Annotated in this window: 50 protein-coding genes, 3 tRNA genes and 1 pseudogene (1 of these 54 running past the window's edge); 31 read left to right on the forward strand and 23 right to left on the reverse strand. The window is 62.0% G+C overall.

All coding sequences use genetic code 11. From position 1 onward, the window contains the following. Positions 1-90: 90 nt before the first annotated feature. Both AB3X96_RS06720 and AB3X96_RS06725 read right to left on the reverse strand, forming a co-directional pair. Positions 91-1,095 carry an acyltransferase gene (locus tag AB3X96_RS06720; protein ID WP_368589077.1) on the reverse strand — a complete coding sequence of 335 codons (1,005 nt, stop codon included), beginning with the start codon at positions 1,093-1,095 and terminating at the stop codon, positions 91-93. 332 nt (positions 1,096-1,427) lie between these two features. Further along, positions 1,428-2,441, reverse strand: coding sequence for a hypothetical protein (locus AB3X96_RS06725; protein WP_368589078.1), 1,014 nt, complete (start codon positions 2,439-2,441; stop codon positions 1,428-1,430). Positions 2,442-2,783: 342 nt separating this feature from the next. Here AB3X96_RS06725 and AB3X96_RS06730 point away from each other — a divergent pair, with 342 nt between their 5' ends. The 9 genes and pseudogenes from AB3X96_RS06730 to AB3X96_RS06770 all read left to right on the forward strand — a co-directional run bounded on the left by AB3X96_RS06730 (position 2,784) and on the right by AB3X96_RS06770 (position 8,502). After that, positions 2,784-3,023 (forward strand): hypothetical protein, encoded by a 240-nt coding sequence (locus tag AB3X96_RS06730; RefSeq protein WP_176379773.1) that lies wholly within the window; start codon positions 2,784-2,786, stop codon positions 3,021-3,023. A gap of 43 nt (positions 3,024-3,066) precedes the next feature. Next, entirely contained in the window at positions 3,067-5,091 is a 2,025-nt protein-coding gene (locus tag AB3X96_RS06735; protein ID WP_368589079.1) for a hypothetical protein, read from the forward strand. A gap of 268 nt (positions 5,092-5,359) precedes the next feature. Next, a complete protein-coding gene (gene pqqA / locus AB3X96_RS06740) occupies positions 5,360-5,434 on the forward strand; it encodes a pyrroloquinoline quinone precursor peptide PqqA (protein WP_113062024.1) in 75 nt (24 codons plus the stop codon). A gap of 61 nt (positions 5,435-5,495) precedes the next feature. After that, positions 5,496-6,029 (forward strand): annotated as a pseudogene (locus AB3X96_RS06745) (transposase); the annotation flags it as partial. Positions 6,030-6,143: 114 nt separating this feature from the next. Next, positions 6,144-7,496 carry a hypothetical protein gene (locus tag AB3X96_RS06750; RefSeq protein WP_368589080.1) on the forward strand — a complete coding sequence of 451 codons (1,353 nt, stop codon included), beginning with the start codon at positions 6,144-6,146 and terminating at the stop codon, positions 7,494-7,496. A 150-nt stretch (positions 7,497-7,646) separates the two neighbouring features. After that, positions 7,647-7,722, forward strand: a tRNA-Asn gene (locus AB3X96_RS06755). A 3-nt stretch (positions 7,723-7,725) separates the two neighbouring features. After that, positions 7,726-7,801: transfer RNA gene (locus tag AB3X96_RS06760), tRNA-Gly, on the forward strand. 19 nt (positions 7,802-7,820) lie between these two features. After that, positions 7,821-7,895, forward strand: a tRNA-Thr gene (locus tag AB3X96_RS06765). A gap of 271 nt (positions 7,896-8,166) precedes the next feature. Next, entirely contained in the window at positions 8,167-8,502 is a 336-nt protein-coding gene (locus tag AB3X96_RS06770) for a hypothetical protein (RefSeq protein WP_368589081.1), read from the forward strand. A gap of 6 nt (positions 8,503-8,508) precedes the next feature. Here the strand turns inward: AB3X96_RS06770 and AB3X96_RS06775 are convergent, their stop codons facing one another. Both AB3X96_RS06775 and AB3X96_RS06780 read right to left on the reverse strand, forming a co-directional pair. Beyond that, positions 8,509-9,177 (reverse strand): Crp/Fnr family transcriptional regulator, encoded by a 669-nt coding sequence (locus tag AB3X96_RS06775; RefSeq protein WP_368589082.1) that lies wholly within the window; start codon positions 9,175-9,177, stop codon positions 8,509-8,511. Positions 9,178-9,416: 239 nt separating this feature from the next. Beyond that, positions 9,417-11,180, reverse strand: coding sequence for a Rieske 2Fe-2S domain-containing protein (locus tag AB3X96_RS06780; RefSeq protein ID WP_368589083.1), 1,764 nt, complete (start codon positions 11,178-11,180; stop codon positions 9,417-9,419). 490 nt (positions 11,181-11,670) lie between these two features. Between AB3X96_RS06780 and AB3X96_RS06785 the strand changes: the two genes are divergently transcribed. Both AB3X96_RS06785 and AB3X96_RS06790 read left to right on the forward strand, forming a co-directional pair. Continuing rightward, positions 11,671-12,600: a Ku protein gene (locus tag AB3X96_RS06785; RefSeq protein WP_176107389.1), complete on the forward strand. Its 930-nt coding sequence runs from the start codon at positions 11,671-11,673 to the stop codon at positions 12,598-12,600. Continuing rightward, positions 12,597-13,439 (forward strand): tetratricopeptide repeat protein, encoded by an 843-nt coding sequence (locus tag AB3X96_RS06790; RefSeq protein WP_368589084.1) that lies wholly within the window; start codon positions 12,597-12,599, stop codon positions 13,437-13,439. Before AB3X96_RS06785 ends, AB3X96_RS06790 begins: the two co-directional genes overlap by 4 nt. Positions 13,440-13,467: 28 nt before the next feature. Here AB3X96_RS06790 and AB3X96_RS06795 read toward each other — a convergent pair whose 3' ends face one another. The 3 genes from AB3X96_RS06795 to AB3X96_RS06805 form a co-directional block, all read right to left on the reverse strand. Beyond that, the gene (locus AB3X96_RS06795; RefSeq protein WP_368589085.1) at positions 13,468-14,613 is read right to left on the reverse strand and encodes an alpha-hydroxy acid oxidase; all 1,146 of its coding nucleotides are present in this window, start codon (positions 14,611-14,613) and stop codon (positions 13,468-13,470) included. 53 nt (positions 14,614-14,666) lie between these two features. After that, a complete protein-coding gene (locus AB3X96_RS06800; protein WP_176379765.1) occupies positions 14,667-15,119 on the reverse strand; it encodes a universal stress protein in 453 nt (150 codons plus the stop codon). 181 nt (positions 15,120-15,300) lie between these two features. After that, a complete protein-coding gene (locus tag AB3X96_RS06805; protein ID WP_368589086.1) occupies positions 15,301-15,486 on the reverse strand; it encodes a hypothetical protein in 186 nt (61 codons plus the stop codon). A gap of 264 nt (positions 15,487-15,750) precedes the next feature. Here AB3X96_RS06805 and AB3X96_RS06810 point away from each other — a divergent pair, with 264 nt between their 5' ends. Genes AB3X96_RS06810 through AB3X96_RS06820 form a run of 3 tightly spaced genes read left to right on the forward strand, consistent with a single transcriptional unit; the run spans position 15,751 to position 18,643 of the window. Further along, entirely contained in the window at positions 15,751-16,572 is an 822-nt protein-coding gene (locus tag AB3X96_RS06810) for an ATP-binding cassette domain-containing protein (protein ID WP_176107394.1), read from the forward strand. Next, positions 16,569-17,609, forward strand: coding sequence for an ABC transporter permease (locus AB3X96_RS06815; RefSeq protein WP_312883569.1), 1,041 nt, complete (start codon positions 16,569-16,571; stop codon positions 17,607-17,609). Before AB3X96_RS06810 ends, AB3X96_RS06815 begins: the two co-directional genes overlap by 4 nt. Before the next feature lie 29 nt (positions 17,610-17,638). After that, the gene (locus tag AB3X96_RS06820; protein WP_176107395.1) at positions 17,639-18,643 is read left to right on the forward strand and encodes a substrate-binding domain-containing protein; all 1,005 of its coding nucleotides are present in this window, start codon (positions 17,639-17,641) and stop codon (positions 18,641-18,643) included. A 186-nt stretch (positions 18,644-18,829) separates the two neighbouring features. On the opposite strand, the gene AB3X96_RS06825 is transcribed toward AB3X96_RS06820, so the two are convergent. From AB3X96_RS06825 to AB3X96_RS06840, 4 genes are all read right to left on the reverse strand, one after another. After that, positions 18,830-19,129 carry a hypothetical protein gene (locus AB3X96_RS06825; RefSeq protein ID WP_368589087.1) on the reverse strand — a complete coding sequence of 100 codons (300 nt, stop codon included), beginning with the start codon at positions 19,127-19,129 and terminating at the stop codon, positions 18,830-18,832. Continuing rightward, the gene (locus AB3X96_RS06830; RefSeq protein WP_368589088.1) at positions 19,095-19,415 is read right to left on the reverse strand and encodes a cation:proton antiporter; all 321 of its coding nucleotides are present in this window, start codon (positions 19,413-19,415) and stop codon (positions 19,095-19,097) included. Before AB3X96_RS06830 ends, AB3X96_RS06825 begins: the two co-directional genes overlap by 35 nt. A 209-nt stretch (positions 19,416-19,624) precedes the next feature. Next, complete coding sequence (locus tag AB3X96_RS06835; protein WP_368589089.1) at positions 19,625-20,632, reverse strand: aldo/keto reductase; 1,008 nt, start codon at positions 20,630-20,632, stop codon at positions 19,625-19,627. Positions 20,633-21,004: 372 nt separating this feature from the next. Beyond that, positions 21,005-22,015 (reverse strand): dienelactone hydrolase family protein, encoded by a 1,011-nt coding sequence (locus AB3X96_RS06840; RefSeq protein WP_368589090.1) that lies wholly within the window; start codon positions 22,013-22,015, stop codon positions 21,005-21,007. Between the two features lie 404 nt (positions 22,016-22,419). Here AB3X96_RS06840 and AB3X96_RS06845 point away from each other — a divergent pair, with 404 nt between their 5' ends. After that, a complete protein-coding gene (locus AB3X96_RS06845) occupies positions 22,420-22,893 on the forward strand; it encodes a carboxypeptidase regulatory-like domain-containing protein (protein ID WP_176120497.1) in 474 nt (157 codons plus the stop codon). Positions 22,894-22,956: 63 nt separating this feature from the next. Here the strand turns inward: AB3X96_RS06845 and AB3X96_RS06850 are convergent, their stop codons facing one another. From AB3X96_RS06850 to ptsP, 6 genes are all read right to left on the reverse strand, one after another. After that, entirely contained in the window at positions 22,957-25,257 is a 2,301-nt protein-coding gene (locus AB3X96_RS06850) for a molybdopterin cofactor-binding domain-containing protein (RefSeq protein WP_368589091.1), read from the reverse strand. Beyond that, positions 25,254-25,739: a (2Fe-2S)-binding protein gene (locus tag AB3X96_RS06855; protein ID WP_368589092.1), complete on the reverse strand. Its 486-nt coding sequence runs from the start codon at positions 25,737-25,739 to the stop codon at positions 25,254-25,256. Before AB3X96_RS06855 ends, AB3X96_RS06850 begins: the two co-directional genes overlap by 4 nt. Then, on the reverse strand, positions 25,736-27,040 hold the full coding sequence (locus tag AB3X96_RS06860) for a cytochrome c (RefSeq protein ID WP_368589093.1): 1,305 nt from the start codon (positions 27,038-27,040) through the stop codon (positions 25,736-25,738). The genes AB3X96_RS06855 and AB3X96_RS06860 overlap by 4 nt, the downstream gene beginning before the upstream one ends. Positions 27,041-27,148: 108 nt before the next feature. Then, positions 27,149-28,738, reverse strand: coding sequence for an aspartate:alanine exchanger family transporter (locus AB3X96_RS06865; RefSeq protein WP_368589094.1), 1,590 nt, complete (start codon positions 28,736-28,738; stop codon positions 27,149-27,151). A 25-nt stretch (positions 28,739-28,763) separates the two neighbouring features. Further along, positions 28,764-30,557 (reverse strand): PTS glucose transporter subunit IIBC, encoded by a 1,794-nt coding sequence (ptsG, locus tag AB3X96_RS06870; protein WP_368589095.1) that lies wholly within the window; start codon positions 30,555-30,557, stop codon positions 28,764-28,766. Positions 30,558-30,579: 22 nt separating this feature from the next. Then, on the reverse strand, positions 30,580-33,126 hold the full coding sequence (gene ptsP, locus AB3X96_RS06875; RefSeq protein WP_368589096.1) for a phosphoenolpyruvate--protein phosphotransferase: 2,547 nt from the start codon (positions 33,124-33,126) through the stop codon (positions 30,580-30,582). A 460-nt stretch (positions 33,127-33,586) separates the two neighbouring features. Here ptsP and AB3X96_RS06880 point away from each other — a divergent pair, with 460 nt between their 5' ends. Together AB3X96_RS06880 and AB3X96_RS06885 are read left to right on the forward strand one after the other, a co-directional pair. After that, positions 33,587-34,045: a hypothetical protein gene (locus AB3X96_RS06880; RefSeq protein ID WP_368589097.1), complete on the forward strand. Its 459-nt coding sequence runs from the start codon at positions 33,587-33,589 to the stop codon at positions 34,043-34,045. A 180-nt stretch (positions 34,046-34,225) separates the two neighbouring features. Continuing rightward, the gene (locus AB3X96_RS06885) at positions 34,226-35,464 is read left to right on the forward strand and encodes an MFS transporter (RefSeq protein WP_368589098.1); all 1,239 of its coding nucleotides are present in this window, start codon (positions 34,226-34,228) and stop codon (positions 35,462-35,464) included. A 91-nt stretch (positions 35,465-35,555) separates the two neighbouring features. On the opposite strand, the gene AB3X96_RS06890 is transcribed toward AB3X96_RS06885, so the two are convergent. The 3 genes from AB3X96_RS06890 to AB3X96_RS06900 form a co-directional block, all read right to left on the reverse strand. Beyond that, the gene (locus AB3X96_RS06890; RefSeq protein ID WP_368589099.1) at positions 35,556-35,894 is read right to left on the reverse strand and encodes a ribbon-helix-helix domain-containing protein; all 339 of its coding nucleotides are present in this window, start codon (positions 35,892-35,894) and stop codon (positions 35,556-35,558) included. A 129-nt stretch (positions 35,895-36,023) separates the two neighbouring features. Further along, complete coding sequence (locus AB3X96_RS06895) at positions 36,024-36,602, reverse strand: DJ-1/PfpI family protein (protein WP_176107408.1); 579 nt, start codon at positions 36,600-36,602, stop codon at positions 36,024-36,026. 233 nt (positions 36,603-36,835) lie between these two features. Continuing rightward, positions 36,836-37,321 (reverse strand): MarR family winged helix-turn-helix transcriptional regulator, encoded by a 486-nt coding sequence (locus AB3X96_RS06900; RefSeq protein ID WP_176107409.1) that lies wholly within the window; start codon positions 37,319-37,321, stop codon positions 36,836-36,838. A gap of 223 nt (positions 37,322-37,544) precedes the next feature. On the opposite strand from AB3X96_RS06900, the gene mhpT reads away from it, so the two are divergent. Continuing rightward, positions 37,545-38,774: a 3-(3-hydroxy-phenyl)propionate transporter MhpT gene (mhpT, locus tag AB3X96_RS06905; RefSeq protein ID WP_368589100.1), complete on the forward strand. Its 1,230-nt coding sequence runs from the start codon at positions 37,545-37,547 to the stop codon at positions 38,772-38,774. Positions 38,775-38,846: 72 nt separating this feature from the next. On the opposite strand, the gene AB3X96_RS06910 is transcribed toward mhpT, so the two are convergent. Both AB3X96_RS06910 and AB3X96_RS06915 read right to left on the reverse strand, forming a co-directional pair. After that, the gene (locus tag AB3X96_RS06910; RefSeq protein ID WP_176107411.1) at positions 38,847-39,731 is read right to left on the reverse strand and encodes an amidohydrolase family protein; all 885 of its coding nucleotides are present in this window, start codon (positions 39,729-39,731) and stop codon (positions 38,847-38,849) included. A gap of 33 nt (positions 39,732-39,764) precedes the next feature. Further along, positions 39,765-40,208, reverse strand: a complete 444-nt coding sequence (locus AB3X96_RS06915) for a MarR family winged helix-turn-helix transcriptional regulator (protein ID WP_368589101.1) — start codon at positions 40,206-40,208, stop codon at positions 39,765-39,767. A gap of 175 nt (positions 40,209-40,383) precedes the next feature. Here AB3X96_RS06915 and AB3X96_RS06920 point away from each other — a divergent pair, with 175 nt between their 5' ends. The 5 genes from AB3X96_RS06920 (at position 40,384) to AB3X96_RS06940 (ending at position 47,493) form a co-directional block, all read left to right on the forward strand. Continuing rightward, on the forward strand, positions 40,384-41,211 hold the full coding sequence (locus AB3X96_RS06920) for a p-hydroxycinnamoyl CoA hydratase/lyase (RefSeq protein ID WP_176107413.1): 828 nt from the start codon (positions 40,384-40,386) through the stop codon (positions 41,209-41,211). Between the two features lie 38 nt (positions 41,212-41,249). Beyond that, positions 41,250-42,701 (forward strand): aldehyde dehydrogenase, encoded by a 1,452-nt coding sequence (locus AB3X96_RS06925; protein WP_368589102.1) that lies wholly within the window; start codon positions 41,250-41,252, stop codon positions 42,699-42,701. A gap of 213 nt (positions 42,702-42,914) precedes the next feature. Next, positions 42,915-44,795, forward strand: coding sequence for a feruloyl-CoA synthase (locus AB3X96_RS06930; RefSeq protein WP_368589103.1), 1,881 nt, complete (start codon positions 42,915-42,917; stop codon positions 44,793-44,795). Between the two features lie 17 nt (positions 44,796-44,812). After that, on the forward strand, positions 44,813-46,597 hold the full coding sequence (locus AB3X96_RS06935; RefSeq protein WP_368589104.1) for an acyl-CoA dehydrogenase family protein: 1,785 nt from the start codon (positions 44,813-44,815) through the stop codon (positions 46,595-46,597). A gap of 143 nt (positions 46,598-46,740) precedes the next feature. Next, on the forward strand, positions 46,741-47,493 hold the full coding sequence (locus tag AB3X96_RS06940) for an SDR family NAD(P)-dependent oxidoreductase (RefSeq protein ID WP_176107417.1): 753 nt from the start codon (positions 46,741-46,743) through the stop codon (positions 47,491-47,493). 27 nt (positions 47,494-47,520) lie between these two features. Here AB3X96_RS06940 and ppk2 read toward each other — a convergent pair whose 3' ends face one another. After that, a complete protein-coding gene (gene ppk2 / locus AB3X96_RS06945) occupies positions 47,521-48,336 on the reverse strand; it encodes a polyphosphate kinase 2 (RefSeq protein ID WP_368589105.1) in 816 nt (271 codons plus the stop codon). A 233-nt stretch (positions 48,337-48,569) separates the two neighbouring features. Here ppk2 and AB3X96_RS06950 point away from each other — a divergent pair, with 233 nt between their 5' ends. The 8 genes from AB3X96_RS06950 to AB3X96_RS06985 form a co-directional block, all read left to right on the forward strand. Continuing rightward, on the forward strand, positions 48,570-49,250 hold the full coding sequence (locus AB3X96_RS06950) for a hypothetical protein (RefSeq protein ID WP_368589106.1): 681 nt from the start codon (positions 48,570-48,572) through the stop codon (positions 49,248-49,250). Between the two features lie 340 nt (positions 49,251-49,590). Then, positions 49,591-50,136 (forward strand): YSC84-related protein, encoded by a 546-nt coding sequence (locus AB3X96_RS06955; protein WP_368589107.1) that lies wholly within the window; start codon positions 49,591-49,593, stop codon positions 50,134-50,136. An 822-nt stretch (positions 50,137-50,958) separates the two neighbouring features. Next, positions 50,959-52,407 carry an ATP-binding protein gene (locus AB3X96_RS06960; RefSeq protein ID WP_368589108.1) on the forward strand — a complete coding sequence of 483 codons (1,449 nt, stop codon included), beginning with the start codon at positions 50,959-50,961 and terminating at the stop codon, positions 52,405-52,407. Between the two features lie 5 nt (positions 52,408-52,412). After that, positions 52,413-53,036, forward strand: coding sequence for a response regulator transcription factor (locus AB3X96_RS06965; protein WP_368589109.1), 624 nt, complete (start codon positions 52,413-52,415; stop codon positions 53,034-53,036). Positions 53,037-53,186: 150 nt separating this feature from the next. Continuing rightward, positions 53,187-53,576 (forward strand): response regulator transcription factor, encoded by a 390-nt coding sequence (locus AB3X96_RS06970; RefSeq protein ID WP_013093249.1) that lies wholly within the window; start codon positions 53,187-53,189, stop codon positions 53,574-53,576. A gap of 155 nt (positions 53,577-53,731) precedes the next feature. Continuing rightward, positions 53,732-54,124, forward strand: coding sequence for a hypothetical protein (locus tag AB3X96_RS06975; RefSeq protein ID WP_176107422.1), 393 nt, complete (start codon positions 53,732-53,734; stop codon positions 54,122-54,124). 16 nt (positions 54,125-54,140) lie between these two features. After that, positions 54,141-55,391 (forward strand): efflux RND transporter periplasmic adaptor subunit, encoded by a 1,251-nt coding sequence (locus tag AB3X96_RS06980; RefSeq protein ID WP_368589110.1) that lies wholly within the window; start codon positions 54,141-54,143, stop codon positions 55,389-55,391. A gap of 12 nt (positions 55,392-55,403) precedes the next feature. Continuing rightward, positions 55,404-57,671: the 5' portion of an efflux RND transporter permease subunit gene (locus AB3X96_RS06985; RefSeq protein WP_368589111.1), read on the forward strand. 966 nt of this gene lie beyond the right edge of the window; 2,268 of the gene's 3,234 nt are visible here — the first part of the coding sequence; it begins with the start codon at positions 55,404-55,406; its stop codon lies beyond the right edge, outside the window.

Below are 57,671 nucleotides of genomic sequence, written 5' to 3' on the forward strand. Positions count from 1 at the left end.
CGCCGGCGTCGTCGACGGCTAGGTGCCGCTGCTTCTTCAATAGTGTTCACGTGTCCACCTATTTAAGTGAACACGATGCTCCCAAGACTTTCACCGTGACTCAAGATGGGATGACCGGGCGCTTACCATCAAGCGGCCTAGCCGTGAGAAATTCCGCTGAAAAAAGCGAAGCAAGAAGAGGATGATGCCCCATGCGACAAACGGTTCCCAAAGCGCATACACGATGTGCATCGTGTCGTGGTGCGATTTCGGTGATGCTCCTGAGAGATAGTAGGCGAGCGGCAAAATCGGCAACGTCACGAGGCTGACAAGCGACCAGAACTTCACCTGTCGGGCTGGGAGGAATTCCAGCCGCCGCCCTCTTGCAGCCGCAAATCCGGCAGCGAATAGCACGACGTAGCTCGCGAAATACCCGAGCTGAAGGCCCCACACATTGACGCCGACCGGCCACCTGATCCTCAGGATGAATGCCGCCGTCCCAGTCAATAGTGCGCCGATGCCAAGCGTCAAGTTTGTCGGGAACGAGACCTCGCGAACACGAAGTGGATCACCTACGTAGCGGAGGAGGGCCATGCCGAGGGCGAGCAACAAGGTGAAAATCAACAACGCCTGAGCAAACCACATTGGACCGGAGTCGAATGTTCCTCTCGATACGAGCGTCGTGAGCGTCGCTCCAAAAGGAAGTCCCTTGCTGGTTTGCGCCAATGCAATGGTAATGGGACCAAGCACCACCCCGTAGAACAACAATGGCAAGCCCAACCTGAAAAAGCGGTCAAAAAGGAATTGAGGCAGTCCTTTTCTGGCCAGAGACGATCGTGAGTAATAGCCCGCGAGAAGGAAGAACAGGCCCATGAAGAAAGCCTGGTTGACGGTGCAGAACAACACAAGGCAGATGGTTGCGACGTCCCGGCTCGGCGCGACCTCGTGGTAATACCAACCGCCAATCGCCCCGTAGGTAATAGCGCAGTGATGAAACACCACCAGTAATGTCGTAAATGCACGTAGCGCATCTAGGCCGACATTCCTGTCGGTCTGAATGAAGTTCGCCGGGGAAACCTCGCTCCCCGAAGCCAGATCGTTGGCCGCTATGGACACGTTTCGTATCGGTGATTTTGCTGGTACGCCAGAGGAGGTGGTCAATCTACTCCGAAAATATTACAGAGTGCCAACCAGCAATGGCTGACCTCAAACTTGCGATGCCAATGTTTGTAAGCTGAAGAAGCACCTCCGGCATTGGCGCGAGCCCGGTGTTCCATCAGCCCGCATAGATGGCGTCATGGCTCTTTGATTGCGCGTGATCCATCGCCGACGAGGATCCCAAGATCGATGGGGACCCCGAACTTGTGCGCAGCAGATATCCATCATGAAAGCGGGCGTCGTGCCGCGGCGGGGTTTACAGCCCGCGCCGATCTGGGACCGCCATGCGGCTATCGGCAGCGGCCGGAGGACTGGACCGCGATCCCTCCCTGCTCGGCGGGACCGGGGGTGGAATCCTCGATGACTTGAGACGGCGCCACATTGCCGGTCGCTCCCGGCGCGAACACGAGAATGCGCCTGTTCGGCTCGGCAACAAAGAGTCGCCCGTCGGAGGAGACGCTGATCTTGTTGGCGCCCGGAAAGCCAGGCCCAGTGATTCCCGTGGCTGGACCGCTGATCGTCCGCACCGGCGGCACATTGCCGCTCGCCCCGGCGGCGAAAACGCTCACCTGGATCTGCGTGTGGTCTGTGGTCGTGTTGTAGACGAACAATTCGTTCGTACGAGGATCGACAGCGATCGTCAGGTTGTTGGATGCTGCTCCACCTTCCCCACCCACCAGCAGCCCGGTGTTGCTACCAGTGAGGCTGCGCAGAAGCGCCGGGGAGGTGAGGCTCCGGGCCGTGCCAAGCGTGTCGATGATCGCCGCTCCCCGGTCGTCATAACCCGCAAGCAGCAGATTGTCCTCGTTATCGACGGCAAGGCTCACGTACACCCGGAGATTTGGAGTTGGATCAGAAATGACAATCGGCTGGAGCAGCAACCCAGTGCTGTTGACGGGAGCGACAAAGAGCGGGCCAGCCCCGGCGCGGATGCTCAAGATGAAGTCGTTGAGGTGGGAATCCACCGCGATGCTCACCAGATCATTCCCCGGCAACGTGAACGAGCGACTGGGCGCCGCATTGTCCTCGGCCTTCGGCGGAAAGATGGCGACGGTGCCGTTGGTGAGAAACTGCGCGACGTGAAAGAAGTCGTTCTTGCTGAAGGCGATCGCCCGAGCGGTGCCGAAGGTGGTGCGCGGCCCTTCCAGCACCTGGCAGGGCTTGGTCGCTCCGTTGGCGCGCAAGGAGTAACCGCGAATCTGATCATTCAGACCGATGAAGACGGCGTCGTCGGGGCAGGCGGCTTGCGCCAGCCGAACCCCGAACAGCGCACTGAAGATGGCGACATATAGCGCGAGTTTCATGATAGGCCCCCTCAGCAAGTTCCTCGGCTGGGTTTACGGAGGAGCGTTTCGTACTCCTTGAGCATAGACCAGCTCAGCGGGAGCCGAAACATAAAGTTCCGCGAATTGGAACCGGTCGTTCTGGCGGGCGATGCGACGGAATGCCCATCGAAATCGAACGGTAATCCAGGGGCATTCGGGCGTCTTGACTAACAGACTGCTGAAATACAGCCGCGCAGGAACGGCTTACCGCCACCTGCGCGGCTGACGGCGCAATCTTTTCGCAGGTGCAATTTCAACGTGAATCCAGCGACGTGAGGCCAGTTTTGAGAGAAATGCGATTGGCCCCGCGAGGACTTGCATGTGGGACGCAAGCGCGTGGCGCGCCTGATGCGCGTTGCCGGTCTGTGCGGCTTAAGGCGGCGGCGCTGGCCCGCACCACGCGGCAGCACCCGGGTGCGCGGCGCGCGCCCGATCCGGTGCGCCGGCAATTCAGCGCGGAAGCCCCCACGTACGGTGGATGGCGGACGCCACCTATGTCCTGACTGGCGCAGGATTGCTTACGAAATAAGTTTAATCAAACGCGAAGATTTTCGCGTCTAGCGAACTGCTCCATAACGTCCTTGGAAAGAAGGCAGGACCTGTCATGAAAAACGCGAAGCTCAATACTAACAACGAAGGATCCGGCGCAGTTTCGGCAAGGCATTTTTCGTTCCTATCCTATCCGTTCGCCGCTGTCTTTTTAGGTGCCTGGATGTCCGTCGCGTCCGGGCAGTCAGTCGGACAGCCTTTGTCTCCAGAAGTCCCCGACTTAGCTCCTGCCGCGACGGCATCTCCGACTAATACGTTGGCGGCCACGTCCGCGAACGTGTTGACCTATCATGGCGACACGAATCGTACTGGTTGGAATTCGAATGAGACGACCCTTACCCCTTCCAACGTCAGAGCCGGTTCGTTCGGCGTCTTGCATGCAATCAAGCTCGGCGACCCAGTGAACGACTGGGTCGACGCGCAGCCATTGGTTGTTTCAGCGTTGAGCGTGAGCGGGACAACGCAGGATGTCGTATACGTCGCCACCGAAGCCAACAACATTTACGCCTACTCGGCTTCCACTGGCAAGCTGCTCCTCCAACGGAACCTCGGGACTCCGGTACCGAAATCGAGGCTTCCCGGCGGCTGTGGCAACAACGGCCCCACCGTGGGAATCAACTCCACGCCGGTGATCGATCTGAGCACCCACACGCTATATGTGGTCTCGTACAAGCTGGTAAGCGACACGCCGAGCTTTTGGCTCCACGCTCTTGACATCACCACCTTGGCTGACAAAGCGGGTTCTCCGACCTCGGTCTCGGCTTCGCATACCCTGACGGACGGCACGACCCACCATTTCGCCGCACAGTTCAGCCGGCAGCGTGCCGGTCTTCTTCTGGCGAACGGAAACGTCTACGCCGCTTTCGGCAGCTTCTGCGACATACGCGCCGATGAGTCGAGAGGCTGGTTGTTGGGATGGAAGGCGAGCACGCTGTCACCGCTGCCTGCGAATCAGTTGATGGACAAGCTGTCGACTTCACCCAACACATTTTTTCTGTCATCCATCTGGATGTCCGGGTATGGCATTGCCGCAGGTCCGTCGGGGGTGCTGTACGCTGTCACCGGGAACTCAGACCCGTCTGGTACGACCTACGCGCCTCCAAAGAACATCCAGGAAAGCGTGGTGAGGCTCTCTACCGACTTGACCACCTTGCAGGACTATTTCACCCCTTCAGGTACTAATGGTGTCGCATCGCTAGATGAAACGGACGACGATTTCGGTGCCGGTGGGGCCATGGTTATACCGGACATCCCCGGACAATCGGCTTCTACGCTCGTTGCCGGCGGAAAGCGCGGCCGTCTGTACCTCATCAACCGGGCCTCGATGGGTCACAACGACTCCGGCAGAGCGGTTTCCATCGCCGATTTCGGTTCCTGCTGGTGCGGCCCATCGTATTTTATGGGATCGGACGGCGTCCGCCGCGTTGTCAGCAGCGGCGGCAGAAGCATCAAACTATGGAAGGTTCCGGCAACGGCGACGCTGCAACTGGAAAAATCGTTTTCTAGCATCCAATCCGGCCAGGATGGTGGCTTTTTCACGACGGTTTCATCGAACGGCACAACATCCGGGTCCGCGATCATCTGGGCCGTCGGTCGCCCCACCTCCACTACTGCGCCGGCCAACGTGACCCTATACGCCTTCGACGCCTCAGGTGGCACAACACCGATCTTCTCGTCCGTCGCCGGCTCCTGGCCTCGCAACGGCGCCAACGCCAACATCGTGCCCACTGTCGCCAATGGCAAGGTCTTTGTGGCCAGCTTCGCAGCCCTGAACATCTTCGCTCCGGGCGGGACGCTCGCCCCCGTCGTAGTCCCGCCCCCGACTACTCCGCCGGGACCTCTGCCCAGCCAAATCTACGGAATTGTCACTTCGGTAGGCACGTTGCAAATGACCATCCAACCTCAGACCGGGGCCCCTGTGCTCGTTGACACTTCGGCTGCCGACCAGGCTCACCTGAGCGTTCCGCACGTGGTCGGAAAGGCCGTCCACGTCTTCGGCCCATTCAGCAGTGGAGCGTGGCACGCGGAAAAAATTCTTCGTGCCAAGGACGACCCTGAATCCTGGGTGCCCACGAACTGACGCCTTTGCCGATTCCAGTTTGTGCCGAAACCGATTGGCGCTAATGGAAGAACTGCTGCAATCGGTTTCAATCTGAACGAGGCAAGGAAGACAGACATGGCCGAAAAGGCTGATAGGTAATACATGAAATAACTGAGGGAGGTTGCCAAAACTTTGCCTGTGCCCACGATGAAGATGCCGGCTGCTGTCGAGACCGGGCACGAAATTTCGCCGGGCCGCCGGCGCAACGCTGTTCCAACCGCTGTTTCAACCGAAGGAGAAAGCACGTATGCAATGGACGACTCCGAGCTACACCGACGTACGCCTCGGTTTTGAAATCGTAATGTATGTCGCTACGCGTTAAGCCCGCAACCGGGCCGCACGCCGCGGCCCCCTTGCGGTTTTGGTTTGTGTTTGACCTTTGCTTCGAAAAGACATTTCGCAAGCACAAGCGCCCGGTGGGCAGGAGTTGGCGCATGGATGAAAGTTATATCAAGGTCAAAGGCTCGTGAAAATATCTTTATAGCGTCGTGGACAAGGCGGGCAACACCATCGACTTTCTGTTTAGAGCCAAGCGGGACAAGACTGCTGCCCGGCGGTTTTTTGAAAAGGCAATCGATCAGAACGGCTCGCCCGAGACGGTGACCATCGACAAGAGCGGCTCCAATCTGGCAGCGCTTCATGCGGTGAATGCCAAGCGCGAGACGCCCATCAAGATTAGTCAAGTCAAGTATTTGAACAACGTGGTCAGCCAGACGACTCGAAGTGTGGATGACCGTTGTACCCCGCAAAGCGGCCGTAGAGGCGTCACCCGGCTCAAGGTCCGCATAGGGTCGAATTCAGCCACGCCGTCCGACTCAACACGGCCCGGACCAGTCCATCGAAATGCACACCCCGACCGTCGACAATCTGAAGGAGCATCTTGTACGATCCGTCCTTCTGATTGCATTGAGGAGTAGCGCGCTCGGTCGATTTATCAGAAGTGGATCGGGGCCTCGCGCCAACATCGATTTCCATGGATACCGACAAAGCCATACCCTCGGACCCGAATAACACCTATAAGAACTAGTCCCATGACCTTAGCGAGCTCACCCAGACTGCACCAAAAATCCTGCTGTTCGCCGCTGCTTCCGTTCGACTGTCTCGCCGCCGCGATCCTCGGGACGCTGTTATGGTCGGTATTGTCGAACAAACAGTTCTCCGCCGATGGCGCATCATTTTTCATCGAAATCCTGCGCTCACGCGATGTGAACCATATCGCATGGTCGCGGCAGTTTTCGTACGAACTGGGTCAATGGCCACTAGTGCTGGCCCTGCACTGGGGCTTGTCGAATGCCACACTGCTTCGCTTCATTTTCGGGCTCGGCTATGTGCTGCCTTTCATAGCCGCCTATCTGATTGTGCGCGTGCACGTGACAAAAGGCGCAGTCCCCGCGCTGCTACCAGGCTATCTATTCGGCATGCTGTCGATTGCGCTGCCGAGCGACTTTCTGTTGGTCGGCGAAAGTCAGTTCCTCTTGCCGCTTGCGTGGCCGATGCTCGCATACTTACTGCAGCCTGGCCGATTTTCTTCGGCCGCATGGCTGTTACCGATTGCGCTATCTGTGCTTCTCACGCGCATGTACGAAACCCAAGCCGTCACACTTGCGCTCTTCGGTTTGATCCTGGTACTTCGTTCACGTGCGCAATTGACTGCTCTCGCACGGCAGCGACGTTATCTGGTGCTGGGCCTTATTTGTCTCTGTATTGCACTATGGGTGCTCGGTGCTGCAATTGCAGCGTATTGGATCGTTTATCCGCGTGATCCGGCCAACCGGGGCGCGTTTCTACATGGGCTCGCTCATACGGCGCAAAACGCGGTATTTGACGTGAGCATGCTTGCAGCGCTGTGCTTTTTTATCGGACTGCGAGTACCCAAAACACGGGGGCTGCTGGTCGCGGTGCTGCTTGCGATCAGTTATCTATGCTGGCTTGAACGGTTCGATTTCTTCAATGCGCAAATCAGCTTCGACTCGCGCGTGCTGACCCTGCTTTGGTTGCCGCCGCTCATTGCTCTCAGTGTATGGAGGTTCGAAGCGTGCACTTTGACGTTCAGCGTTGCGCTGTGGTTTGCCGTGGTGTCTGTTGCACCATTGGCCGTCGATCTGGCCAGCACGAATGTGTGGCGCGACTATGCAAGCCAAGTCACGAACTGGGCAGCCAGGAGAGACGACGGACTGGTGCCGGCCAGCGTGCATCAATTGGACCGGCACCCGGCCAGTTGGAACTGGACATTTCCATCATTGAGCATTGCGCTTGGTGCTCCACACGTCGGTTCGGTGCTTGAAAACGCGCCCGGCGTTGCATGGCAGCCCTTCAACCCAGCCACGGAATTGCCGCTTGCTTCGTTCGCTGGTTATCGCGGCACGCTGGCACGCCAACCGTAACAACGATAGTGGCTGCTGCCGGAACGCAGCAGCTCGGCTGTCTCGTGTTGGGCGAATACCACGAGCCGAACTTCTCGCTCAGAAAGATCATGTCACTTCTCCGTTTGCATAACCGATGTTGTACAATCCGGTCCGCTTCACAAAGCCTGATCCCCGATAGCTCAGTCGGTAGAGCGCCGGACTGTTAATCCGTAGGTCCCTGGTTCGAGCCCAGGTCGGGGAGCCAAATGCGGGAGTAGCTCAGTTGGTAGAGCGCAACCTTGCCAAGGTTGAGGTCGCGAGTTCGAGCCTCGTCTCCCGCTCCAGCGTTACGTCATCTAGACGGCCCATGTGGCTCAGTGGTAGAGCACTCCCTTGGTAAGGGAGAGGTCGGCAGTTCGATCCTGCCCATGGGCACCATCAAACATTCGCAACGGCGAATCAATTTGCTGGCTTCTTCGCGATCAATTCCCACGCTCGCTTTTAAATGGCCAGTCACGTCGCTTGAATGGCCGAGTTTTTTCACACATTGATGTCCATCGAAGGTCATCCCATTCGGCCAATGATGACCTGTTTGTGATCGGGGTCACAGCTTCGGTCGAACACGTGGCATATATTCTGCGCACTGACAGAAGTCCATGGTATGCGACAGGTAGAGAACGGGGCGTCACACGACGAGGACGCACGAGATATGCCGCTTGCAACGGTACAGCAATGGCGCATCGATTCGACGAGCTTTAACGTGACGGTCCATCTCGACGCGGACGGGCTTCCGGCGAGCCCTGTCACGCCCAATCAGCGTGGCTTCGTACTGGAGGCGGAGCAGGCACGTCAGATAATCCGTGACCTGAGTGCGGCGGTGCTGGCACTGGAGCTTCAGCGACACGTTGAACAAGCAGTCGATTTCCTGATCCTCTTCAAAGCGACGAGACGCCACGTAGAGCACGCCGGGGTGCCGCGCCGCCGACAAGGCGCAATTTGCTTTGCAGTGACTCAAAAACCGGTAGGGATCTCTGCGCGAGCCTGAGTCGCTTCAACTTGGCGTCCGGCCGGTTGCGAGGTGGTGCAACGCGACACGATCCCGAATGCGGATCGCCTTGCCTTCCCGTTCGACAATCCCACGCTTGTCGAGCGACGTGATCACACGCGACACCGTCTCGCGGCTCACACCCGCCATGGCCGCAATCGTGACCTGACTGGGCAGTTCGACAAGCGGTGAATCGAAGGCCTGACTCTGGTTGATGGCCGCCTCGATCACGGCGGTCACACGCGCATCCGCACGCGGCTGGCTTCGCGAGCTGCGCGCCACGAGTAGCGTTTTGGCGCGACTCGCGATCAGGTTATTCAGCGAGCGCGCCACGTCCGGGTCGCTGAGAAGCCGTCGGGCGTGCGCCCGGTCGAGCAGACCGACGATACTGCGCTTCGTAGCAATGATATTGCCCAAGGTCGGCGCGCAGTTGAGGATCGAAATCTCGCCCGTACACTCGTCGGGATTGACAACGTAGAACGGGAGCTCGACACCATCCTCGGAGTATGTCGACACACGGAGCTGTCCCTCGACGAGGAAGATCAGCGGCGACTCTATGGCCCCCTGATAGCAAACGTGATCGCCCTCGTTGACATGTACAACCTTGGTGAGCCTGGTCGTGTTGCCGACTATTTCGCCTCGTGCCTCACGAAGCAGAATTTGTTTTCTCAACATTATTTGAATTACGTATGTTGACCTACTGAGATAGAGCAGATAACTCGGCGCGGAGAATACCGGTAACTAGATGTAACGTAAAGTAAAAGGAAGTAATGATGGCTCTGGGTAAGGCGCTATGAAAAAGTTGCTTGGTGTTTTCTGCGCGGCGCTGCGCCGCTTTTATGCTTAATGCATGAACCCGTGAGGAGCTTCCTTTAAAACGTGTCCAGACGGACATCATTAGCGAGATTGGCATGTCAATGCAGTTCGCCTCCCAGCATCAGGCGCCGCGCGATGTCGGCCGTCTGCAGCATTCCACGTTCAGTCGGTGAATGGGCCGCGAGATAGCGGACGACTGCAATGAGAATGTGTCGTCCTTCGGCAGTATTGCCCCATGCAGCAAACTGCCGAACGCCTGCCTCCAGCATCTGATAGGCATGAAAGCCGGCATCTTCACGCAACACGGCAAGAGCAAGCGTGGCAATGAGCGCCTGCGGCGGATGACCGAGCGTAAGATGGCGCGCCACCAACTTCGCCGCAAGATCAACCTGACGCTGCCGGTCGAAAGTGTCGAGCAAGGCCGTTCGGATCGTCCCCTCATCGGCAGGAAGGTCGTCGAGCGGATCATCGTCCTCGCCCGGGATGCGGGCGGGCGGAACGTTCAGATATCTCGCCAGGTAGAGCGCCATGGCTCCGTGCAGTACGCCGCGAACGCCGATGACCCGAGTGTCGAAGCTTGCGTCCCCGACACGCCTGAGAATCTGATGGAGTGCGTTGGCATGCGTAAACACATGATGCGCCGTCTCCCAGTCGGAGTACTCGTTGGCATTGCCGAAGCGGGCCACGCGCAACGCCGCTCCGTAAGCGAGAGCTTGTCCCAAGTCAGCAGACGCAGCGCCTGCGCGGATCGCCTCCTTCAGCGAGTCAATGATTCTCGCTGGATCGTCTGAAAGCAGTTCCAAGGCAAGCGCCGCGTGATCCGACCAGCCTTGCACGCTGCGCCCGGCAGCGAAGAGGTTCGAGATCTGGCTGGCCGCTTCGTCGCACATCGCGACGAGATCGAGGGGCTGGCGCCAGGCGGTCGATTCCTCGGCACCCCGGGCGCTCACCATCTGGGCGATGACAGTGGGCAGCACAGCTGACGCGTGCTCCCAGCCGATCAGATCGAGGCATTCAAACGCCTTGTTGATGAAGTCGAGCAAATGCCCGGAGTCCGCGAAGGCCCGCTCCGTCCCGGCGGACAGCAACGCATCCGCGAGCACGGCGGGTGCGAGACCGGAGGCAATCGCAGTCAACAGCGTGCGCTCGGCCGCCTCGCGGTGGCGCACGTTTGTCCACAGGCGCAGCCAACGATCGAGCGTGGCGGGCTCCGGCCGGCTCGCAAGCGGCGTACGTTCGCGCCGCGGCGCCTCGCCGTTGCAGTCCGCCGCTACACGGCGCGCGCCGTGGAACAGGGCGAGATAGGTTTCGTCTGCGGGCAGCACGGACAACAGGTTGCTGAGTGCTGTGAGTACCGTGAGACCAACGCCCCAGCCGTCACGGTTTTGCGCTCCGAACAGCGCGACCTGCCTCACGATATCGACCCTTGGTACATCGGCGGCGAGCTGGCCATGCACGGCTTTGGCGATGACAAGTCCAAGATCATGTGTGAGGCCATCCGCAAGCCGTTGACGCCAGTGCGCGGCAGCATCGGGATGATCAGACCTGTTTGCGACCCAGACGTCGCCATTGCGTATTTGGACCGCGTAGCTAGGGACATCATCAGCCCAAAGGTCGAACGTGCAGCCGCTTTCCAGATCGAAGCGGGCATGGTGCCAGTGACAGGTCAGGATGCCGTCTTCGACAGTGCCTCGCTCGAGCGGGAATCCCATGTGCGGGCACCGATTATCAAGGGCAAAGACACGCTCGCGGTCGCAGATGACGACGATCGGACCATGTCTGCCCTGGACAATGCACCGCCCTTTCGCTCGCAGCTCTTTGAGGCGTCCAGCGAGCACGAATTCTTCGTCCCGGGGATCCATGTGCGAGCCTCCCGCGTCAGTCCTACAGGCGTTTCAGATGCGACGCTTCCCCCAAACATGAGCATACTCTCCGGACAAAATGCCAATGGCGCGGGCAGCGGGCCGGAACACTCCGCCAATGTGCGGGTGCCCGGCGTCGGTAAATATTCGAGTAACTGGCGTGGCCAAATGCTCCATTTGAGGTCAATGCGGCTATTGACGAAAACTTGTTTCGTTTTAACGTTTGCCAATTGAGAAATATCGGCATCGGTCGATCTCAAGCACCAAGCGCAAGCGCTCGAAGATGCGGTCAACGTGCTGATGTGCTAAGCCCAGGACACTGCACCCAGATCTATACCGGCAGGCACAACCTATGCTTTGCGATCTCACCGGGCGCTAGCGCCTTAAAACGCCGTAGAATTCCCCAAGCACAGTTCACCTTCGTAGTTCGCCCTCGTGCGATCCAACCGAGTTTGTGCGACCAGCGGTCGCCGGTTATCGGGAGACAGTCATGGCTGCGCGTTCAATTGCGTCTCTGACGCTTTCCTTCGGTCTGGTATCCATTCCGGTCAAGCTCTACTCGGCGACCGACAGTGCTTCAGGTGTGGGATTCCATCTCCTGACGCCTGATGGCGGGCGGGTCAAACAGCAGTACATCTCCGAGGCGACAGGCGAGGTCGTGGCGCGAGCCGACATGAAGAAAGGCTATGAGTTTGAGAAAGGCCAGTTCGTCGTTTTCACGCCAGATGAACTGAAAGCGCTCGAGGAAGGCGCAACGCATGTCGTTGAGATTGTCTCCTTCGTGCCGGAGAAGTCAGTCGACCCTCTGTATTACGACAAGGCTTATTTCATCGCGCCAGACAAGCGCGGCGGCAAACCGTACAGTCTGCTTCAGCAGGCGATGCGCGAAAGCGAACGGTGCGCGCTCGCAAAATGGTCATACAAAGGAAAGACGCGCATCGTCCAGATTCGCTCAGCCGAAGATGGCATGGTGTTTCAGCAACTGTTGTTCGCGGACGAGGTTCGCTCGCTGAGCGAATTGCACATCGAGCATGTTGCAGTGACGGGCACCGAGCTGCAGCTCGCACTGCAAATAATCGACCAGGTTTCCGAAGATTCGTATGACCCAACGGCATACGAGGATGAGGAGAAGAAGCGGATTCTGGCAGCGATCGACCAGAAAATCGCCGGCAAGCAGATCGTGTCTCCGGCCGAACCAGGCATGGAGTCGGGCGCTGAAGTGATTGACCTGATGGAAGCCCTTCGTGCGAGCCTTGGCCGCAACAAGACCAAACAGGCCGCGTCCGCAAAAGCCGCGCCCGTAAAAAAGGCGCCCGCAGCCGCTTCCGATGAGCTCGCATCCAAACCGAGGCGACCGGCGAAGAGGGCGCCCGCCAAGGTTGAAGAAGCGGCTCCGGCCAAGGTCCGGGCGCGCAAGTGAAAAGGCGCAATGCCTCGCACGACTACTCGTTGCGCAGTCTCCAGTCGCTGCTGGGTGTCTCACGACGAGTGCTGTCCGGCCTGATAGACGCTGGATTCGTGCAACCGTCGCGCGGTCGTCGTAACGAGCTCCGGTTCACGTTCCGCGACGTCGTGTTGTTGCGCACAGCTTTCCAGCTTCAGTCGGCCAAAATCGCGTCGCGAAAAATTCTGCGAGCGCTTGCGCGGCTCAAAGCGGAATTGCCTGAAGAGCTTCCACTGACTGGCATCCGCATCACGGCTGTCGGTGACTCGGTGGTCGTCAAGACAGGTGAATCACAATGGGATGCGACCTCGGGCCAGCTTCTGCTCGATCTGGAAGTGGCGCCTGTCAAGGGCGAAGTCGCGTTCCTCGACGCTGCGCCCCGGAATATCGTTGGCCGGGAAAAGCAAACCGAGGAGTGGTTTGCTCTTGCGGAGGAACTGACCCATAGCGACGTCATCGGTGCTGAGCAGGCCTATAAAAAGGTGCTCGAGTTATCGCCGACTCCGCACTACGACGCTTATAACAACCTGGGCGTCCTGCTTTGCGAGGTCGGAATGAAGTACGACGAGGCATTGTCCGTCTTTGACCGGGCGCTCGAGCATTTTCCGCAGGACGCTCTGTTGCACTTCAATCGCGCGGTCGCTCTGGAAGAACTGGAGCGCTACGACGCAGCGGTGCAAGCCTATGAACGATGCATCGAGCTCAACCCCACTCATGCCGACGCTCACTTCAATATTGCACGCCTGAGCGAGATCCGAGGCGACAAGCAGGGACTTCTGAGGCACCTGAGTGCGTATCGCCGTCTCAGCAGGTGACGCGCACTCAACTGCTTTGCGGGGCAGGCTATCGAAAGCGAAGACTTTCGCGAGAGAGCTCGCTCACCGAGCTACATCCCATCAATTTCATGCCCCGCTCTAACTCTGTTCTCATCAAGGCCAGCGCCCGCTCAACGCCAGCCTGCCCCGCAGCTGCCAGCGGGAACAAATAGTAACGTCCGACACCAACGGCTTTGGCCCCTAGAGCCAGAGCCTTCAGAACATGGGTTCCGCGTTGCACTCCTCCATCCATGATGACGTCCAGCTTGTCGCCCACGGCATCTACAACCTCCGCAAGCTGATCGAACGCGGCTCTCGATCCATCTAGCTGCCTGCCGCCATGATTGGACAGCACGATGCCGGTACAGCCAATTGCGGCCGCACGCTTCGCGTCATCCGCAGACATCACGCCCTTGAGGCAAAACTGGCCATCCCAGTCGCGGACCATCTCGGCCACGTCGTCCCAATTCATCGAAGGGTCCAACATTTCCGTGAAGTAGCGGCCAATCGACATGGCACCGCCGCCAAAGTCGACGTGGGTCTCCAGTTGCGGCATGGAAAAGCGCTCATGCGTGACGTAGTTCAGAACCCACTTGGGCTTCAGCGCGAATTGAAGCATGCCGCCCAAGGTGAGTTTGAAAGGGATGGTGAAGCCTGTTCGCAAGTCGCGCTCGCGGTTTCCACCAGTGATACTGTCGACCGTCAGCATCATCACATCGATGCCAGTATCTTTGGCACGTTGCATCATTGCACGGTTTAAACCGCGATCCTTATGGAAGTAGAACTGGTACACCTGCGGAGTCGGGAACGCTTTGCGCAACTCTTCCATGCTGACCGTGCCGAGCGAAGAAACGCCGAACATCGTTCCGTACTTCGACGCCGCAGCGGCCACTGCGCGTTCGCCTTCATGGTGAAAAAGGCGCTGCAGTGCGGTCGGGGAACAATACACAGGCATCGCCAGCCGCTGGCCGAGCACTTGCACCGAGAGATCCACGTCACCAACTCCGCGCAACACATTGGGTACCAGGTCGCATTGCTGGAAGCTCGCGGTGTTCCGGCGATAGGTCACTTCGTCGTCGGCGGCGCCATCGATGTAGTTAAAGATCGGGCCCGGCAGTCTGAGCCGTGCCAGTTCACGGAAGTCGTGAAAGTTATGGCAATCGCTTATTTGCATATTGCGAGGTAGTCGCCGATTTGGCCTCCTGGAAGACCAAATTTCAGGGACGGTCAATTCTCATGCCGCGTTTTTTTCATGGTCGCCGGATCGCGCACGATGGTGACCGCGCATGGCGCGTAGGCGAGCACCTGGCGGGCGACCGAGCCGATCAGCCAGCGATCGAACGGCGTATGTCCCCGATGCCCCACCACGAGATGATCGATAGCATGCCGCTCCGCGTACAGCACGATCTCTTTCGCCGGCGGCCCGACCACGAGATCGAACTCCACGGCCCCGTTCGAAGCGGCGAGCTTCGCCTTGACGTCGTCGAGGATCTCGTTGGCATGGCGCACTTCCAGCTCGATCAGATTTTTTCGCTCGACTTCGATCGCGCCCCAGTCCGGCGTACGCGCGACGACGAGCACATGCAAGCGCGCGTCGAAACGCTTGGCCAGATCGACCGCGAAAGTCACGGCATATTGCGCGGATGCCGACCCGTCATAACCTACCAGCACGTTCTGCATGATCTGCTCCTGTGCGGTTCACACCGGATCGTGACTTCGTCTGACGAAATCCATCGGGCCGTTTGCGTGAACCGCGAGCTTTCCCCGACTTCGCGGCGTCGGCGCGAAAGCATGTGCGATCCACTCGCGAACCTGCGGCGTGGATCGTCACGCGGACGGCGTCGGCACCTGTGGTGTTGAATCAGTTGTCGTCGCTTCTGGACGGGAGATGCTCGTGAGGCTCGGGCTCTGCCGCGTCGGCGTTAGGAAGGTCGTCCGGGGCCGGTTTTTGCGAGCCCTTCGGATCGGGATGGCCAGTCGTGCCCGCGGAAGTTTGCGCGGGGTCGCGAGAGGTGCCGGTCGGCTCAGCGGATGGATTGGAGGTCATGATGTGCTCCTGCGCTGATGAATGAGCTTCTATCATGATAGTCCCCTGGCCGGTTTGAGTGATAGACGCTGTGACGCCCGCGCTGTCACGCCCGCCGGCACTTTCTAGCCACGGTTGGGCGATTCTTGAACTAGACTTTAAGTCTTGCCGAATTGCATAGACACTTTCAATGTAAGTTGATGCGGCGATCGATAAGCAAAAGGAAGGTTTTATGGCTATCGTCGTACACAACATCACTGTAGGTCCTTCGAGCTGGGGCGTAGCGTGACGGCGAGCGATGCCGCGCCCGCTACGAGCGCCTGGCGACATATCGTGCGCGCGCAGGGCATCAGCCTCTCCTACGGCAAGATTCGCGCGCTGTCCGGCATCGACCTCGCCATTGGGCGCAACGAGATCGTCGGCCTGATCGGCGACAACGGCGCGGGCAAATCGACGCTCATCAAGGTGCTGACCGGTGTCGTGCGGCCGAGCACGGGCAAGCTGTTCATCCGCGACGAGGAGGTCGACTGGAGCCGCTTTTCCGTGCGCGAGGCGCACCGATTGCGCTTCGAGACGGTCTATCAGGAAAAATCGCTGGGCGAGAAGCAGCCGCTGTGGCGTAATTTTTTTGTCGGCCGGCAAATCACCAACCGGTTCGGTTTCATCAATGTTGCCGAACAACGGCGCATCGCCAACGAAATCTTGAAGCACCAGCTCGGTTTCCGCGGCGTGGGGATCGACGCGGATTCGTTGATTGCGAAACTCTCCGGTGGCGAGCGCCAGGGCATCGCGATCGGACGGGCAATGTATTTCGAAAGCGATCTGATCATTCTCGATGAACCGACGGTGGCGCTAGCCATCAGCGAGGTGCGCAAGGTTCTCGACTTTGTGCGTTCGATCAAGGAATCCGGCCGCGCTTGCATCTACATCGAACATAACCTCGCCCATGTGCACGAGCTCGCCGATCGACTGGTCGTGCTCGATCGTGGCCGGATCGTCGCGGAATTCAAGTCCGGTGAGATGAGCCTCGAGGAACTCACCCGGTTCCTGATTTCGCTACAGCAGAGCGGGCACGGGCCGGCGCCCGTTGCGGGGACACGGACGTGAGCGATCCGATAAAAGAAAAACGGCCGGCGCGGTTAGTGTTTTTTCGCCTGCCAGCTTTTGCTCGCGTGGAGGGATTGCCGAGCGTGGTCGTGTTTGCGTTGGTGGTCGGCCTGTTCATGGCGACCGCACCGCGGGTCTTTTTAGGCTGGCCAATCTACTTCTCCTTCCTGACCACCGTGCCGCCGCTGGTGGTATTGGCGATCGGGCTGACTCTGGTGATTGCGGCCGGCGAGATCGATCTGTCGTTCCCGTCGGTAATGGCATTCGCGGGCTTTCTGTTCGCCTGGTGCGTGAACACCACCGGATCGGCCTGGCTTGCCGTCATTGCGGCGTTGGCTGGCGGCGCGCTGGTCGGTGTGGTGAACGGGGTGCTGGTCGCGGTGGTCGGTGTGCCGTCGATCATCGTGACGATTGGCACGCAGTTCCTCTGGGCCGGTGTTGCTTCGATCCTTTCCGGCGGGCTTTCCAATGCGCTTCAGCAACTCGCCAGCGGTTCGGCTTATGCAGTTTTCGCGGGCACCCTGTTCGACGTGGTCCCGATGCAAGCGCTCTGGGCGCTCGGGCTCGCAATATTCATGTGGTTCATCCTCAATCGCCACCGTTTCGGCGAGCACGTGCTGTTCATCGGAGACAACCGCAATGTGGCGAAGGTCGTGGGCATCAACGTGCCGCGTGAGACGGTGAAACTGTTCACGCTGATGGGTGTGCTGGCCGGATTCGCAACGGTTCTGCTCACGCTCGAGAATCTGAACTACTTCTCGACCCAGGGGCAAGGCTACCTGCTGCCTGCGCTGGCCGGCGTGTTCATCGGCGGAACCTCGGTGTTCGGTGGCACGGCGACGATCGTGGGTACATTCTTCGGCACCTTCGTGATTGGCATGCTGGAGGCGGGAATCGTTGCGACAGGTATCGCCGGCTTCTGGGTACAGGCGATCGAAGGAGTGGTGTTCATCGTCGCCGTGATCCTGCATCTGTTGGTCGAGAATCCCGCCAGGCTGCGTGTATTGCGCGAAAAACTCAGGTTTGGCGGGCGATAAAGCCGTTAAATCAGGAGATAGGAGCAGAAATGATCAAGATCATGACGGGATTCCTGCTAGGGGCGAGCGTTGTTGCGTTCGGCCTCGCGCCAACCGCCGGTGCCACCGAGCCGACCACGACGGGGCCGCTCGGCGCCGGTATGACGATGTATATGCAGATGGGCGGTAACCCCGGCGACGGCGCGACGCTGCCACGTCAGACCGGCGCTGCGGACGCGGGACATGCCCTCGGCATCAAGGTGATCGAGCAGTTCTCGGCCTGGAGTCCGGAGACGATGCTTGCGCAGTTTCGCCAGGCGATGGCGGCGCATCCGACGTGTATCGGCATCATGGGCCATCCTGGCGATCCAGCCTTCGCACCACTGATCAAACAGGCGGTAGACCAGGGCATCATCGTTACCGTCGGCAATACGCCGCTGCCGGAAAACCAGAAGCTCTACGACGCGAAGGGCTTCGGCTACGCCGGCGTCGAACTCTACATCGGCGGGCAGATCACTGCTCAGGCGATGCTCAACGCCGGGCTCAAGAAGGGCGACGAGGCGCTCGAATATGGCGTCTTCAACGAGAGTGTGCGCAGCCAGTCTGACCGTGGCCTTTCCGAGACGCTGGAAAAGGCCGGTGTGAAGGTGACGAGGCTCAATATCTCACCGCAGGTGGATGCCGATTCATCGCTCGCCGTGCCGATCCTGGTCGCCTTTATCCAGGCGCACCCCGATCTGAAGGCGATCGGCACGCAGCACGGCGGCGTGACCGGGTTCATTCCGCAGGCGCTCCAGCAGGCTGGCAAGAAGCCGGGGCAAATCATCGTGGGTGGCATCGATCTGGCGCCCGCCACGATTTCCGGGTTGCAGAACAAGTACCTCACTGCGACGCTCGACCAGCAGCTTTATCTGCAGGGCTTCCTGCCGGTTACGCAATGCGTGCTCTCGGCGGCCTATCATTTCGCGGGACTGACCATCAACACCGGCGCAGGTGTGCAGACACCCGCGACGATCGACTCGCTGATTCCGCTGATCAAGCGCGGGATCCGCTAGGAACTCGTGCCCTCCAGACGCGGACCGGTTACCTGCGCACCGTGTCCGCGAGCATCAAGAAGGTGCGGTTGAGCTTCACATTCTGTTCGATGCCACTGATGGACACCGGACGGCCCGTACGCGAGCGTTCGTGAAACCGCCGTTCGTGGCGCTCTCCTTAAAGGGCGTTCTCCGCTCAGCTGGACGCTATGACGGCGCGTTGCCGCCAGCGGACAGTTCAGCCCAGTCCAGCTCTTGTACGAGTGTTCGGTACGCGTGATCCCCGATGACGTCTCTATTACGAAGGTCGATAGCCTTCGCGCGCGCGGCTGCAATGGCACGCCTCCTCAGTGGGCCGCCGGGGACTTCGCTCAGCGGTTGCGCACGATCGCGGATCGCGTTCAGGTCGACGACCGCCTGATACTCCTTCTTGAGCAATTTCGCGTGAATGGAGTCGTCATCCTTGATCGAGTCAAGTAGCGCTTGATAGATCAGCGTCCACGCCAATCACCGTGGTGCCCACGGCGGCGATCACGAGCCCCGCAACGGGCTGCCAGTTCGCGCGAAGGTCCCGAAGCGACGTGTCGAACGCCGCATCCAGCAGCACGGGAGCGACGAACAAGGTGAGGGCCAGTTCTGGGTCGAGCGTCCAACGGGGACTCTCGGGCAGGAACGCGAGGCCGACGCCGCCAAGTGCGAGAAGCGTGGGAAAGGGTGCGTCAAGCTTACGAGCCAGCTCGGCCAGCAAGGCTGCCGCGACTAGCAGGACGATGATCCACTCGAAGGTTTCCACGTTGCCTCGATGCGTCCACCGACCCCGCGGCCCGCGCGGCCGGATCGGTCATTCATCATCCTCGATGGCTTGCAGTGCTGCACGCAGTCGCTGACTCTCAGGATGCGGCCGATTGCGGACGCCTGGCGCAGTCGCCGTGGCGTTCGACCGTGTCGGGGTGAACGTCGAACGCCGTTACGCCGGCTAATCCTGACGAGCCGCCACGTTACCTAACCGGCACCTTTCTCGCTGTCCAATTGCGACATCTGCGCGGGCGCATAACGCTCGCCTGCGACGGCGCCCTTTGGCACGGCACGCTCGATCGCAGCGAGATCGTCTGCGCTCAGTGCGAGGTCGACCGAGCCGAGCGCCTCCGCGAGCCGGTCGCGCTTGCGAGCCCCAACGAGCGGCACGATATCCGCGCCTTGTGCGGCTACCCATGCGATCGCGAGCTGGGCGACCGTCACGCTCCGCTGTTCGGCCGTAACCCGCAAGGCCTCGACCAGCGCAAGGTTATGCGCCACGTTGGCCCCCTGAAATCGTGGACTGATGGCGCGGAAGTCGTTCGTTTTCGCTCCCGCTTGCCAGTGGCCGCTGATCAATCCACGGGACAAAACGCCATACGCCGTGACGCCGATGCCAAGTGATCGGCAAGTCGGCAGGATTGCTTCCTCGATCCCGCGCGAGACGAGCGAATATTCAATCTGCAGATCGCTGATCGGATGCACGCTCGCCGCGCGCCGGATGGATGCAGCGCCAAGTTCAGAAAGACCGATGTGGCGTACATAGCCCTCCTTTACGAGAACGGCGATTGCGCCAATCGTTTCTTCGATCGGTACCTGCGGATCGAGCCGCGCGGGCCGATAGATATCGATGTGATCGACGCCTAGCCGTTGCAGCGAATACGCGACGAAGTTGCGCACGGCCGCCGGCCGACTGTCGTAACCGTGCCAGCCGCCGGCAGGATCGCGCAACGCGCCGAACTTCACGCTGATGATTGCCGCGTCACGCCGCGACGGCGGCAGGCCTGCAAGCGCCTCGCGGATCAGCAGTTCGTTGTGGCCCATGCCGTAGAAGTCGCCGGTATCGAGCAGCGTGACGCCTGCTTCGAGCGCCGAGTGCAGCGTGGCGATGCTTTCGGTGCGATCCGCAGGACCGTAGAAATCCGACATGCCCATGCAGCCCAGCCCAAGTGCCGAAACCGTGGGGCCGTTGCGGCCCAGAGTACGCATCTTCATGCTGTTTCTCCGTGATGTATTGGTTAACGAACGGCGTCCACCCCGTCAATGCAATACACGCACGATGCTACTCCTGAATGTTATGGCTAAAAATTGCCAACCCCAGAAGACTTGGTTAATTGTCCGGAAGGCGAAAAGACATCCGACAGGTAAAGCGAGCTCTCCGCACACCCGGACGGACGAATTGAAATAGCGGCCCAAAAATGGGAGCCGGGAAAGCAGCGAGTGTTTTGGCTATTACAGCGCCGATGTGCGCTTCATACTTGAAACGCGCATAAGGACGCATTGAAAGTGAAACTGGCTCTTGTCAGGAGACGGCCGTTCGTTGAAGCTCAGGACAGCCCGAGTTCGCAAACGAACCGGCTTTCCGGGTCACGGAGTGGGCGCGCCAAGTTTGAGCGTGCCCGTCACGAACTCGCGGACGGTCTTCCTGGCATTGATCGCGGCCTTTTCGTCGTACGCGAGGGTCGCTCCATACTCGACGCAGGGATCGCTGTAAGTGAAAAGCTGGCCAGTCGCTGCGTCCATGATTTGGCCGTTCTGTGCTTCGCTCAGTTGACAGCTTCTTATGGTCTGCGCCTTGGCGAGAACGATTGGCTTCGCCGCGGCTTTCCAGTCGAACATATGCTGGGCGCCCGAGTACTCGACGAACTTGATGTCTTTTCCCTTGGCGCGCAGTCTTTCGACGTATGCGCGGCATGACGCGACTGGAGCAAACTCATCTGCACTGCCATGAAAAACGAGCACGGGCTTGTCGTCGAAATCGTCATCGGCTCTAAAGGTCGTGTTGCAGTTCGGATAGAACGCGATGTACCCGGCGAAGCCCTTGCCGGAAGTGGAGCCGTGCAATTGTTGAAACCGTTTGAGGTCGGCATATAACGCTGGTTGTCCGCCGCGTGATTCGCCCATCAGTATCACCCGCTCCGGATCGACTCTTGGATGCTTCTGCAGCAGGTCGAGTGCGCGATACGCGTCCTCGAGCTGAACGAGCCGGCCCAGTTGCCCCTGATCGTTGAGCGTGCTGACGATACCGCGCCCCGCGAAACTGTCGACAACGAACGTGGCGACGCCCATCGCAAGGAACTCCTGCTGCCAGTCGGTGATACCGCTGTTGATGCCGCCCGATGGATGAAGCATGACGATCGCAGGAAGACGATCCGAACCCGCCTTGGGTAGGCTCAGCACCCCGGCAACGGTGACCGGCTTGCCCGCTTCGTGTCCGCCGAGGAACTGTTCGTCGGTGAGTGTGACCGATTGCAGCGGTAGAACCTCTGTCCGCACTACCTGCGCAGCGATTGAAGCGGGAAAGGCCGCAGCCACACTTATCGATGCGACCAGGCATAGGTGCCGCAGTCCAGCACCGGATTGCGCGAGTAATGACATGGCGACATCCTCCTGACCGCAACGGCGCGTCGGCCCAATAACGTCTCTTTGAACATAGACGATTGAATGGGCTTCTCAAGATCGAGGCGGCGCCTAGCTCCGGCGTTCTGAAGAATGTCTTATAAGTTCTGGTCCGGGACTGGCTCAAACATTGCTGACCGATGCCGGGGACCATTTGCGCGGTATGCATGGCAGTGACCCATTGGCGTATCTACACTCTGCTACGCGCCCTATGTCGTATTATTCGTGATAAGTCCGCTGCTGACCGTGGTCGTGAGGTGCCCTCGCTCGTGGCCGGCCCCCGGCGCGCGATGCGTTTCCAACCTGGTGCAAGCGTTCTTCCACCCGACGAACCGGGCACGCACTCTAACCGGCAGTCGGCAATACTGTAAGGAGCAGTCACGATGAAAATGCAACGAAACGCTCCCCGGATCGCGTCGACCCTGCTCGCCGCGGCGTTCACACTGGTTCAGGCCGGCGTCGCGGTCGCGCAGACGGCTGCTCCGCAGAGCGCCAGCGAGATCCACCGGACCGGCATGCCACCGACGCAGCAGCAGGGCGACATATCGTTCGTTACGGGCGGAGTTGGTCGCGACGAGTCGACCGCGCTGCGGCAGGCACGCAGGCAGTGGCCGCTGTCTCTGCAGTTCACGGGACCCGGTGCGAGCTATGTGGCCGACGTCCAGGTGCAGATCGCCAAAGGCGGCGCTTCCGTGTTCGAGGCCACGTCGAAGGGGCCGTACATGCTCGTGCGGCTGCCTCAAGGGCGCTATACGATCAGCGCCACTTACAGCGGCGTGACCAGAAAGCAGACGGTGAACGTCCGCGGCAATGGCAGCGCGCGCGCGACGTTCTCGTTTCCGTCCGGCGGCCACTGAGCGCAGTCCCGGCACCGCGCCGAAGATCGCGCGGCGCGTTCGTTTGTTAACGCGAAAGCCCCCTCACGCCTCGAGCATCTTCTTGCCGTTCGCGCCGAGCAACGGCAAGTCGCGGATCCGCACACCCGTCGCGTCGTCGATCGCGTTCGCGAGCGCCGCGGCGGCCGGGCCTTGCGCCGCTTCTCCGACACCGAGGAATGGCAAGCCCGGCCGGTCGATCAACAGCACGTCCACGCGTTTGGGTACGGACGAGAAGCGCATGATCGGATAAGTGCTCCAGTCATAGCTCGTGATGCGTTGCGGATCGAATTGTGTTTCTTCATAGAGCGTCCAGCTCGCGGTTTGCAAAATGCCGCCTTCGATCTGATTGCGCACACCGTCCGGATTCACGATCTGTCCGCAATCGACGGCTGCGACGACGCGCTCGATGCTGAGCTCGCCGGTATCGCGCATCACCGTCACGTCCATCGCGACGGCAAAGTAGGCCATCAGGTTCTTGTATTGGGCAAACGCAAAGCCAGTACCGTGTGAACGCGGGCTAGCGTCGCCCGTTAGCGCGCTGTGAGCATGCCAGCCGAATTGATCGGCTACGGCGCGAATCACGCGATGTGCGCGCGGATCATCGAGATGTTTGAGGCGAAACGCAACGGGATCGGCGTGCGCGGCTCTGGCGAGCTCGTCGATGAAGCTCTCGATCGCGAACACGTTCATGTGCGCGCCGAGCGAACGCATCGCGGAGACGCGGATCGGCATCGTGGGCACGAAATGATGCTGCACGTGCAGGCTGGGCACGCGGTAGAGCGGAATGCTGTTGCGGTCGCCTCCGCCTTCCGGCATCGGAATCGGCTTCGGCGGCGCGGGGGTGAACGGCTGCGCAAGGAGCTGCGCGGGCAGCAGGCGGCCCGCATTCTCGATGCGGTTGTTATGCGTATTGCTCCATAGCTCGTAACGCCAGTCGGCAATCATGCCTGCCGCATCGAGCGTTGCCTTTGCGTCGACTGTCATGGCCGGGCCGAACGGCTCCCACATGTGTTCCTGTTCGCGCATCAATTGCACCCGCACCGGTCGACCAGGCAACTCGCGTGCGATAAGGGCGGCGTCGGCCGCGACATCGTCCGCGCCGTTGTGTCCGTAGCAGCCCGAACCTTCCACATGCACGCAGCGCACCTTGCCGGGCGGCATCGCGAGCATTTCGGCGATGCCGGCACGCAGCGGAAAGACGCCTTGCGTATGCGTCCAAACGGTCATCACATCGTTGTCGAGTCGCGCGACCGCGCACGATGGCCCAATCGAGCCATGCGTCAGATACGGCCTCGAATAGCGCGCCCGAAGCGTCGCCATCGGTGCGGCCGCGCCGGTCGCCGCGCCCCGATCGGCCACCGCGATTTCCTGTGCAGGCAGGCTCATCAGCAACGCGTGGACGTTCACCGGATCGGGCAGCGGCGGCCCCGACCGCCACTGCGCGGCGAGCGCCAGCTCACGCATCGCGAGGATCGCCCGCCATTCGTCGTCGGCGGCCACCGCGAGGTAGTTGCCGTTGCGCACGACCTTGACGACCCCGGGCAACGCCTCGACACGCCCGCGATCGACTGCAACGAGGCTCGCGCCATAAGACGGCGGCCGCACGACGCGGGCATGCAGCATGCCGGGCAGCCGCAGGTCCTGGACATAGCTCGCGCCGCCCGTCACTTTGCCCGGGATATCGACGCGCGGCAGCATATGGCCAATCAGCGCGTAGGCCGATGGCGGCTTTCTCGGCGCGTCGGGCTGGGCGTTCTGATGCAGGTCCGCGTGTTGCACGGCTTCGCCATAGCTCACGCGTCTTCCGTCGGCGGCAATGACGGCGCCGTCGCGTGTCGTCAGAGTCGCTGCGTCGAGGCCCAACTGCGAGGCCGCGCTAGCGACCAGCAGCGCGCGCACCTGAGCCGCGGCGTTGAGGATCGCGGTGCCGCTGTCGGCCATCGTGTGACTGCCGGCGGTGTAGCCTTCGTTCGGCGTTCTGGTGGTGTCGGCGGTGATCAGCTCGATCGCATCAGGCGCGAGATCCAGCTCTTCCGCGGCGACCTGCAGCAGCGCGGTGCGAATGCCCGTGCCAAGCTCCGCTTTGCCCGTGAATACGCTCACGTGGCCGTCGGGGGCGACCTTGATCCACGCATCGAGCAACGGCGTGGTCTTGAGACTGCCCGGCAGCTTCGGGGCGCTCGCGTTGAAGGTGCCCGCTTCGGTGGTGGTTTGCGCGAGCGCGGTCATGACTGGCACGATCGCGAAGCTCACCATCAGCGAGCCGCCAACGAGGAAGCGGCGCCGCGCGGGGTCATCCGGACCGCTGCCGTGGGCGGCGGACAATGGGCGGCCGTCGTTCACGATTGCGCTCCCCCGCCCGTACGCGGCGGCGAACCGCTCGCGACTTGCCGGATCGCCGCGAGAATGCGCATGTGCGTCCCGCAGCGGCACAGGTTCGGCTGCATGTAGCGGCGGATCTGTTCATCGCTTGGGTGCGGGACTCGGTCCAGCAGCGTTTGCGCTCGCATGATCATGCCGGCGATGCAATAGCCGCATTGCGCGGCCTGTTCGTCGATGAAGGCTTGCTGAAGTGGTCCGGGATGTTGCGCGCTGCCGAGTCCTTCGACGGTTCGCACTGGCCGCTCGCCCACGGCCACGACCGGCATGAGGCACGAGAACACCGGTTCGCCGCTGACGCTGACCGTGCATGCGCCGCATTGACCGAGACCGCAGCCGAACTTCGCGCCGTCGAGCTGCAATTCGTTGCGCAGCACATAGAGCAGCGGCGTGGACGGGTCGACATCGACCGTCTGACTGACGCCGTTGACGTTGAGTGTGATCATCGTGGCAGGCCGTCTCTGCGAAATTGCGCGACCGCACGGGCGTCGAGCGTGGGCCAAGCGTCGCGTGCGGTGAAGCGTTCGCGCGTGTAGTTGGCGAGCTCCGCTATCTGCGCATCCGTGAAAGTGTTGGCAAATGATGGCATGAAGGGCTCGCTATCGCTTTCGTGCCAGTCGATGCCATCGAGGATGAAACGGACCATGTTGCGAGGGCTGTCGGCGTTGACGGCCGTGGAAAGGGACAGCGACGGTAGAGCGCCCCCGTTCGACATCGGCGCGCCTTCGGCATGGCACGATGCGCAGGCCGCGGCGAACAGATTCGCGCCGCCGCCGGGCGCGGGGGACACGGGCGCGGAGGTAGCGGAGGGCGAGGCGACCGGATGCTCCGGCGCGCCTCGGCCCCCGGATGGCAACGCCAGCAGATACGCGGCCATCGCCTCAACGTCGGAGGCGGATGCGTCGGCGAGCGTGCGCGTGACGGGGCGCATCGGACCCGCCGCCGCGCCATGGGCGCTGGCGAGGCCCGTGCGCAGATAGCCGACGAGCTGTGCCTGCGTCCAGGGGGTCGGGCGTGAAGCGAGGTCCGTCAGCGCGGGCGCGTCCCATCCGTCGATCGTGCCGCCTTGCAGTGCGTGGTCGCGGCGCTCTGCGCCGAGGCGGTCGAGCGGCGTGTGGCACGCACCGCAATGACCGAGGCTTTCGACCAGATAACGCCCGCGTGCGAGGTCCGGCGCTCCGGTCGGCGACGGTGCGGCTTCGCTGCCCGTATGCAGGTAAAGAAGATTCCACACGGCGATGAGGGGCCGGAAGCCGAGCGGGAAGATCAGCTCGTTGTGCGGCGCAGGCGCGTTGACCGGAGCGCGGCTCATCAGCCATGCATACAGCGAGCCGATATCGGCATCGCCCAGGTGCGTGAAGTGGGGATACGGGAACGCGGGGTAGAGCAGATGACCGTCGCTGGACACGCCGCGCCGCATCGCACGTTCGAACGCGTCGAGCGTCCAGCCTCCGATGCCGGTTTCGTTGTCCGGGGTAATGTTGGTCGAGTAAATGATGCCAAAAGGTGTTTGCAGCGGCAGTCCGCCCGCGAGGGGCTGGCCGCCCGTCGCGGTGTGGCACGCGACGCAATTGCCAATGGCCGCGAGCTTCGCGCCGCGCGCCGCGGCCGCGGTATCGCTGTTGGCCGCGATCGGCGCAGTGACGGCACCCGGCGCGGGCTCCCGTGCATGCGCAGTGGGGCCGTGCGCGGCCATGAGGGCGACCACAACAACGGCCACGCCCGCACTTGCCACCCGTCCTTTCATCTGGCCTCCATCGCCGAACCGTCCGCGCATCGTTGCAGAATGCGTCGCGCGGCTCTAAGTCGCGCAAGCGGCGTTCCCGATAGCGGCGGGTCGCGATAACGGCTTCTTCTAGCCGGCAGCGACCGCGATGGCGATCTGCACGAACAGCACCTTGACGATGGTCATCGACGGAAAAATCATCGCGTACATGACGTCGGGCTGATCCGTCGGCGCGATGCGGTTGGCGAAGGCGAGAATCGCGGGATTGCCGGTCGCGCCGCAAATCACGCCGACCGATGTATCGAAAGACAGTCTGAAGATCCACAGGCAGCACACAGCCGTGACGCCGACGAGCACCAGCAGCGTGATCACGCCATAAAGCAGCAGCAGCGGTCCGGCGGTGCCGACGGTCGCAACGAACTTCGGTCCGCAAGACAGGCCCACCTGCGCGAGAAAAATCGTCAGCCCGATATTGCGCAGCACGAGATTGGCGGAGAGCGGCATCACCCACACGAAAGGTCCGCTGCGGCGAACTTTGCCGAGGCACAGCGCGACCAGTAGCAATGCCGCGAGACCCAGGCTGAACGCGCCGAGACCGGGCGCGCGCAATGGGATCGCACCGACCAGCAGCCCCACTGCCGCGCCGATGCCCAGACAGATGAAACTCAGCTCGGCCGTGCCCTTGATCGAATCGCCGAAGAACGCGCGGACCGTCGCCCGATGCGCGTTGTCGACGAGCAGGCCGACGCGGTCGCCTGCCTCGAGAATCAGATCCGGGGTCGACAGCAGATCGGTATCACCGCGCCGCACGTGCGCGATCGCGCAGTTCACGCCGTCCGGATAGCGCAGATTGCCGAGCGCCGTGCCGACGACCGCCGGGCTAGACGCGAACACGCGCAGATAGTCGAGGTCTTCGCGATGACTCGAAATACGCCCGGGCTGCGACTCGCCGCATAGTGCGGTTGCTTCGTCGAGCGGGCGGCGCTCGGTGGCGGTGGCAAGAAGGACGTCGTCGGCGCGCAGCGTGAAGTCGTCGCTGGGCAACTGATTGTGATGCGCGCGCCGCACGGCCGCTATCGCCACGCCGGCAGGCAGGCGGGTCGAGAGCTCCGACAGCCGGAGACCGAAGAGACTGGCATTGCGCAGCGCGATTTCCGCAGTCTCCAGCACCTTCGCGGTCGGCTTCGGTATTTTGGCTTTCAGGGCCGCGTTCAGCACATAGAGGAACAGGATCGGCCCAGCCACGCCGAATGGATAGGTGACGCTATAAGCCACGGCGGCATTGCTGCTTTTCATCGATGCGATGGCAACCTGCAGACTCGCCGTGCTGGTGCCGCTGCCCGCGAACATGCCGAGCGCATCGGCGAGCGTGATGCCGAAGTGGATGAAGGTGCACGCCACCAGACCCGAAGCGATCACGCCCACACATGCGGCCGCGTTGGCCTTCATGCCTTCCCGGCTCGTCAGTCCGCGGAAGAACTGCGCGCCGTACTGAATGCCGATGCCATACAGAAACAGCAGCAGACCGAGCGTGCCCAGCAACGCCGGCGGCGCGGATTTCGGCGCGAACGCGCCGAGCCCGAGTCCAACGAACAGCACGGCCCCCGAGCCCAGAGCCACGCCCTTGATAGTGATTTCGCCGATCAGGTAGCCGAGCGCAATGGTCAGAAAAAGCGCGAGCAGCGGCTGAGTTTCGAGGAAAGTTCTGACTGCTTCCATGCGGCCCCCTATGTACGCGTCGCTCCTATCGCATTGCGCCTGCGAGACTGCCCGAGCCGAGACCCACGATCAGATCGAGTGCACCGTTCTTCAATGCTTGCGTGGCGACCACGCCCGCCGCTTTCAAGCCGGCCGCGTCGATGCGCGACGCATCCAATAGCTCGACACGCAACCGCGTGGCCGCCAGCGCGTCGAGCTTCAGGATGTTGGCCGCGCCGCCCAGCGCCGCACGAATCTTTTCAGCGCGCTCCGTTTCCTGCGCAGAGTGTTGCGCCGATGCGGCCACGGCCGCTGGAGCCGCGGCAGTCGCGGCTGCTGCGCCTTCCACGCCGGGTGCGCCGGCCGCCGGCAGATCCGCTTCTGCGCCCGCTGTCTTCAGGTAGTCCTGCATGTCGGTTTTCATGTTCTCCGACAACGGCCCGAAGATCGCCTGCACGCCGTTGCCCACGCGCACCACACCCGCCGCACCGAGCGCCTTGAGCTTGTGTTCGTCGACGCCCGCCGGGTCCTTCACGGAGATGCGCAGCCGCGTGATGCAAGCGTCGAGACTGGTGATATTGGAGCGGCCGCCAAAGGCGAGCACGAGTTCGCGCGAGCGTCCGCCCGCGCCGCTCGCGGCGACCGCCACGGTATCTGCCGTGTCGTCCTCGCGGCCGGGTGTCTTGAGGTTGAAGCGCGTGATGACGAAGCGGAAAACGCCGTAATAGATCACCGCGTAAATTGGACCGAGAATGAAAACATACCAGGCGTGCGTGGCCTTTCCGCCGATCAGGTTGAACATCAGAAAATCGATGCCGCCTTGCGAGAACGTGAAGCCCATGCGCATGCCCAAGGTGTTCGCCACGAACTGTGCCGACGCCGCGAGGCATGCGTGAATTAGGTACAGCACCGGCGCGACGAACAGGAACGCAAATTCGATCGGCTCGGTGATGCCGGTGAGAAAAGAAGTCAGCGCGGCCGACACCATCATCCCGCCGACAGCAACCTTCTTCTCCGGCTTCGCGCAATGCCAGATCGCGATCGCCGCGGCCGGCAGGCCGAACATCTTGAACAGGAACGCGCCCGCAAGGATGCCGGCGGTGGGGTCGCCCGCGAAATAGCGGGTGATGTCGCCGTGAACCTCCTTGCCGGTCGTCGGGTCGACGAAGCTGCCCATTTCGAAGAAGAACGGCACGTTCCAGATGTGATGCAGACCGAACGGAATCAGCAGACGTTCGACGAAACCGTAGACCGTCGCGGCGGTTCGCGGGTCCGAAACCGCCGCCCAATGCGAGAAAGCCTTGATTGCGCTGCCGATCGGCGGCCACACGAAGGACAGGATCGCGCCGAGCACGATCGATCCGATCGCGGTCACGATGGGCACGAAGCGCTTGCCGGCGAAGAAGCCGAGATACGGCGGCAACGTGATCCGGTAGTAGCGGTTGAACATCCAGGCCGCAAGACCACCGGCGAGGATGCCGCCGAACACGCCGGTCTGGATCGACGGTATGCCCATGATCGTGTCGGTTTCGATGCCCCCTATCTTCGCGATCACACCCAGCGTGGCCGTCATCACCAGATACCCGATCGTTGCGGCGATACCCGAGACGCCATCGTTCTCGGTGAAGCCGAGCGCGACGCCGATCGCGAAGATCAGCGGCAGGTTGGCGAAGATCACGTCGCCCGCGTTCTTCATCAGCGCGAGCACGACGGCCGGCACGTAACCGTGGAAGTCGGTGGCGCCGAGACCGAGCAGCAGGCCGGCCACCGGGAGCACGGCGACGGGCAGCATCAGCGATTTGCCGATCTTCTGCAAGACTCCGAACGCATGCGAGAACATGGCTGATCTCCTGTTGATCCGCTCAGTCGGCAAAGCGCGACAGATGCGCGCGGACCTCCGCGGCGGTGCCCAGACGCAGCACCTCGGCGGCGAGCTTCTTTGCTTCGTCGGTCGTGATGCGTGCAAGCTGGGCCTTGATCGAACCGACTGCCGGAATACTTACCGAGAGCTCGTCGATGCCAAGGCCGACGAGCACCGGCACCGCCATCGCATCCGACGCGATGCCGCCGCAAATGCCGACCCATTTGCCATGCTGATGCGCACCGTCGACCGTCATGCCGATCAGCCGCAACACCGCCGGGTGCAGCGCGTCGGCCTGCTTCGCGAGTTGCGGATGGCCACGGTCCATCGCGAGCGTGTATTGCGTGAGGTCGTTCGTGCCGATCGAGAAGAAGTCGACCTCGCGTGCGAGCGGCTCGGCGATCAGCGCGGCCGCCGGGACTTCGATCATGACGCCCACTTTCACGCTCGCCGCGCGATCGCCGGCTTCTTCGAGCAGGATTTTGCGCGCCGCCCGCACTTCCTCGACCGTCGTGATCATCGGGAACATGATGTGCAGGCTGCCGAGCGGCGCCGCGCGCAGGATCGCGCGCAGTTGGGTGCGGAAGATGTCGGGACGCTCGAGGCTCACGCGCACACCGCGCAGGCCGAGAAACGGGTTGTCTTCCTTCGGCAGCGGCATATACGACAGCGGTTTGTCGCCGCCGACGTCGAGCGTGCGGACCACGAGCGTGCGCTCGCGGCCGAGCGCTTGCGCGACGGCGCAATATTCGGTGGCCTGTTCGTCTTCGCTTGGCGCGGTGTCGCGCGCGTCGAACAGGAACTCGGAACGCAACAGTCCGACGCCTTCCGCACCGCCAGCGACCGCGTCGCGCGCTTCCTGCGCATTGCGGATGTTCGCGACGACTTCGACGCGGTGGCCGTCGGCGGTCATTGCGAGTCTGGTTGCCGCGAGCTTTTCGTCTTCGCGTTTGGCGGCCTGGCGCCTGATGCGTTCGCGCGCCTTTTCCAGTTCCTCGGCGCTCGGATTGCGCCGCAAGCTGCCGCGCGAACCGTCGAGCACGACGGGCGTGCCGTCGGCGAGTTGCAGCGCGCGCGCGTCGATACCGCAGATCGCCGGAATGCCGAGCGAGCGCGCCAGGATCGCGACGTGGCTCGTCGCGCCGCCGGTCGTCGTGCAAAAGCCGAGCACCTTGCTGCGATCGAGCGACGTGGTGTCGGACGGCGACAGCTCCTCGGCGATCAGGATCGACTCTTCCGGCACGTCGATCTGCGCCTGCTTCACGCCGGCGAGCAGCGCGAGCACACGGCGGCCGACGTCGCGGATATCGCCGGCGCGTTCGCGCAGCAGCGGATTGTCGAGCTTTTCGAGCATGCTTGCCTGGTTCTGGAACGCATCGCGCCACGCGAACCCCGCGCCCTTTCCCTCGCTGATGCTGCTGATGGCGGCGTCGTTCAGGTCGGGATCGTCCAGCAGTTCGAGATGCGCGTCGAGAATCTGCGCTTTCGACGGATCGGTGAGCGTCGCCTTGAGCCCCTCGATCTGCTGACGCGCCTGATGCTGCGCCGCTTCGAGTTGCGCCCGTTCGCGTTGCGGCGACTCGCCCGCTTCGTTCACCTCGATCACTTGCTGGCGGAACTGCACGATCTTGCCGACCGAAAGCCCCGGCGAAGCGGAGACGCCGATGAATTCGTTGGCGTCGGCGGGAGCCGCCTCGCTCGGTGCCGCCACTGGCGCAGCCGGCGCGCTTGACGCGGCCGTCGCGGCTGCGGGCGCATCGCCGGGCTTTTCGCCCGATCCCTCGGCAAGCAGTCGCGCGACGGTGCTGGCCGCCTCCGCCGCGTCGGGACCGCGGGCCTCGACGCGCAGCTTGTCGCCGAACTTCGTTGCGAGCCCCATGAGCGCGACGACGGACTTGGCATTTGCGCTGGCGTCGCCGCGCAGCAAGCGGATCTCGGACTTGAATTTCTTCGCCTCGACCGCGACGACCGCGGCGGGCCGCGCATGCAGGCCCGCCGGATTCGGCAGCGTGATCTCGCCGGAGAGGATCGCGCCGGTGGCGCTGGCCGTATCCTTGTTCTCCACGCTGCCGACCAGTTCGACGTACAGTGCGACGTCGGTGCCGGCGACGACGAGCCCTTTCGCGGGAACGTAGCGCGTGACGAGATCGCCGTTGGCGATGACCATTTGCGTGAGCAGGCTGGTTGCTTTTGCGCCGACCACGATCGGGTCGAAGCGGATCAGCGGCGTGCCTGCCGCGACGGTGTCGCCTTCCTTGACCAACGGCATGAAGCCCTCGCCGCGCAGCAACACGGTGTCGAGCCCGATGTGCAGCAGCACTTGCAGACCGTTGTCGCCGGTGATCGTTGCGGCGTGGCACGAGCTGTGGAGTTGCGTAACCTTGCCGGCAAGCGGCGATAGCAGTTCATCCGAGGTCGGATCGATCGATACGCCATCGCCGACCATCTTCTGGGCAAAGACCGGATCGGGCACGCTTTCGAGAGGAACCAGTACGCCCGACAGTGGCGCCATCAACTCGATGCGCTGAGGACGCTGAGGAGCTTTCATCGCCAAGACTCCTTGTACATTGACGCTCGCCTGCGGTGGTTCGACTCGAGCCGCGTGAGCGCGACATTCATCCGTGCGGTCGGCACCATTGCCGGTTACGCCGCTCACCCACTTGTGAGCGGCGCACGTTACAAAAGCTCGGTGACAGAAACTCGGGAAACCCAACTAGGTTGCGCACGTCGCCCGTATGCGCAAACTGCTGCTTACCCCTCGATGCGATTGCTCTCACCGGAAAGACTCGGCAGTCTGATTTCGTTTGCGTGTGACATGTCGGCTTCCAGGATGGTTGCCGCCCACGCAGCCTCGACCGGGGGGGGGCGGAGAAACGTCGGGCGCGCTGCGACGGCGTTGTTTGCGTGTGTCGGCCGCCTCGCGCCTGTGGGCGACCGGCTTGCACCGTAGTCCCGGAAAAAGGACCCGGAAAGCGCTCTGAAAGAGAGCATATGTTACTGAGCGCAGATTGCAAGACGAGACGATTTCGGAAATGGTTTTCCTGGATTTTCAGAATATTGGGCCGAAGGCGGGTGCGGTATTTATTAGTTGGCGTGTGGTGCGGTTTTTTACTTCTGTGTTTTATACGCTTAGCGAGAGGCAGGGGTTGCTTTCATCTTCAACGACATCCGCCAAATCGAACTCCATAAGCAATTCTGCGCACAACGAGGCGGTTACGGATGCAATTGGCATAATCAGGGGACCGGAAATCCGTCAGTATCTTTACTTCATAATTGAAGTTCTGAATGAGGAAATCGTTTGTCGAACATCGGGGCAAGCATCAACGATGCTTGCCTCACGGTCCGCTGAGACGCCCATCAAATACCAGTCGTGGAATGCATTGAATTTCCGTTCCGGTCAAAAGTGGCTGGAGAGCCGCCTCATCAACCATCTGAATGGCTGTCAACGAACCGCATCACGTCGCTGACGACGAACGCTTTCCCGCTGGCGCATATGGAAGAGGCTACGCGGTCGTTTCGGCCGTTAGCGGAATATCGCCGCCCGCGCATTGTTCAGCCACACCTTCTAGTCTTTTCATCGGACGACTCTTTTTCCAACGTGAGACCCCGCCTAAAGTGTCAGGCTTCAACCTGGCATCAGGGTCATCATGCACATCGATACACCTACGACTTCAGCGTCCCTGGAAGGGAATTCAACCTCCGCAGGTCAATGGCTATCCGTCATCGCTGTTGCGGTAAGCGCGTTCGCGTTCGTCACGGCCGAGTTTTTGCCCGTCGGGCTGTTGCCACAGATCGCACACGACCTCGGCGTGTCGACTGGTGTCGCTGGTCTGATGGTCACCACGCCCGGCGTAATGGCCGCAATATTGGCGCCGACGCTGATAGTCAGCGCGGGCCGCATGGACCGCCGGTACGTTTTCCTGCTCCTCACCGCGGTACTGTTGATCGCGAACGTCGTGTGCGCGATCGCACCGAACCTCGCGATCATGCTCGTAGGACGGGCTTTGCTCGGCGGCGCGCTGGGTGGCTTCTGGACTCTGGCGACGGCGGCGGCTCCTCGACTCGTGCAAGCAAAGGATGCCGCCAAAGCAACCGCGACCATTCTGACCGGCGTGACCTGCGCAACGGTGATCGGCGTGCCGCTCGGGACGTTCATCGCGTCGTTTGCATCGTGGCGCCTCGCGTTCGCCGCGACCGCGGGCCTCGTGTCGCTCGCCTTGCTGGCGCAGGCGTTCCTCGTGCCTTCGTTGCCGTCGGCATCGGCATTGCGGATCGCCGATTTCAAAACACTGCTTCGCCGGCCTCATACGAGGCTGAGCATGGTGATGGTCGCGCTCGTCTTCGGCGCGCATTTCTCGACCTACACGTACATTGCTCCGCTGCTCGAACACGACTTCTCGTTGAGCGCCATCACACTGTTGCTGTTCGGATTCGGTCTGATCGGCTTCTTCTCGAATGCATTGGCGTCGATGGTGATTTCGGACCATCTGAAGAAATCCGTCGCCGCGATGGTTCTGCTGCTATTGGGCGCGATGTCGTCGATGTTGCTGCTCGAGCATTCGCCGATCGGCGAGACTGCGGGGATGCTGCTGTGGGGAATCGCGTTCGGAGCGCTGCCGCTTTGCTTCAGCGTATGGATTCAGCGCAGCACGACAGACCTGCCCGAAGCGGGCTCGGCGATGTTCGTCAGCATCATCCAGGTCGCGATTGCGGCGGGTTCGGCAGTGGGAGGCACTATTGTCGACCGCGCGGGAATTCACGCTGACTTCACGCTGGGACTTGGACTCGCACTGCTCGGTCTCGTGACACTGCAACGGCTTGCTGTGCTGGAACGACCGGCCGCTGTGTCTTCTCTTGATTGCGCGTGCGATGCGTCGGCTGACTGACGCAACGGAACAAAACAGAACGAATACGGCGCGACACCGCACTCGCGATACCGGCCGGGGCGACGCCGCGCCCCGCCAGGCGACGAATTCATCACACAGCCGTCTTCACGACTCTGGGTTGAAACGGGGCGTTGAGCTGCACGTCGCCAGCGGCCTCGTTGCGGGCAGCGCTCTTCGACAGATAGCGCAAACAGCACACGCGCAGAAACGACGCGAAATTCAACGGCTCTTCGCCGCGCAACGCGATCAGTTCGTCGTGGAGCTTAACGACGAACTGGGTCGTCGTCACGTCCTCGCGGTTGGCGATTTCCTGAAGCACGTCCCAGAAGAGATTTTCGAGCCTTACCGTGGTCACGACGCCGTGAATGCGCAGCGCGCGCGTACGCGACTCGTAGAGGATCGGATCAGCGTTGACATAGACGTTGCACATTCGGTCAGCCTTTCTCGCAAGTGATGACGTCGCAGGACGCGAAGCGCGCGGCGCGGTCGCTCATGCCGTCGTGATCGAGCGTAACACGGTTGCTCGCCCGCGATGCCGCGCTTCGGTCCTGGCGCTCCTTCAATGCGCGATGCGCGTGCCGAGCAGCGCAAGGAATTGCGCGATCCAGTTCACGTGCGAAGTCCATGCGGGTGCGGTGACGAAGTTCTCGTCGGTGATCGCGTCGGGCCAGTCGAGCGCCACGTACTCCGCGCCCGCCAGCTTCACCTCGGGCGCGCAGGCCGGATACGCGGAGATGCGCCGGCCTTCGATCACGCCCGCCGCAGCAAGCAGTTGCGCGCCGTGGCAGACCGCGGCAATCGGTTTCTTCGCTTCGGCGAAGTGGCGCACCCAGCCAATCACCTTGTCGTTGAGCCGCAGATACTCGGGGGCGCGGCCGCCGGGCACGAGCAGCGCGTCATATTTCGCGGGGTCCACCGATGCGAAGTCGGTGTTCAGCGTGAAGTTGTGTCCGCGCTTTTCGGTGTAGGTCTGATCGCCTTCGAAGTCGTGGATCGCGGTGCGAATCGCGTCGCCGGCGCGCTTGTCGGGCGCAACCACGTCCACCTTATGACCGACCGCCCCCAGTGCCTGGAACGGCACCATCAGCTCATAGTCTTCGACGAAATCACCGGCGATGATAAGAATGCGCTTTGACATGCTTCGTGTCCTCTCGAATCGGGTTGGGAAAGGCGAGGCGGACGCGCTATCGCGGTGTGCGCAAAGCGGCCGTTGACAAGCAATATAGCGATCGACGCAGTGGGCGGGGTAATACGCGGCTAAATGCCGACCAGGGATTTCACCGAGCTGAACCCGATTCAGCCCTCAGGCGAAAGAAAAAGAGTCGCGCTCGATTCGAGCGCGACTGCTCTTTTGTCATTGGAAAGGTCCACTCAACCACGCAGATTCGACACACATCGCTGCAGCACCTTGCGCAGCGTATCGACCGGGATTTCCGTTACTCCGTCCAGCATGGACGCTTCGAGCGTGTCGATCGCCGAATCGCATTCCTTCAGTACCCGGCGCCCTTCGTCGGTCAGAAACAGATGGATCAGCCGGCCGTGGGTAGGATGTCCAGCGCGTCCGACCCAACCGTTGGCCTCCATCGTTTTGACAACTTCGTTGGCCGACTGCGGCGTGATGAACGAGCGTTCGGCGAGTTTAGCGTTGGTCATCGCGCCGCTGGCGCTGATTACGGAGAGCGCGGTGAATTGAGGCAAGGTCAGCCCGAATTCACCCAGCACATCGATCAAACTGCGTTTGAGCAGGCGGTCCAGTTGGCCGACCACATAGGAAACGCGGGCAGGTGGCGCACCGGTTTTCGTTGAACCGGCCTGTTTGGCAAGGGGCGTTCGCCGCTTCTCCATTGTCTTGGTCATTATCAGGTTAGCTTAGGTGTTTCTACCAGGCATATCATATTCTACTTTCAATATCAGGTGTCCTGAGACTAGACTCATCACTAATTCCGGGGGTGCTGTGGGAAGGGTTCTGATAAGTGACGCAAAGATCATTGTCAGAAATCTTCTCCTTCCCATGGCCGCTTCGTCGAACGACGAAGCGTAGCTGGCCACTGGTAATTCAATCAAAGGTCAAGGAGACGTCATGTCAAGTGTTGCTAATCGGTCGAGTGCCGTGGGCTCAAGTACTGCACTAACGTTGGCATTGTGCTTTCTCGTCGCGGTGCTGGAGGGTATCGACCTGCAGTCCACCGGCGTTGCGGCGCCTCGGATGGCGCACGAGTTCGGCTTGTCGGTCGGCCAGTTGGGGCTCGCTTTCAGCGCCGGCATGTTGGGGCTTCTGCCGGGCGCGATGATCGGCGGCAGACTCGCCGACCGGATCGGCCGCAAGCGCGTTCTAATGATCTCAATGGCGGTATTCGGCATCTTCTCGATTGCGACCGCGCAGGTCTGGAGCTTCGAAAGTCTGCTGATTGCTCGCCTGCTGACGGGCATCGGGCTCGGCGGCGCGATGCCGAACCTGATCGCGTTGTCTTCCGAGGCGGTCGATCCGCGTCACCGCAACACGGCGGTCAGTGTCATGTATTGCGGTATGCCGGTCGGCGGCGCGCTTGCCGCATTGATCGCCGTGCTGAGCGCGGGTGCTACTGCGTGGCGTCATATCTTCTACGTAGGCGGAGTCGGACCGCTGCTCATCATTCCGCTGCTGATCGCGTTGCTGCCTGAGTCACGCGAATTCGCCGCCGAGTCGCGGGAATCGACTAAAGCGGACAAATCGCTGCTTTCGACGCACGCAGTCCTGTTCGGCGAGGGGCGCGCCGCGGCGACGATCGGTATCTGGATCAGTTTCTTCTGTACGCTGATCGTTCTTTATTTCCTGCTGAACTGGTTGCCTTCGTTGACCGTTGGGCGCGGCATGAGTCGTTCGCAGGCCGGGATTGCACAGATCTTTTTCAACGTCGGCAGCGTGATTGGCGTGCTCGGCATCGGTCTGCTGATGGATCGCTTCAGACAAGGCCTGTCGGTCACGGCAATCTATGCGTGCATCGTCGGTGCGTTGGTCGCGCTTTCGCAGGTCGCCAGCATCGAGACGTTATCCGTTGCCGTGCTGTTCGCCGGCATGGGCGTCGTCGGCGCGCAGTCGATGCTGTATGCGCTGTCCGCCGCGAGCTATCCGACCAGCGTGCGGGGTACGGGCGTCGGCGCCGCGGTGGCGGTGGGACGCGTCGGTTCGATCGTCGGCCCCGCCGCCGCAGGGCAATTGCTGTCGATGGGAAAAAGCTCGGCCCTCGTTATCGGCGCGAGCGTGCCGGTGACCATCATCGCGGCGATTACGGCATTGCTCGTCATTCGCTCCAACGCCGCGAAACGCTAAGTATTCGTTGATGGACCGAGATGGCCCGGCGCTTTCGCGCCGGGCCATTTTTCATGCGTCATTCGCGATTCGTCATGCGTCGGCCCGCAAACCCAGCAAGCTGACGGCATTCTCTTTCAGAATGAGCGGCTTCACTTCGGGCTTGATGTCGAGCGTGTCGAAGTCCTCCAGCCAGCGGTCTGGCCGGATCAGCGGGAAGTCGGACGCGAACAGCACCTTGTTGCGCAACAGCGTATTCGCATACTTGACCAGCTCGGGCGAAAAGTACTTCGGCGACCAGCCCGACAGATCGATATACACGTTCGGTTTATGCAGCGCGATCGACAGCGCCTGCTCCTGCCACGGCCAGGACGGATGCGCGATCACGATCTTCATGTCTGGAAAGTCGACGGCCACATCGTCGAGATAGATCGGCTCCGAATACTTGAGGCGCAAGCCGCCGCCACCACGCATGCCCGAGCCCATGCCCGAATGTCCGCTGTGAAAGACCGCCGGCAGCCCGTACTCGGCGATCACTTCATATAGCGGGTACGCCATGCGGTCGTTGGCGAAAAAGCCCTGCATCGTAGGGTGAAACTTGAAGCCGCGCACGCCGTGCTCGTCGATGAGCCGCCGTGCTTCGCGCGCGCCGAACTTGCCTTTATGCGGATCGATGCTGGCGAACGCGATCATGATGTCGGCGTTGTTCTGCGCGAACTGCGCGACCTCTTCGTTCGAAATGCGGCGGCGTCCGACGTTCGCTTCGCAGTCGACGGTAAACATCACGAAGCCGATCTTGCGCTCCCGATAGTGCTCGATCGTTTCGGGAATGGTCGGGCGGCGCCCTTGTTTGAGCACGGTGCCGAAGTACTTGTCTGCGGCTTCGTCGAATTCTTTGGCAAACAGGTCTGGCGGTTGACAGCACGACACCTCGGCATGCACGTGGGTGTCGATGGCCTTCAGTTGATCGATATTCAATGGCGTCTCCTATGTGGAATTAAGGCTGATGCGTCAGGCTGCGCGAAGATTGCGCACGCACGTCGACAGCAGGTCTTTCAGCATCTGTGAACCGTGTTCATCGATTTCGCCAAGCATCGATTGCTCGACCCTGTCGGCGGCACCGTCGCACTGAACCAGCAATGTTTCGCCGGCCTGCGTCAGCGACAGCAGCCCGACGCGACGGTTGAACGGATCGGCCACGCGCGTGACCCATCCGTTCGCTTCCATCGATTTGACGACCGCGCTGGCCGCTTGCGGCGTGATCAACGAGCGCTGCGCGAGCTGCGCGTTCGACGAACGCGCGCGCGCCCGCAGCACCGACAGCGCCGTGTATTGCGGCAACGTCAGACCCTGCGACGCGAGCGCTTCGGAAAGCTGCCGCGTGAGAAACTTGTCGAGCTGCCCGGCCAGGTAGGTCAGACGCACCGGAGCGGCAGCATGCCTTCGATCGCGCACGTTGCGCCGCACCGTGGCGGCTGGCGTGGTTTCGGACCCTGACGGCTTTCTCTTGATCGTCGGCATAGGCGGTTAGGGGTTTGTACCAAGACCTCTACATTGTACTTTACTTATCAGGTCGCCTGATATTAAATTGAGCTCAGGCCGCGAGGGCGGCATTGATACGGAGATGCAGATGAGTTACGAAGGACGCTGGAAAACGGTCAAGGTCGCGGTGGAAGGCGGAATCGCCTGGGTCACGTTCAATCGTCCGGAAAAGCGCAACGCGATGAGCCCGACGCTGAACAAGGAAATGATCGACGTTCTCGAGACGCTCGAACTCGACGCCGAAGCCCAGGTTCTCGTGCTGACCGGCGAAGGCAGCGCGTGGACGGCCGGCATGGACCTGAAGGAATATTTCCGCGAAGTGGACGCGGGTCCGGACGTGCTGCAGGAGCGGATTCGCCGCGACGCGAGCCGTTGGCAATGGCAATTGCTGCGCATGTACTCGAAGCCGACCATCGCGATGGTCAACGGCTGGTGCTTCGGCGGCGGCTTCTCGCCGCTCGTCGCCTGCGATCTGGCGATCGCAGCGGACGAAGCCGTGTTCGGCCTGTCCGAAATCAACTGGGGCATTCCGCCGGGCAACCTCGTGAGCAAGGCGATGGCCGATACTGTCGGGCATCGTGAAGCGCTGTACTACATCATGACGGGCGACACCTTCACGGGTCCGCAAGCCGCGAAGATGGGTCTCGTGAACAAGAGCGTGCCGCTCGCGCAACTGCGCGACGAAACGATCGCTCTCGCGGCGAAACTGCTGAACAAGAACCCGGTCGTGCTGCGCAACGCGAAGCATGGCTTCAAGCGTTCGCGCGAACTCACGTGGGAGCAGAACGAGGACTACCTGTACGCGAAGCTCGACCAGGCGAATTATCGCGATCCGGAAGGCGGCCGCGAACAGGGCCTGAAGCAGTTCCTCGACGACAAGAGCATCAAGCCGGGCTTGCAGACCTACAAGCGCTAAGCGGCGCACTTCACCGCTACGACTGAGGAGACGAACACATGCATCAAACGAACCTGTTGATTGGCGGCGCGAAACGTGCCGCGTCGAACGGCAAGACTTTCGAGCGCATCAATCCCGCGACGGGCGCGGTGGCCACCCGCGCCGCGGCGGCCACCGTCGAGGACGCCGATGCGGCCGTCGCCGCCGCGGCGCGCGCGTTCCCGGCATGGGCGGCGCTCACGCCGACGGAACGGCGCAAACGCCTGCTCGCCGCCGCCGACCGCATGGACGCGCGCACGCCCGAGTTCATCGCGATCGGCGCGGCCGAAACGGGGGCGATGGCGAACTGGTACGGCTTTAACGTGATGCTCGCGGCCAACATGCTGCGCGAAGCCGCGGCGATGACCACACAGATCGACGGCGCGGTGATTCCTTCGGACGTGCCGGGCAGCCTCGCGATGGCCGTGCGTCAGCCGTGCGGCGTCGTGCTCGGCATGGCGCCGTGGAACGCGCCCGTGATTCTCGCGACGCGTGCGCTCGCGATGCCGCTCGCGTGCGGCAATACGGTCGTGCTGAAGGCTTCGGAAGGGTGTCCCGGCGTTCATGCGCTGATCGGCGAAGTGCTGAACGACGCGGGTCTCGGCGAAGGCGTCGTCAACGTGCTCACGCATGCGCCGGAAGATGCGCCCGCGATCGTCGAGCGTCTGGTCGCGAATCCCGCCGTGAAGCGCGTGAATTTCACCGGATCGACGCGGGTCGGCCGCATCGTCGCCGAGCTTTCGGCGCGCCATCTGAAACCCGCGCTGCTCGAACTGGGCGGCAAGGCGCCGGTGCTCGTGCTCGACGACGCGGACCTCGACGCCGCGGTCGAAGGTATCGCGTTCGGCGCGTTCTTCAATCAAGGCCAGATCTGCATGTCGACGGAACGCGTGATCGTCGATCGCAAGGTTGCCGATGCGTTCGTCGAGAAGCTCGTCGCGAAAGCGCGCACGCTGAAGGCAGGCGATCCGACGCAGCCGGGCTCGATTCTCGGCACGCTGGAGAGCGAAGCCGCCGCGCGGCGCATTCGCGCGCTCGTCGAAGATGCCCGCGAAAAGGGTGCGAATCTGCCGCTCGGTTGCGAGGTGAACGGCGCGATCATGCAGCCGGTGATCGTCGAGAACGTTACCCGCGAGATGAAGCTCTATGCCGACGAATCGTTCGGCCCGGTGGTGACGGTACAGCGCGTGGACGGCGACGAAGAGGCGCTGACGGTCGCCAACGATAGCGAGTACGGCTTGTCGGCGGCCGTGTTCAGCCGCGATATTGCGCGTGCGATGAACGTCGCGAAACGCATCGAGTCGGGCATCTGCCACATCAACGGCCCGACCGTGCACGACGAGGCGCAAATGCCGTTCGGTGGCGTGAAGGCGAGCGGTTATGGGCGCTTCGGCAGCAAGGCGTCGATTCCCGAGTTCACCGAGTTGCGCTGGATCACGGTGCAGACGAGCCCGCGTCATTATCCGATCTAGGCGTCGGCTCCCGGCCGCAATGATTGCGGCCACCCCATCCTTGCATGAGACAGCGACGCCGTTTTTCCTTGCCCCACGGGTATTAGAAAGGGGATACAACCAACATGGGACCAGAGTAAGCGCTAAAGCGCTAACTCTGGTCGACCGCGATAGATCGCATGGGACCAGAGTAAGCGCTAAAGCGCTAACTCTGGTCGACATAGGAGACAGGTTTTGGAATCGGAGCACAGCCACGCAAGCTCTCTGGCGACCGGATACCGGAGCGTCGCCATCGGAGCGCCTTCCTCGCGGATCGAGAAACGCGGCGACTGCTGGTACCTCGAGTCACTTGAACCTCTGGGCCGGTTTCCGGAGCGCTTTACCGACCGCTTGCTGAGCGGCGCACGCGCGCATCCCGACCGGCTGCTCGTCGCGCGACGCGATGCCAATGGCGCGTGGCAAGGCATCACATATGCGCAAATGCTCGAGCGCGCGCGTGCGATCGGGCAGGCGCTGCTCGATCGCGATCTCAGCGCCGAGCGCCCGTTGGTGATCCTGTCGGGCAATAGCGTCGAACATATGCAACTCGCACTCGGCGCGATGTGGGCCGGTATCGCTTATGCACCAGTGTCGCCGGCCTATTCGTTGATGTCGGGCGATTACGGAAAGCTGCGCCATGTCCTCGAACTGCTCAAACCGGGTCTGGTCTACGCGGACGATATCGGTGCATATACAGCGGCGCTCGATGCCGCGTTGGGTAGCGAAGTCGAACGTGTCAGCGCGGCGCCCGCGCCGAACGCGTCCAGGGTGACGCGCTTCGACGCATTGCTCGACACCGTCCCGGGCGACGTCGACGCGGCCAACGCGCGCGTGAATGGCGACACGATTGCGAAGTTCCTGTTCACGTCCGGCTCGACGAACCTGCCGAAAGCCGTGCCGACCACGCATCGCATGCTGGGCGCAAACCAGCAGATGCTGCTCGAAACCTTTCCGCAGTTCGGCATCGAGCCGCCGGTTCTCGTCGACTGGCTGCCCTGGAATCACACGTTCGGCGGCAGCCACAACGTCGGCATCGTGCTGTACAACGGCGGCACGCTCTATATCGACGACGGCAAACCCGTGGCCGGCAAATTCGACGAGACGCTGCGCAATCTGCGTGAGGTCGCGCCGACCATCTACTTCAACGTGCCGAAGGGTTGGGAAGAACTGACCATCGCGCTGGAAAAGGATGCGGTGTTGCGCGAGCGGTTTTTCTCGCGCGTGAAGATGTATTTCTTCGCGGGCGCTGGTCTGTCGCAGGCGGCGTGGGAGCGTCTCGAACGCGTGACGCTCGAACATTGCGGAGAACGCATCCGCATCATGGCCGGGCTCGGCATGACCGAAACCGCGCCGTCGTGTCTGTTCACGACGGGACCCGTATCGTGCGCCGGCTACATCGGCTTGCCGCCGCCGGGGTGCCAGGCCAAGATCGCGCCCGTCGATGGCAAATTCGAAGCGCGCTTTCGCGGCCCTCACGTGATGGGCGGTTACTGGCGCGCATCGCCGGCGCTTCAGAGCAGCGTGTTCGACGACGAAGGCTACTACCGCACCGGCGACGCCGTGCGTTTCGTCGACCCGCAACGTCCGGAACTGGGCCTGATGTTCGATGGCCGCATTGCGGAAGACTTCAAGCTGGCGTCGGGAACCTTCGTCAGCGTTGGGCCGATGCGCGCGCGCATCATCAGCGAAGGGGCGCCCTACGTTCAGGATGCGGTCATTACGGGGATGAACCGTGACGAAGTCGGCGTGATGATTTTTCCGCGCCTCGACGCGTGTCGCGCATTGGCGCGTTCGCCCGCGGATGCGAGCACGGAGGAGGTGCTCAACACGGCCGCCGTGCGCGATTTCTTCAGCGAACTCGTCGCGCGGCTGAATCGGAGTGCGACGGGCAGTGCGTCGTTCATTGCCCGCATGCACCTGCTGAGCGTGCCGCCGTCGCTCGACCTGGGCGAGATCACCGATAAAGGCTCGATCAATCAGCGCGCCGTGCTCCAGCACCGCGCCGCGCTCGTGGAAGCCATGCACGAAGCCGACCCAGCCGACGCGACGGTGATTCATGCGCGCAAAGGCAGCTAGTCCGGGGACACGAAGAAATGACGTTGACTTATAAGGCGCCGCTGCGCGACATGCGCTTCGCGATCGACGAGTGGCTCGACGCCGCGTCGTGGTGGCGCGATGTGCCCGACTGGCAGGACCTCGACTCGCAGACGGCGCAGCAGGTGCTGGAGGAAGCGGCGCGTTTCGTCGAGGAGCGCATCGCGCCGCTGAACGCGAGCGCGGATCTCGAAGGATGTCGTTTCGATGCGGGCAAGGTGACGACGCCCGCGGGCTTTCGCGAGTCCTACGCGGAGTTCGTCGAAGCGGGTTGGCCGACGCTGTCGCTCGACGCCGAGCACGGCGGACAGGGCCTGCCGCAGCTTCTCGACGTCGCACTGCAGGAAATGCTCGCGGGCGCCAATCATGCGTGGTTGATGTCTCCTGGGCTCACGCACGGTGCGACTGCCTGCTTGCAGACGCATGGCAGCGAGCGCGTGAAAACAGAGTTGCTGCCGAAAGTCGCGAGTGGCGAGTGGCTGTCGACGATGTGTCTGACCGAGCCCCAGGCCGGCAGCGATGTCGGCCTGATCCGGTCGCGTGCGACAGAAGCACCGGGCACCGACGGGTATTTCATCGACGGCAGCAAGATCTTCATCAGCGGCGGCGCGCACGACCTGACGGAGAACATCGTTCATCTGGTGCTCGCCCGTTTGCCCGATGCGCCATCCGGTACGAAAGGGTTGTCACTGTTCGTCGTGCCGGAATGGCTCAAAGACGGCGACGGTGGGCGCTCGCGCAATGGAGTCCATTGCGAAGGCATCGAAAAGAAAATGGGCCTGAAGGGCAGCCCGACCTGCACGATGCGCTTCGAACGCGCATTCGGTTGGCTCGTCGGTGAGCCGCATCGCGGCCTCGCCTGCCTGTTCGTGATGATGAATGCGGCGCGCCTGCAGGTTGCGATGCAAGGCCTCGGGCATGCGCATACCGCGTGGCAACGCGCGCATGCTTACGCGCAGGAACGCGCGCAGATGCGCGCGGTCAGCGTGCCGCCCGGCGTGACCGTCGCGGCGGGGCAGGCTGCGCCGATCGCGTTTCATCCGGCCATGCGACGGATTCTGATGGAGCTGCAGGCGATCGTCGAAGGCGAGCGCGCGATCGGTTACTGGACCGCGCATTGGCTCGACATCGCCGCGCATCATGCCGATGCCGACGAGCGAGACCGGGCGGCGCAGCTCGCATCGTTGCTCACGCCGGTTGCGAAGGCGTTTTTTACGGCCAATGGTTTCGACGCCGCATCGAAGGCATTGCAGGTGTTCGGCGGTTACGGCTACATCCACGAGTACGGCATCGAACAGACGTTGCGCGATAGCCGCGTGTCGATGTTGTACGAAGGCACCAACGAGATTCAGGCGATCGATCTGCTGGTTCGGAAGGTGCTGCCAGACGGGGCTGGAGCCCTCGATATGCTGCTTCGTCACGTGCGCGCCGAAGCGCGGTTGTGCCAGGAGTCCGTTCCGCTGGTTCGTTCTGCGGGAGCGAAGCTCGAACAACTCGCGGAGATAGTCGGGAACACGACGCGGGTGATCAAGGCACGCCATGCGCAAGACCCGGAGACGGCCTACCGCGTCGCGGACGACTATCTCGCGATGCTTGGCTGGATGCTGCTGGCGTTCGCGTGGGCGCGCACGCTGCGAATTGCGACGCCGCAATGCGAGGCTGAAGCGTTTTACGTGCAGAAACGGGACACGGGCCGCTTCTTCTTCGACTACCCGCTCGCGGCCTTCGCTTATCGCCGCAGCCTCGTTGAAGCCGCTTGCGAGGCAGCGCTGCCCTACGTTTGAAAGTCAGCGGCAGCTCGACAACTCTGACGAGTCGATTCGCCAGCCGATCCGACGAAGTTCGCCTAAGCTGATGACACCATGCAATCATGTACTTGGTGCCGTGACGCCTGTCATGGCACGGCTACGACCCAAAGGAGAGTGCGATGACTGAAGCCGTCGGAAACGCGGCGAACGCGCGTGTCGCGTGGATTGCCGGAGTGGGCGCGAGCGCCGGGCTAGGGGCCGCGCTCGCGCGTCGTTTTGCTCGCGAGGGTCTGCGCGTCGCGGTGACGGGCCGTTCGCGCGATCGGCTCGATACGATCGTCGACGAAATCCGGCGTGCCGGAGGGCAAGCCGATGCGTTGCCCGGCGACGTGACGAGCGAGAGCGAACTAGCCGCCATTGCGCGCCAGCTCGCCGACCACGGCACGCTCGAAGTCGCGATTTTCAACGCTGCCGGCGCAACGCGTGGACCGACGCTCGAATTGAGCGCCGAGCAGTTCGAGGCGGCATGGCGCGTCATCACCCTTGGCGGTTTTCTGTTCGCGCGAGCGTCGTTGCCGGCCTTACTGGCAGCAGGACGAGGCTCGCTGCTGTTCACGGGCGCCACCGCGTCGCTGCGCGGGCGGCCGCCGTTTGCCGCATTCGCCGCGGCCAAAGCCGGCTTGCGCTCGCTCACGCAGAGCCTCGCGCGCGAGTTCGGGCCGCGCAATATTCATGTGGCGCACGTGGTGGTGGATGGCGGCATCGACGGCGAACGTCTGCGCACGTCCGCGCCGCAATACGTGGCCGAACGCGGCCCGGACGGCCTGCTGAACCCCGACGACATCGCCGAAGCATACTGGCACCTGCATCAGCAGGGACGCAGCGCGTGGTCGCAGGAAATCGACCTGCGCCCGTTCAACGAGTCGTTCTAGCGAGGTGAGGCAACTACACCTGCCTCATCAATACCGCTCGGCCACGTATTTAAACGGATAGTCTGGTTCCTTATAGCCGTCCGGCTTTTGCCGTTTCGGCAGCGAGACCTTCTTGCGGGTAGGCTGCTTATACGGAATCCTCTGAAGCATATCGCTGATGATGTTCAGCCGCGCGCGCCGCTTGTCGTTCGAGTTCGCCAGGTACCACGAAGCGAAGTCGGTGTCCGACGCCGCGAGCATCTCATCGCGGGCGCGCGAGTAGTCATACCATCGGCTATAGGATTTCAGGTCCATGTCGGTCAACTTCCAGAGCTTGCGGCCGTCGTTGATGCGTGCTTCGAGCCGGCGAGTCTGTTCCTCGGGGCTGACCTCCAGCCAGTATTTGAGCAGGATGATCCCGGAATGAACGATCGCCCGCTCGACGAGCGGCACCGCCTTGAAGAAGTCCTGCACGTCATCTTCGGAGCAAAAGCCCATCACGCGCTCCACGCCCGCGCGGTTGTACCAGCTACGGTCGAAGATGACGACCTCGCCCGCGGCCGGCAAGTGCGGCACGTAGCGCTGCATATACATCTGGCTTTTTTCGCGTTCGCTCGGCGCCGGAAGCGCGACCACGCGGAACACGCGCGGACTGACGCGCTCGGTCATCGCCTTGATCGTGCCGCCTTTGCCGGCGCCGTCACGACCCTCGAAGACGATGCAGATCTTCGCTCCCGTTTGCACGACCCATTCCTGCAGCTTGACGAGTTCGACATGCAGATCGAACAACGCCTTGCGATACTCCTTGTACGACAGCGAACTGTCTTTCTCGGGCTGCCCGTTTTCCGACTTCGTTTTGGCCATACTCTTCTCCCCAGCGCGGACTGTTCCAGGGTACTGCGCAATGATCCATTCCCAAGGTAGAGTGCGGCGCGAAGCAGGGCCATACGACCTTGGTCCAATATCGTCGGTACAGGGCGCGCTGTATGCTCTGGGCGTTTGCTCGCGCGAGCCCGATCCGACTGTCCTCGCGGTACCTCGTCCATATGCCGGCAAGGCGCGCGCGATAGTTCGACGCCATCGCCACGGGAGGCCTCATGGATGCCGCCGGTCACACGGAGAGGGAAAACGTCGGCGACAGGGAGCCGGTCCTCGATGTCGTCGATCGAGTGTGCGAGTTATGTTTCGGCCTCTTCATGGCGCTGACCTTCGTCGGTACCGTCTCGGCCGTTGGCGCGGGTGCGGACGCGGGGCACAAGATGTTCTACACCGCGCTCGGCTGCAATCTTGCCTGGGGTCTCGCGGACGCGGTGATGTACCTCGTGCGTACGCTGGTGTCTCGCGGCAGACGTATGACGGTTGCACATTCCGTGCGAAGTGAGCCGGATGCAGCCGCGGGCGTTCGGGCGCTTCGCGATGCGATGGCGTCATGGCTCAAGCCGTTGATCGGCGATACGGAGCTGGAGTCGATCCGCAGGCGTGTTGCCGCGCGGCCGGATCTGCCGCAGCGAGCCATATTCGTGCGCGACGATTTCGTCGCCGCCGCGGCTATCTTCGTGCTCGTCGTTGCCTCGACGTTCCCGGTCGCGTTGCCCTTCGTGCTGTTCGCGCACGTCCCGACCGCGCTGATCGTCTCCCGTGTATTGACCATTGCGATGTTATTCGGCAGCGGCATGGCGCTGGGCCAATACGCGGGATTTCGCGGCTGGCAAGCCGGCCTTGCGATGGCGGCGGTCGGCGTGCTGCTGACCATGGCGATCATCGCGCTCGGCGGATGATCGATGTCCTCTGGCTTCGCGTTTCGCTCAGCATCCACACTGCGCTACCTGTAAGACCAAGGTCCGATTCCGCAGCGGTTTCAGCGTGACATCATGTATCTGCAAGCGTTGTAGTCGTCGCTCCGGTCACTTAAGAGCGACGCTTCCAATGCTCGCTAGATGCGCTCGGAAGATCGACGCGCGGCGGTGGCATTGATGGTTCCTTGGGCGGCTATGCCGCTTCACGGCAGAGAAAAAAGATCGAGGCTTCCAGACATCACGACTGGCGACTCGGATCGTAACCAGAACGGAGTCGAAAGTGAACAGACGGAACTTTGTGCACACGCTCGCGCTAACATCCATGGCAGCGAGTCTGGCTTTGGCGGGTTGCACGACGACCGGAGGAAGTGGCGAAAGCGCCACTACCGACGCCGCCAAACGGCAGGAGATCGACGCGGCCGTGAACGGTGCGCTGTCGAAATTGTTCGATACGGTGCAAGGCTCGCACGAGCTCGTATCGAAAGCGCAGGGCGTGCTGGTGTTTCCTTCGGTGAAGAAGGCGGCGTTCATCGTCGGTGGCGAGTACGGTGAAGGCGCATTGCGCGTCGGCGGAGCGACGGTCGGCTATTACAGTACCGCCGCGGCTTCGTTCGGATTGCAGGCCGGCGCGCAGTCGACCGCCGTGTTCTTCCTGTTCATGACGCAGGCTTCGCTCGACAAATTCCGCAACTCGAAGGGCTGGTCGGCGGGCGCCGACGCGTCGGTTTCGCTGCTGAAAGTCGGGGCTAACGGCGCGATCGATACCTCGTCGGCGACCGCCGAGGTCGTGGCGATGGTCTTGACCAATACGGGCTTGATGGCCGACGTGTCGGTGGCTGGCACCAAGGTTACGCGGCTGAATTTGTAACCGGACGCGGCAAGCAGCGCCATTCGATCGATCGTCATGACGCCGTCACCCGGCGGCGCGTCGCATGCTTTGGTACGGCGACGCGCCGAGCATGGTTTTTGGCGGACCCACCTCAGCCGGCCTCCCTATCATCCTTCCCGTTGTTCTCACGAAACGCTGCGAGCCAGCTGCGCTCGCGGCTCGCGGCGACGCCGCCTTTGATCTGCACTGACCGTCCTGCTTATTCAATGCCGGTAGAAAAGACGAAACCGAAACTCGGGTTCCTCATCTGCCTGGCATAGATTTATTTTTCGCGGTTGATGAAAGCAGATATTCACCGCGTGGAATATCGGGATACAAAGTTGACTTGCGTCAAAAACATATTTACGGGAGATTAACTAAATTGCACAATTGGCGTTCGGCCTACCCGCTGGCTCTTTAATTCGCACTGCATGAAAACTTTACCGTTGAAGTTTCCATTTGAAAGCGCTATCGCCCGGAGAGAAAGCATTGCGGCTCCGAACTGCGACGTTGCTGGTTTGCTAACCTTGTGCGCGTGAGGATGGGCCGGCACTCTCGCCCAGCAATAATTAACTGCCTAACAAACTGAGGCGCCATTTGCCGGTTGACGGCGGACAATGCAAAAAACCATTGAGTAGTTTCCCGAGTAAATGGCATAAATTACGGTCTCCTGTCGGTAATTGATTCTGGATGTCCTATACTGACTTCCAGCCACCAGACGTGCGAAGTACCGATTGTGAAGTCGATTAATGTGGTTCGCAGCCCAACGATAAAGACGTCGCAGTTGTACGGAATCCCTTCGCACTGGACCCGGAGGGGCCAATGATTAATCTGATCGTGCATGGCAGACACCTGGCGATCGGGGTAGCGGGAATCCTCACGGCGCTGCACGCGCAACCGCGCCACATGGGCCAAAGCAACCCGTCGCAGATCGACAATGCGCGCAACGACGGTCCTCCCCTGTCCGGGCACGACCGTTCCAGACAGTCTTCACCCAGACATCACCGGTTTCAGACCGCTCGAAGTATCACCGGCGTGTCGAGCCGGCAGAGTCCCCGCGATACCCGCGAGCCGCCGTCCGGCTTGCCGGCATGGCGGCGCTGTCTCGCCGCCTGCTCGTCATGGTTGCGAGGCGAAGGCGATAGCGGCACGCGGCGCATGCTCGACGCGAGAGTGCCGCTGTGCGAGACGCTCGAAATGTTGCCGGTCCCGATCGTCACGATCGATCAACGCGACCAGATCATCTTCGCGAACGCGCGGGCGGCGCAACTGTTCGGCTACACGAGCGAAGAGCTGGTCGGCGCGCCGAGCGCCAGGCTGTTTCCGATCGACGGCTTCAACGCCGATCGGTCGAGTCCAGGCAATCGTGGCGCGAAGCTGCAACTCGGCGTCACGACCACGCAGAGTCTGATCGCGCGGCGGCGCGATGGCGGCGGCTTTCACGCGGAAGCGGAAACCACCCGGTGCCGCGTGCACGATCAGGAATTGCGGATCACCGCGATATCGGATTGCAGTGCGTGCGGCGAAGTCGATGGAAATACGAGGGATCTCGCGCACCTCGCGCGCGTTTCTTCCTTGGGTGAACTCGCCGGATCGCTCGCGCACGAGTTGAAGCAGCCGCTTACCGCGATCCTCTTCAACGCGCAGGCCGCACGCAAATTCCTGGATTCGGAGACCACCAACGTCGTGGAGCTGCGCGAAGCGCTCGAAGACATCGTGGCCGACAATTGCCGCGCGAACGAGGTGCTGCAGAAGATCCGCGCCCTGGTGCGCAAAGGCGATGTCCAGTTGCAGTTGCTGGACGCCGGCAACGTCGTGCGCGACACCGCGATGCTCGTGCATAGCGATGCGTTGACACGCGGCGTGCACACGAGCTTCGACATCCCGGAGAATCTGGCGCTGATTTGCGGCGACAAGGTTCAGCTTCAGCAGGTGATCCTGAATCTGCTGCTGAATGCTTTCGACGCGGTCAAGGCTTGCCCTGCCGCGGACCGCCGCGTCGAAACGACGGTGCGCGAGGAAGCGGACGGGCTGATACGGATAACGGTAAAAGATTGCGGCCAGGGCCTCGACGTCGACAGCATGGAAAGGATTTTCCGGCCATTTTTCACCACCAAACCGCAGGGGCTCGGGCTGGGCCTGTCGATCAGCCGCACGATCGTCACGGCGCACCGCGGCCGGCTGTGGGCGGAAAACAACGAGGGCAAAGGGGCATCGTTTCACGTCACGCTTCCCGTCGCGACCGATATCCGACAGAGACTCGTGCCCTGATCATCATGAACCAGACCAACACTCGCGTCTTCATCGTCGACGACGACGGCAGCGTGCGCAGCGCGCTCGCCCGCTTGCTGCGCGCGTCCGGCTACCAGGTCGAATGCTTCGACAGTCCCGAGGCCTTTCTCGAACGAGCCGATTTGACGAGCATGCCGGCCTGCCTCGTTCTCGATCTGCAGATGCCGGGCATGACGGGACTCGAAGTGCAGCGCAAGCTCGATCAGCTGCTGCCGATTGTCTTTCTGACCGGCCACGGCGACATCGGCTCGAGCGTCGACGCGATGAAAGGCGGAGCCGTCGACTTCCTGCCCAAGCCGGTGCGCGACTCGCTGTTACTCGCCGCGGTGGATCGCGCGCTCGCGCGCGCATGCGTGGAAAGCAGGCGCCGCCACGAACGCGAGGAAATAGAAGAGCGCATGCGGCATCTGACCCGCCGCGAGCGCGAAGTGATGGAGCTCGTCGTGACCGGCCGTCTGAACAAACAGGTTGCGAGCGATCTGGGCGCGGCCGAAAAAACGATCAAGATACATCGGGCCCGCGTGATGGAGAAGATGAAGGCCCGATCGATCGTCGAACTCGTTCATCTGCTGCGAAAGGGCGGCCTTTGTACGGCCGACGAAGAATAATCGCCCGGCTCCCGCGTTGCGCCGCCACTTTCAGCGGCGCTGACCGACACCGCTAGTGGACCAAAGTCTTATATCTCATTGGGGTTTCAACCAGTACGCTAAGGCATCAGAGGTCCCCTTTCCGGAGCGGCCGCGCGTTCGCGCTGTCATATGGTCAACCCTAACCAATTCGTTGCGGTGGTCGACGATGACGAGTCGGTGTGCCGAGCTATCAAGCGTTTGCTGCATTCCGAAGGTATCAGGGCGGAGACGTTTTGCAGCGGTGACGAGTTCTTGAATGCGCTTGCGGCAATTCCCTCGTATCGGCCTGCCTGCGTGATTCTGGACGTCCAGATGCCGGGAACCAACGGCCTGGAAGTCCAGCGTCAGCTCGCGCAAATGGGGGTGCCGGTCATCATGATTACCGCCTACGAAGATATCTCCGTCCGCCAGGCCGCGCTCGCGGCCGGCGCGGCCGCGTATCTGCGCAAGCCTTTCACCAGCGCGATTCTGTTCAAGGCGGTCGAGGTGGCCATCGGCGGTCCGCCGCCGACACCCTGAACGCGCGCCTTCGCACCGGAAGATATGAGACCAAGGTCCGATTGCCGCCGTTTCTTCGGATCACCAAACTGAACTCAGTCCAAGCGTCGAACCGAACGCCGGCTGCGCCGCGCGGAGCGCGGCAGCGTTCAAGGATAAGAGCGGGAGCGCAAGTGATGAAATCAATTTCGGTTTGTCTCGCGATTCTTCTCGGTACCGCTGCGATGCAGGTGGGCGCGGCGGACTTCGACGGCAGCAAGCGGCTGATGTGCGCGACGATCGACGCGCACGCCTGCGATCCGGGGATCGCTTGCACGCGCGCGTTGCCCGCGGATCTCGGTCTGCCGAAATTCCTCACGCTCGACTTCGACAAACGCGCGGTCGTCGGCCCCGCGCACACGACGCCGATGCTCTCGGTTACCAAAGAGGCGGATCAGCTCGTGATGCTTGGCAATGAAATGGGCTTTGGCTGGACGCTGGCCGTCGATTCGACGGACGGCGAGATGACGCTGATGATCGCGAACAGAAACGATGCCTTCGTGCTGTTCGGCAACTGCACGCCTTTGTAATCAGGCGGAGTGCGCGATGAAAACCGTACCCGTGTGTTTGGCCTCGCCGCGGCCGGATTCTCGCGGCCCTCTCCCGTTGCTCGCCGTCGTCGCGGCACTGACGCTGCTCACCCTGCTCGCGTCGTGCAAAAAGGAAGCGCCACCGCAGGTAGCCGCCGTGCCGGAAGTGACCGTGATGACGGTCGTCCAGCAGGACACGCCGGTCGACTTCGAATTCACCGCGCAAACCCAGAGTTCGCGCGAAGTCGAGATCCGCTCGCGGGTGGACGGATTTCTCGACAAGCGCATGTACACCGAAGGCACGTTGGTCAAGACGGGACAGACGCTGTTCCAGATGGACCGCAAGCCGTTCGAGGCCGCGCTGCAGACCGCGAAAGGGCAACTGGCCCAGCAGCAGGCGCGTCTCGAAGTCGCCAAGGCCAATCTCGCGCGCGTGCAACCATTGGCGGCGCAGAATGCATTGAGCAAGAAGGATCTCGACGACGCTGTCGGCAACGAGAAGCAAAGCGCCGCGGCGGTGTTCGCCGCGCAGGGCGAAGTCGATACCGCGCAGCTGAACCTCGGCTACACGACGATCAAGTCTCCGCTGAACGGGCTGTCGAGCTTCGCGCGTCAGCAGGATGGCAGCTACGTGACGGCAACCGGCAACAGCAGCTTGCTGACCTACGTGTACCAGCTCGACCCGATGTGGGTGAACTTCAGCATTTCCGAGAACGAGATGCTGAAGTACCGCGACGAAATCGCGGCCGGACAGCTGCGCTTTCCGCCGAACAACAATTTCTCCGTGCATCTGATTCTTGCCGATGGCACGCCTTATGCCGAGCAGGGCCAGATCGACTTCGCGAACCCTGCGTTCAACACGGAAACGGGAACCTTCCTCGTGCGCGCGACCTTCGCCAACCCGAAATACACCTTGCGTCCGGGGCAGTTCGTGAAGGCCCGCGTCGGCGGTGCGATCCGGCCCAACGCGACGCTGGTGCCGCAGCGCGCGGTGTTGCAGGGCGCGAAGAGTCACTTCGTGTGGGTCGTGGGTAACGATGCGAAGGCGCATCAGCGGGTCATCGAAGTCGGCGAGTGGCAGGGCGACAACTGGTTCGTGTCCGATGGACTGAAGGCGGGCGAGCGCATCGTCGTGGATGGCGCGCTGCGCGTCACCGCGGATTCGCAGCTGAAGATCGTCAAGGAGCTGCCGGCGGCCAAGGACTCGGCGGCCGTGGCGACGGCTGCATCGCAAAGTGGCGCGGCAGCGGCGCCCGCCGCCGAGTGACGGGGCGCCCACATGAATATCTCGCGCTACTGCATCGACCGGCCGATTTTCGCCTCGGTCATCTCGATCGTCATCACGCTCGGCGGCGCGATTGCGATGTTCGCGCTGCCGGTCGCGCAATACCCGGACGTCACGCCGCCGCAGATCACCGTGTCCGCGACTTACCCGGGCGCGAGCGCCGAGGTCGTCGCGAACAACGTCGCCGCGCCGATCGAGCAGCAGGTCAACGGCGCGGACAACATGATCTACATGAACTCGTCCAGTTCGTCGACCGGCAGTTTTACGCTCAACGTGTTCTTCAACATCGGCACGAATCCTGAACTGGCCCAGGTCGACGTGCAGAACCGCGTGAATCTCGCACTGCCGCAACTGCCGAGCTCGGTGCAGTCGCAAGGCGTTCAGGTCCAGAAGAAGTCGTCGGCATTCATGATGGTGATCGCGGTCTATTCGCCCACCGACCGCTACGACGCGACCTACATCGCGAACTTCACGAACATCTACGTACTCGACGCGATCAAGCGGATTCCCGGCGCGAACCAGTCGTCCATATTCGGTAATCCAGACTACGCGATGCGAATATGGTTGAAGCCGGATCGAATGGCGCAACTGGGCGTGACGGCCGCCGACGTGCAAAAGGTCGTCTCGAACCAGAACCAGCAGTTCGCGGTCGGCAGCATCGGACAGTCGCCAACGGGCTCGGCGGTGCAGCAGTCGTTCGCGGTCACGACCACGGGGCGCCTCGCCGAGCCGTCGCAGTTCGACAACATCATCGTGCGCGCGGCGAGCGGCGGCGCGGCGATCGTGCGCCTGAAGGACATCGGCCGCGCCGAGCTGGGCCAGAAGGACTACTCGATTCGCAGCCGTTTCCAGGGCAAGCCGGCCACGGTGTTGGCCGTGTATCAGCAGCCGGGCGCCAATGCGCTCGAAGTGTCGAAGCAGGTGCGCAAAACGCTCGCGGAGCTGAAGAAATCGTTTCCCGAAGGCATGACCTACGAGATCGCGATGGACACGACCGAGTTTACGCGGGCGTCGATCTCGGACGTGATCCACACGTTCTTCGAAGCGCTGGTGCTCGTCGTGATCGTCGTGTTCGTGTTCCTGCAAAGCCTGCGTGCGACGCTGATCCCGATCGTCGCGGTGCCGGTGTCGATCGTCGGCACCTGCATGTTCATGCTGCTCGTCGGCTTTTCGATCAACATGCTGACCTTGTTCGGCATGGTGCTCGCGATCGGCATCGTCGTCGACGATGCGATCGTGGTGATCGAGAACGTCGAGCGCAACATGACGGTGCACAAGCTGTCGCCGAAAGAAGCCTCGAAAATGGCCATGGACGAAGTCGCCGGACCGGTCGTGGCGATCGTGCTGGTGCTGTGCGCGGTGTTCGTGCCGGTTGCGTTTCTCGGTGGCATCACCGGGCAGTTGTACAAGCAGTTCGCGATCACGATCGCGATTTCGGTGGTGCTGTCCGGCATCGTCGCGCTGACCTTGTCGCCGGCGCTCGCCGCATTGCTGCTGAAGAGCGCGCACCACGAGAAAAAGGGCTTTTTCCGCTGGTTCGACAACCAGTTTGCCCGCATGACGGCGGGCTATACGCGCGCGGTCAAAGTCGTCATCAAGCGCTGCATCATGGGGCTCGTGTTCTTCGTGGCGTTGATCGCGCTCTCGGTGCTGATGGTGCGCTCGATTCCGTCCGCGTTCCTGCCGCCCGAGGACCAGGGCTATCTGCTCGGCGCGGTCATCATGCCGGACGCCGCGAGCCTCGACCGCACCGGCCAGGTATCGCAACGCGTCACCGACTACTTCAAGGATCGAGACGGGGTCGGCAGCATCACCACGATCGATGGGTTCAGCCTGCTCGACAGTCAGAACAAGAACAATGCCGGCACATTCTTCGTCGGTTTGAAGAGCTTCGACGAACGCTACACGCGGGCCAACATCAGGACGCAGAATGCGCGCGCGCTTCTGCTCGACGCGTATAAGTACTTCTCGAACGTGCAGGAGGGCATCGTACTGCCGGTCAATCCGCCGTCGATTCCGGGGCTCGGCACGACGGGTGGCACGGAGGTGTGGATCCAGAGTAAGGGTGACGGGAACATCTCACAGCTCGCGGGCGTGGTCGAGCAGTTTTTGCAGAGAGCGCGGGCGCGTAAAGAACTGACTCGCGTGACGTCGACATTCAATGCGTCGTCGCAGCAACTGATGGTCAACGTCGATCGCGACAAGTCGGAGACGCTCGGCGTGCCGGTCGAAGACGTCTATAGCGCGATGCAGACGATGTTC

The sequence above is a fragment of the Paraburkholderia sp. BR13439 genome (assembly GCF_040948805.1).
Classification (GTDB): Bacteria; Pseudomonadota; Gammaproteobacteria; order Burkholderiales; family Burkholderiaceae; genus Paraburkholderia; species Paraburkholderia youngii.

Coding starts and splice junctions, on each gene's coding strand:
- AB3X96_RS06750 (WP_368589080.1), top strand. CDS start 6,144: ATGACCTTAGCGAGCTCACCCAGACTGCACCAAAAATCCTGCTGTTCG.
- ppk2 (WP_368589105.1), bottom strand. CDS start 48,336: ATGGCCAAAACGAAGTCGGAAAACGGGCAGCCCGAGAAAGACAGTTCG.
- AB3X96_RS06795 (WP_368589085.1), bottom strand. CDS start 14,613: ATGCAAATAAGCGATTGCCATAACTTTCACGACTTCCGTGAACTGGCA.
- AB3X96_RS06860 (WP_368589093.1), bottom strand. CDS start 27,040: ATGAAAGGACGGGTGGCAAGTGCGGGCGTGGCCGTTGTTGTGGTCGCC.
- AB3X96_RS06890 (WP_368589099.1), bottom strand. CDS start 35,894: ATGTGCAACGTCTATGTCAACGCTGATCCGATCCTCTACGAGTCGCGT.
- AB3X96_RS06855 (WP_368589092.1), bottom strand. CDS start 25,739: ATGATCACACTCAACGTCAACGGCGTCAGTCAGACGGTCGATGTCGAC.
- AB3X96_RS06840 (WP_368589090.1), bottom strand. CDS start 22,015: ATGTCATTACTCGCGCAATCCGGTGCTGGACTGCGGCACCTATGCCTG.
- AB3X96_RS06770 (WP_368589081.1), top strand. CDS start 8,167: ATGCCGCTTGCAACGGTACAGCAATGGCGCATCGATTCGACGAGCTTT.
- AB3X96_RS06885 (WP_368589098.1), top strand. CDS start 34,226: ATGCACATCGATACACCTACGACTTCAGCGTCCCTGGAAGGGAATTCA.
- AB3X96_RS06900 (WP_176107409.1), bottom strand. CDS start 37,321: ATGACCAAGACAATGGAGAAGCGGCGAACGCCCCTTGCCAAACAGGCC.
- mhpT (WP_368589100.1), top strand. CDS start 37,545: ATGTCAAGTGTTGCTAATCGGTCGAGTGCCGTGGGCTCAAGTACTGCA.
- AB3X96_RS06940 (WP_176107417.1), top strand. CDS start 46,741: ATGACTGAAGCCGTCGGAAACGCGGCGAACGCGCGTGTCGCGTGGATT.
- AB3X96_RS06955 (WP_368589107.1), top strand. CDS start 49,591: ATGGCAGCGAGTCTGGCTTTGGCGGGTTGCACGACGACCGGAGGAAGT.
- ptsG (WP_368589095.1), bottom strand. CDS start 30,557: ATGTTCTCGCATGCGTTCGGAGTCTTGCAGAAGATCGGCAAATCGCTG.
- AB3X96_RS06780 (WP_368589083.1), bottom strand. CDS start 11,180: ATGGATCCCCGGGACGAAGAATTCGTGCTCGCTGGACGCCTCAAAGAG.
- AB3X96_RS06965 (WP_368589109.1), top strand. CDS start 52,413: ATGAACCAGACCAACACTCGCGTCTTCATCGTCGACGACGACGGCAGC.
- AB3X96_RS06785 (WP_176107389.1), top strand. CDS start 11,671: ATGGCTGCGCGTTCAATTGCGTCTCTGACGCTTTCCTTCGGTCTGGTA.
- AB3X96_RS06835 (WP_368589089.1), bottom strand. CDS start 20,632: ATGAAGATGCGTACTCTGGGCCGCAACGGCCCCACGGTTTCGGCACTT.
- AB3X96_RS06935 (WP_368589104.1), top strand. CDS start 44,813: ATGACGTTGACTTATAAGGCGCCGCTGCGCGACATGCGCTTCGCGATC.
- AB3X96_RS06775 (WP_368589082.1), bottom strand. CDS start 9,177: ATGTTGAGAAAACAAATTCTGCTTCGTGAGGCACGAGGCGAAATAGTC.
- ptsP (WP_368589096.1), bottom strand. CDS start 33,126: ATGAAAGCTCCTCAGCGTCCTCAGCGCATCGAGTTGATGGCGCCACTG.
- AB3X96_RS06800 (WP_176379765.1), bottom strand. CDS start 15,119: ATGCAGAACGTGCTGGTAGGTTATGACGGGTCGGCATCCGCGCAATAT.
- AB3X96_RS06925 (WP_368589102.1), top strand. CDS start 41,250: ATGCATCAAACGAACCTGTTGATTGGCGGCGCGAAACGTGCCGCGTCG.
- AB3X96_RS06980 (WP_368589110.1), top strand. CDS start 54,141: ATGAAAACCGTACCCGTGTGTTTGGCCTCGCCGCGGCCGGATTCTCGC.
- AB3X96_RS06820 (WP_176107395.1), top strand. CDS start 17,639: ATGATCAAGATCATGACGGGATTCCTGCTAGGGGCGAGCGTTGTTGCG.
- AB3X96_RS06865 (WP_368589094.1), bottom strand. CDS start 28,738: ATGGAAGCAGTCAGAACTTTCCTCGAAACTCAGCCGCTGCTCGCGCTT.
- AB3X96_RS06805 (WP_368589086.1), bottom strand. CDS start 15,486: ATGACCTCCAATCCATCCGCTGAGCCGACCGGCACCTCTCGCGACCCC.
- AB3X96_RS06845 (WP_176120497.1), top strand. CDS start 22,420: ATGAAAATGCAACGAAACGCTCCCCGGATCGCGTCGACCCTGCTCGCC.
- AB3X96_RS06895 (WP_176107408.1), bottom strand. CDS start 36,602: ATGTCAAAGCGCATTCTTATCATCGCCGGTGATTTCGTCGAAGACTAT.
- AB3X96_RS06960 (WP_368589108.1), top strand. CDS start 50,959: ATGATTAATCTGATCGTGCATGGCAGACACCTGGCGATCGGGGTAGCG.
- AB3X96_RS06970 (WP_013093249.1), top strand. CDS start 53,187: ATGGTCAACCCTAACCAATTCGTTGCGGTGGTCGACGATGACGAGTCG.
- AB3X96_RS06975 (WP_176107422.1), top strand. CDS start 53,732: ATGAAATCAATTTCGGTTTGTCTCGCGATTCTTCTCGGTACCGCTGCG.
- AB3X96_RS06725 (WP_368589078.1), bottom strand. CDS start 2,441: ATGAAACTCGCGCTATATGTCGCCATCTTCAGTGCGCTGTTCGGGGTT.
- AB3X96_RS06920 (WP_176107413.1), top strand. CDS start 40,384: ATGAGTTACGAAGGACGCTGGAAAACGGTCAAGGTCGCGGTGGAAGGC.
- AB3X96_RS06950 (WP_368589106.1), top strand. CDS start 48,570: ATGGATGCCGCCGGTCACACGGAGAGGGAAAACGTCGGCGACAGGGAG.
- AB3X96_RS06735 (WP_368589079.1), top strand. CDS start 3,067: ATGAAAAACGCGAAGCTCAATACTAACAACGAAGGATCCGGCGCAGTT.